Below are 57,671 nucleotides of genomic sequence, written 5' to 3' on the forward strand. Positions count from 1 at the left end.
ATAGAGCCTCTGCCGCCTCACTAGGCAGGTGAGCCACCAACTCCAACAGACTGTCTTCATCCGCCGCACGCACGTCCAACAGCCATTCCGGGGGTACACCGTACGCCAGCAGTTGCTTGTCGCTGTATTTGCCAAAAAGTTTTGCGGACGCAGGGTTGGTCTTTGCCGCATATTCGGGAACGGAGATTTCCCGCACCAGCTCCCGGATTTCCACCAGCTGCGCCGCACCGGTAGCTGGATGCGTCTCCAACTTACGGCGCTCAGCCCACTGATAGGCCCTGTCGTGGTGATCGACGTAGCACAGCAATAGGCTGCCAGCAGTCTTGTGAACGATCAGGCGAATGTCGCGGCTGACCCGCACCGACCAAAAATTCGAATCTCTCGCCTTGTCTAGCTTGTGGAAACTGTGGCCATTGCCCGTCGGATCGACCTGCAGGTCAAAAGCCGTGGTCTTAGCCAGTTTTTGCTCGTCCCCAGTCAGTCGCGCGAGGCTAGCGGTGAACGTGTCGGCGATTCGGAATTCCATCACTTTTTACCTGACAGGTATCACGCGGCGCGATACAGATTGCCGCGATCGACCGCGAGCTTCCTCAGGCGCTTCGCGAGCTTCCTGCATTCCTTTTCGGCGAGAGCGCCAAAATCGACAACAGCGTGTGCCGGATTTCCATCCACGGGGTCAGTCCGAAAGGAAAGCCCGACCGAACCGACTTCTTCGCCGTTGACTGCCCAAACGCCAGCGGATTGCAGACCAAGGTCCACCGTGTAATGACGATGCGAATCCTCTGCAGCGATCTGGTCACCGTCATAAACGGACAGCTTTCCGTCATCTTTCGGGAACGGAAAGAAGGCTTGGCTGGAAACCTCGCCATCTGGAAAGAAATTGGGATGCACCTGGCGCAACAGCAAGGTTTGGTCGTTCATGCTTGATATGTCTTGATGTTGTCACCCAGAAACGCGAGCAGCAACTGCCAACCACCAGCATCTAAGTTGAAATCGCGCTCCACATCTTCGCCATTCGCCGCGAACGCGTGGAAGCTTGCCTGCGCACCGGTCAAGTCGATGTCGAGCGAAGGATCTCCTTCCGCAGTCCATTCCAGCAACAGGTTTCCGTCCTGTTTGGGTGCAATCAGCGGCAGCGGCAATTTATCGGGGTACTCGGCGACCAGCTTTTCGGAAACAAGCGCCAATGCATTGGCATCTGGAGCCAAGCCGCCACCGTCAAACCAGCCGTTTTCAAGCTGAGAAATCTCGTCGAACCTCGTAGCAATGGCGTGGTTCTTGATGACCTCGAGAGAATCGGCAGCAATGACTTTCTGTAAGCGATCCCAAGCATCATAGGTACCAATGCCAAGCACGCTAATTAGATGGCGCTTGCGACCGGCGTACGTGCGGGCGTTGTTGTGAAACGAATCTGGCATAGGCACTGTAGCTTGCCCCTCATCGCTCAACCGCAGGCGAAAACTAGACTTTGCGAAATCGACTTCTTCGATGTAGCCAAGCAGGGCAATTTCACGCTGATAAACCTGATCGGCTGCGAGAACCAGTTGCTTTCGCTTGTCTTGGGTCAGGCGAGCAGGATCGTTCCCTCCCGGCCGTGGCAACTCCAGTGTTTCGTCTTCACGCAATGAACGACCGAACTGGTTGAAGTGACTCAGCAACTCCTTAGGGAAGCTTTCCGGAAGGGCAGCCACTGGAGCGGCGACACATTCCGCGACCAGATCACGAGCTTTTTCGAAGTAGTCCCGCTCTCCGCCTTGAAGGGCGAGCGCACCCGCGATGACCAACGCCAAAAGTGGCTTCGCACTGCCTTCGTCAATCCGCTCGATGTCCAACCGGAAGTTCGCTGCAAACCCCTTCGGTACACGCTGCCGGTCGGGGTGATCCTCCAGATACAGGTGCTTGGCCAACTCGACAATCAGGGCTTCGTATGCAGCGAGATCGCGTGCAACGTCGACGGGCAGCGTGTGCTCGTCGAATCGCGCGCCGGTGAATCTTGGTTGAGAGAATTCGGTCTTCATAAGTCCTCGCCGACCGAGTTTACCCCACTTTAAAAACCTTCATCACCTCATCCCCCAAGTGGTTGATAACCTTCACCGCAAAGCGGCCGGTGCTCGGCTTGGGGAAGGGGCGCGAGGTGTCGCTGTTGAGAGTAGCCCAGGCATCCGCATCGATTTCTGCCTTGAGGGTAGTCTTCAGAGCCTTGTACGGATCGTTCGCGCCGAGAAAGTACGCGTGTCGGACAAAGAAGGATTCCTCGTTGTAATCAGTGTCGAGGAACCAGCAGGCGATGCCATCCGGGTCGTCGCTGCGCACTTCTCCTGTGCTCGGATCGAATACATCAACACCTCGGATCTTCACCACCAGCTCCTCTCCGACAGGTACTTCGATGACGTCACGCTTGCCATCATACTTCCGGATACTGTTACCCTTCGTATCAAGGACGTCCACGTCCGGTTCACCGAAGATCACAAATAAATTGCCCTTGCCAGTGTTCTTCAGGTCTTCTGCCATGTGCAGGTCTGCGTTCATCCGCGCTTTCAGTACGTTGATGCGGCCGAGCTTGCTGAATTCGCTGGCCGGCGCGTCGTAGTTGAAGGCGCAGGCGATCAGTACATCGAACCCGGCGTCGCCAGCTTCACGCGCGGCGTCCACGAGGTCCGCACGGGACACGGTGCCGAATTCGGGGCCAACGAAGATGCCAGCGCGTTTAGATTTGTCGCCTTCCATATATGTGCCGACGGCCACCACATAGCCTTCGCCGGGCCACGGTTCCAGCGCGGAGAACTCAATCTTGTCGTCCTTGTTCTTCTGCTGAACTCCCGCCGTCTTGAGGTTGGACAAGATCATCGACGTAAAATCCTGCCCATAATCAGCACGATCTTCGGCCACGCCATCGATCAATTCATCGGCTTCATCCACACCGAGTACGCGGTGCGGACTGAGCGACTCCACCGTAAATGGGCCGGCCACGCGCACGCGCTTCTTGTCTTCATACGGCTTGTCGTAGAGGAATTCAAATTCGGCCTTGGCTGCGATGGCGGCGTCGATCTCCTTCTGCCTGCCAATGCGCTGCTGCCACCAGTCAGCGTGCAGCTTCTTAGCAACGGCGCTCCATTTGGCATCGGCTTCGCGCGGGATTTCCCATTCCGGCCAGTTTTTTCCTAGTGCATTGTTTAACTGCTCACGCAGCGGTTCAAGGGTTTGCTGGAACTTGTCCCAGATAACGTCGATCTCGGCGTTGTTGGCGATGGACTTTAACGTGATATGCGGCACGCGCTCATACACGAAGCCGTGCGCAATGTTGGAATACACTGGTTGCGACGATGGCGCGCTGCGGCTTATTTCGGCTTCCTTCAGTTGCCCTTCCCGGCTGTCGGCGAGCAGGTAGAAGGGGTAACGTGCTCCCATGATGCGCGCACGGGCCAGTGCCAGTGCCACTCGCGAGGTGTCGATGGTGATCCAGCGGCGGCCCCATTGTTCAGCGACGTAGGCTGTCGTGCCGGAGCCGCAGGTCGGGTCAAGCACTAAATCGCCGGGGTCAGTAGTCATCAGAACACAACGCTCTATGACCTTTGCGTTGGTCTGAACGACATAAACCTTCGACTCCGTGAAACTACCCGTTCCGGTATCAGTCCAGAAGTTGTTCATTGAAGCCGCGGGGTAATCATCGATAAGGCGAACATAACGAAGTACTCCACCGGACGTGCCGTAGAGGCGGCCTGCCTTACTCAAGCGTTCGAGCCCTAAGCGTTCCGTCTTGAACGTTCCCTTGCCCGGTCGAAAGATTGCCCCGCGCCAGAAGAACTCCTTCAGGTCGCCCTCTCCTAATGGCCGCTGACTCGTAATGTTGTCCGGGAAGAAGACTTGGAACCGACCCGATTGCAGCTCGTCTTTCGTACCGCGCCACATACGTCCATCGACATCACGTAGGTAACTGTAGTAGTCGAAGCCAGATTGCTCGGCCTTGAGGCGTAACAGTGGTCGAACCTTCGCTTTGTCAGCGTCCTTGTAGTACCAGATGACGTAGTCCCCTGCCGCAGAGAGGCCGAGCGTCCCAAGGCTCGTCGTGCTCTGGAACGAAATGAGCGAGGCAAAGTTCCTGTCGCCAAATACCTCGTCCAGCAACACACGAACGCGATGAACATTCTCGTCGCTGATTTGCACAAAGATCGAGCCACATTCCGTGAGCAGATCCCGCGCCACCATCAGCCGGTCACGCAGATACGTCAAATATGAATGAATGCCATCTCGCCACGTATCACGGAACGCCTTCACTTGCTCCGGCTCGCGCGTGATGTGGCCGGCATTGCCATCTTTCACGTCGCGGCTGGTCGTTGACCATTGGAAATTGCTGTTAAATTTGATACCGTACGGAGGATCGAAATAAATACACTGCACTTTGCCGCGCAGTCCTTCACGCTCGGCCAGCGACGCCATCACCTGTAAGCTGTCGCCTAGAATCATGCGGTTCTGCCAATGCCCCTCGTGCTGGTAGAACTCGGTCCTGTCCGCGCCTTCCGGCAGCCCGTTGAAGTCGCCGAACAAATCGCCCATCGCGGGAGGCGCGGCTGCTTCGCTGACCCGGCGCAGGTCGTCGATCAGCACCTTGGGTTTCACTTTTTCCTGGATGTAGAGCGGCGGCGCGTTGATCACCAAGTCGGACCAGTCCTGCTGATCCTTCCCACGCCAGACCAACTGGGGGTCGAGGTCGCGATTGCGCTGCCCCTTTTCATCGTCCAGTCCTTTGCCACCACGGGGGTACGCCACCTTCACTGGAGCCTGCTCGTGGTGCTGCATCACCGACTGATGCTCCACGGTTGGAATATTCTTACGCTTGGCCTCGTTATGGACGAGGTCTTCGATTACTTTCGAGGCTTGCGTGGCAAGTTTCTTGGCCATGTGTCTGTTGCTCAGTTGTCCAGCGCGTCGCGCTTCTCAGAGTTATTTGTCGGCGACTACAAGGCGGCGTTCGACCTTCCTGATATCTTCCGCTACCGACAAGTTTTCGGATTAAGGGCTACGACTCAACCGGGTCTCCGGTTGCAGCAAGCAGCATCTTCTCGAACTCCACTTTTACCCTGTCTGCGAAGTCGTCCTGCATCTCATACACGTCGCCAAATTCGGTAAAGGCCCAGCGGCCATGCGATCCCAGGTGATTTACGCCGGGAATCCAGTAGGTGTCCATCGTGGACTTCTTTTCTTTCGCATCTTCACGCCGATAACCCTTGATCTCCACGATCAGGTTGAGCGGGTCGACTGGGCCGCGCCCGTCATCGACCTTGACGATGAAATCTGGGATGTAGATTCGGTTTTGTGAGCCAAAGCGATAAGGCACTTCCAGGCCCAGATTGTGGTTCTTGGTGTAGGCAATCACTTTCGGGTGCGATTCGGCGACGCGGCAGAATTCCGCTTCCCAATCGCTGTCCAAGATCACCCAATTTACCTGGTTCTTCGGCGGTGGGCCGAGGGTTTCCCAGCGAGTGTCACGTGAGGTGTTGAAGCGTATATGCGCAGTGCTGCCGGTCGGGTTGAACGGGTCGAGGATAGCCTTGACCTGACGGCCCTTGGCCAGCTCTCGGGTAGTAATTCCCTTGGTAATTCGTTCGCAGGCCATGTCTGCGAGCTCGCGATACATCAACTGTGCCGGATAGGTGCCACCCTTGCACTCCAGACAGTTATCCAGCCATTGGCGGGTGATACGCTTGAGCTGGCCAAACAGATTGATCGGCGCATCCTGACCGGGTTCACGCCAGTGCTGGAACAGCAGGTGCTTGGTAAGTTCCATCAGTAGCGTGGACTGACGCACGTCGCCAAGGTGCTTGAGGTTCAAGTCCACCGATTCGCCAATAATACCGGCGTTCCTCGTCTCTGAAGGCCCGACCAGATCGGGAGTCAGAGTCAAGGTGTGGTCATCGTTAAACTCCGCTTCCAATTGGTCTTCCGGTAGCTCGACGCGATAACCCTGCACGCGCGGGAATTCGATTTCCAGCGCATCGCGTTCCGGGCGCAGCGCCTTCACCACGATCGTTTCGCGCGGTCTCGGCGGCGGCGGGATCACGGGCCGAGCAGTGAAATCGAACGGGATGCCGAACACGTCGGCGTATTCCACGTCGAATCGGCCACGTTCGTTCAACTCATAGGACTGGCGGCGCAGCGCGCGGCCGATCACCTGCTCGCACAATAACTGAGTACCGAAAGCACGCACACCGAGAATGTGGGTGACTGTATTGGTGTCCCAGCCTTCCGTGAGCATGGACACCGACACCACGCAGCGGATGGATTCGCCGAGGCGGCCCTCCTTGCCGACTGTGTTCATTACTTCGCGCAGCAAGTCCTGATCGGTAATGGCCTCAGCGCGTGTGCGGTCGCCGGTGCGCTCGATGATTTCTCGGCGGAAGCGTTCGATTTCATCGCTGGCGATGCCACGAAAGTTGTCATCCAATGCCTCCCCGGATTCGAGTTGTTCGCTGTCGATTAGCAAGGTGTTGGGGCGGGCTAGCGGAGTGCCGTGTTCATCGAAATTGCGAAACAGTTCCAGGCGCCCCATTTCGTAACTCACGCTACCGTTGGCATTTTTTCGCTCGAAGCCGGAGATGTAGTCGAACACCAGTTTCGAAGTGGCGGTGTTGTTGCACACCACGATGAAGCATGGGGGCACCTTGATGCCAGCCAGCTTCCATGCTTCGTACGTCTTGACGTAATGGCCGTACAGCGCTTCGAGCGCAGTTTGCAATTCCAACGGAATAGCGAGCGGGTCGAGCTGGACGTTCTTTCCGCGTCCCTTCTTCGGCATCTGCTTGCCGATGTGCTTCCACAACTCGCGGTAGATGGGCATGTCTGCGCCGGGTATATTGTCGGACACCGGCACGCGCGGCAACTTGACGATGCCACATTCGATGGCATCCATCAACGAGAAATCGCTCATCGTCCACGGAAACAACGTGCCTTCGGCGTAGCCTGAGCCGGCAAGAAAAAACGGCGTGGCCGACAGGTCGATCACCTGTTGCAGGCCGAGCTTGCGGTTTACCGCTTCCAAGCCTGAAATCCACAGCCGCGCCGCTTTGTTGTTTTCCTCGGCCTCGGCCTTGTCTTCAGTAGCAATGTCCTCGTCGCTTTCATCTGCTGGCTTTTCGCGGTAGCAGTGGTGTGCCTCATCGTTGATGGCGAGAATGTTTTTCATTCCCATAAGTTCAGGCATGACCCGCTGGAGCATCTGGCCTTCTGTTTCCTGAGTATCCAGCTCCATGCCGGTACGGCCCTGCAGCAAGCGACGGCCGCCCTTGGACAGTTCTACGCGCTCGCGCAGCTTGAAAGCATGGTAGTTAGTGATGACGATCTTGGCCTTATCCAGGTCCGGCAGCATATCGCGCGGCACGATCTCGCGGTTGGCGTAGTAGCTGTCCGGGTCATTGGGCAGCAGTACGCGCAGACGGTCGCGGATGGTCAGGCCCGGCGCAACAAGCAGAAAACCGCGGGTAAACTTCCTGCTCTGCGGATGACGCACGGCATTGACCGTTTGCCAAGCGATCAGCATAGCCATCACCGTGGTTTTGCCCGCGCCGGTGGCCAGCTTCAGTGCCAATCGCATCAAGCCGGGATTGGCGTTGAGATTGGCCTTCTTCAGATGATCGAGGAAGCGTTCGCCATTCTTGCCCGTTGGCGCGACTTCGGTCAGCCAGATCGCCGTTTCGGCCGCCTCAACCTGGCAGAAAAAGGGGCGCACACCGGCGAACTTGTGGTTACGCCAGTGTTCCAGCAGGCGGGCCGTTTCGGGCGTCACCTTCCATTGTGATGGCGGCAGCTTTCGCCACGCATCTACTTCCTGGCGGACGGCGTTAATAACGGCGGTGTGGTCGTACGCCTGCTCACTGCTGGTTAGGCCCTTCCCTTCGTCAAAGAGCAAGCTGGCTTGACTGCCCTTGGCCTTGCGTGGCTTGGGGATCGGAGTGATGAAGTCCGCACGGCGGCGGCTTTCGATGATCCTTTGGGTCGGCTGGCCGGTGGCATCCAGTTCCCAGTGCAGGGCCGGATACTCGTATGGGGAGTTCAGAATGGGTCCGTCAAAGAACTGGTCGCTCATTTTTTTGATTGCCTGATCCAGCAGCCCTTCTCGAGGGCCAAGGTTGCCAATTGTAAATGTATCGGTGATTCGGTCTTATTTTTTCACCGAAGCGATCTGCTGCGTGTTTCTGTTTGGCAAGGCGACTGCAAGCTGCGGCGACTACACCGAGAGACGCGAAAAGCCGGAATCCGCGCTCCGTCCGAGCGCATTGAAGAATCTTTCAATTACATATCACCACGCTGAGCCCGGCCAGCAACGGCCGCTCCGTCTGGGCAATCCCGCACGGATGAACCTGCCTCAGGAGGTCAGCGATGCTGCCAATATCTCCCCTCGAATTTCTCGCCGCCTTCGCGCTAGCGTTCCTCGGCGGCGCGTTACTTGCCGCTTGCCATTGCAAATACGTGGGCAAGGTCCAGCGCGATGCCTATAGCCGTATGCGCGAGGTCTCCATCCATGCGTGACCGTCCCTCGTTCTTTCCCTACAACGAGGAGGAAGAAGGCGACGCGTGGCCGCGCCATCTGCACGGTCTGCCACCGCCTGAACAAGCCGAGGACGACGAATCGCCGCGCTTTCGCCCTGGCAAGGGACTGGTCTGGCCGTGCCCGTCGTGCTCGTCGCTCCGGACCGAGCAACGCCATATCGCACGGCGCGTTTGCAGCGCCGTCGGCGCTGCGGCAGGCGCCACTAGCGGCGCAGTGGCGGTTCTATCAGGCGCCGAAACCGGCGCCGCGATCGGTGCGCTCGGCGGCCCCATCGGCGCCATGTGTGGCGGCGTCGCTGGCGCCGTTCTCGCGGGCCTCGTGGCCGGCGCGGCCGGGTGCGCAACGGGAGCTGCTTTTGGCGAAGCACTCGATCACACGGTCCTCAATAACTGGAGATGCGTTGCGTGCGGTCGGCTTTTCACCGTCCGGCCGGGCTGACCTGTTCCACCTACCGCCTCCTCAATTTTTCCATTTCGCCCTGCCCGGCGCTACGTCGGGCTTTATGCCGTCAACTATTCACAGGAGTTCAAAAAGTGCACCTCGTACAGACTATGGCGTTTGCCGGTGAGAAGCCTTGGCACGGCCTCGGCAACCACCTGCCCCCGAAGCAGTCGCTCGAAGTTTGGAAGCGCGCCGCGGGCATGGACTGGAGCATCGAAGAAGCTGAAGTTCGTTTCGTCGCACCCGGGAACAAGAGCCTTGGTTCGATCCACGCCTTCCCCGAGCAAAAAGTCTTGTATCGCTCGGACACCAAAGCTCCCCTGTCCGTCGTCTCGTCGCGCTATGCGGTCGTACAGCCGTCCGAGATCCTAGAGTTTTATCGGGACCTGAGCGAGCACTCGGGGTTCGAGCTTGAAAGTGCGGGCGTGCTAAAGCACGGCAAGAAACTCTGGGCGCTCGCGCGCACCGGGCAGTCCGTCGCGCTAAAAGGCAAGGATACGGTCAACGGCTATCTGCTGCTCGCGACCGCCTGCGACGGTACCCTCGCGACCACTGCACAGCACACATCGATTCGTGTCGTGTGCAACAACACGCTGCAGGTTGCGCTGGGGAACTCGGCCGGCGCTGTGAAGGTTGGTCACCGCTCGCAGTTCGATGCTCAGGCCGTAAAGCGACAACTCGGAATTGCGACCTCCTCGTGGGATGCATTTGTAGCTCGAATGAAGGCGCTATCCGAGTACAAGCTGTCGGACTCTGCGGTCGAAGCCTTCCTGCGACGCGTGCTCACCTATTCGGCTCCCAGCGCCGCCAATCGCGAAGCACTCGCGGTCAATGAGCGGGCCATCAAAGCGATTGGACAGCTCTACGTGGGACGCGGAAAAGGCGCGGACCTTGCATCAGCTAGAGGCACGCTCTGGGGCGTTCTCAACGCAACCACGGAGTACGTCGACCACATCCGTCTTGCTCGCAGCGACGACAACCGACGAGATTCGGCCTGGTTCGGCTCGGGTGCCACCCTCAAGGGCCGGGCGTGGGACGAAGCGCTCAAGCTTGTCGTGTAACCCTGCGCCGCCCGTTTCCCCTCAACCTCGGCCCGGTCAGCTTCGCCTGCCGGGCCGCATTGTTTTGCGAGGCACTATGACAGCAGTTCAATCTGAGAGGCCACGTACAGGCCGGCCGGCGCTCAAGCTCGTTAAGACGCGAGACCTGAGCCGCGACGATTGGCTCTCCGTGCGCCGCACCGGAATCGGCAGTTCCGACGCAGCCGCGGCCGTCGGCCTGAGCCCTTATGTGAGCCCCCTGGCGCTTTGGGTCGACAAGACCGGAAGGTCCGACGGCATGCCGAGTCCGGCCCCGGACGATACTACTTCGCCCACCTATTGGGGGACGTTGCTGGAACCGATTGTCGCTGCTGTCTACACGCGCGTCACCGGCAACCGCGTGCGTAAGATCAACGCGGTTCTGCGTCATCCGACCATCCCGTGGATGCTCGCCAACATCGACAGGGAAATCGTCGGGGCGAGCGATGTCCAGATCCTCGAATGCAAGACCGCCGGAGCGCACGGTGCGCAATTGTGGCGCGACGGCGTCCCCGAGTACGTCGAGTTGCAAGTACAGCATCAGTTGGCGGTGACGGGCAAGACGGCCGCCCATGTTGCCGTTCTGCTCTGCGGTCAGGCTCTCGAAGTATTCCGGGTCGAACGCGACGACGCCGTGATTGCCCGGCTCATCGAACTTGAGGAGCGCTTTTGGCGTTACGTCGAAACAGACACGCCACCACCAGCGGACGGCTCAGAGTCGGCAGACCGGGCCTTGCGGCATCTGTATCCCGGCAACGGCGGCACTGTGGACTTTACGGATGACCGGCGCCTGTCGTCGGTGTTCGCCGACCTCGTTGCAGTACGGGCCGAGATCGAAGCGCGTCAGGCCATCGAGGCACAGCTCAAGCAGACGATCCAGCAGGCAATGGGCGAGGCCGCGCACGCCGTGTTCGAGACAGGTTCGGTGTCGTTCAAACGCAGCCGGGATTCGTCCACCGTCGATCTGAAACGGCTGCTCGCCGATCACCCCGAGTTCGAAATGCAGTACGCCATCACGAAGGCCGGGGCCCGGCGCTTCCTTTTGTCCACCTGAACGGAGTCCGCTCATGCACAGGAGAAACACGAATCTCGACTGCCTCACCGCAATCATGACTTTCTCGCGGCACGGTGCGCTCGCACAGACGTTCGTAATGGACGCGTTGAGCAAGCACGCCAGCCACATCGCCGCAATGCCGCCCGAAGCATTGAAGCAGCAGTTCGGCGATCGCCCGATGGTCAGCGCAGAAGCGTGGCAGGCCGTTGCACGAGAAATCCACAAAAAGCTGGAAGCCCACTTCGCGAGCTAGCCGTCGCAGCGGTTATTTCATCGCCGGCGGCGCGTAAACATCACTTACCCATTTCAAGGACCAACATGCTCAAGGGACTTTCCCTCACTCCGCCCGTTGTGGGTCGCATCTCCATTGGCCGTGTGACAGAGAAGAACGGCAAGCGCGTGCCCGCCGCGGACGACCAGTTCACGCTGACGACCCAGGTGCAGCAGCGTGGCGAATGGCTTATGCACCCTCTGAACGAGCGGTTACGCAAGGCCACTTCAGGCAAGCTGCGCGCGATTCCCGTACGCATGCTGTTCAACAGCCCGGACCTGAACCTGCGTGCGGACTATTCGCTGTTCGACCGCGACACGGGGCGACCCGTGTGCGTTGGCAACGGCGAAACGTGCCGACGAGTCTGTGTGGATGGTAGCGGAATCGAGACCCTACCGTGCCCGTCGCCGGACGGCTGCGCCTTCGGCCAGCAATACGGCTGCAAACCTTACGCACGGCTGAACGTGCTCATTGATGACGAGGAAGGAGACCAGCTTTCGTCGTTCATATTGCGCACGACATCCTGGAACTCGATCCGTACGCTAGCGGCGCGCCTGCACTACTTCAACGCCGTATCAGGCAACCTTCTCGCTTGCCTACCGCTTCAGCTCGTGCTCAGGGGCAAGTCGACGGCGCAAAGTTACAGGGCGCCGATTTATTACGTCGATCTGGGCATTCGTTCGGGCAGCACGCTTGAGCAGGCGTTGGTGGAAGCGAAGGAACTCGACGCACGACGCCGGGCAGCCGGCTTCGACCAGGCTGCGCTCGATGCCGCCGCCGGCGCGGGGTTCGCGAACGGTGCGTTCGAAGATAGCCCGGACGAGCAGACTGCGGTGGCGGAAGAGTTCTTTCCACCCTTGGAGCTGCGAGACACGGATCGTGCCTCACCGGCGGTACCGGAAGCACCGAGCCCGGCTGCGCCGACGTTGCGCGAGAAGCTGGAGCGCAAGGCGGTGCTGCTCGAGGGGAAGGCAGCATGAACGTACGGCACCGGGCGCTCCCACTGGCGGTCCTGGCGACGTCGACTGCGCTCAGTCTGTCGATTCTTGCGGGCTGGCAGCGAGGCGGGACGTTACCGGAACGACTGATCTGGATCGCGATCGGCACCGTGCTCGTCACAAGCGCGCATCTGTTACCCGTTCTGATCCGTGATACACCAATACCCATTCGGGGCGTGGGTAGCCTGTTATGGGCGGCGTGTCTTGCGACGGCGTGCTACGGGCACGCGGGGTTCTTTGCTTTCGCACAGCAGCATGCAGGCGAGCAACGGGCGTCGACGGTGCAAGCAGATCCAGCGCCGTCCTCTGCCCGCAGTCTCACGGCGGTCATGGTAGAGCGCGCCGCCGTGACCGCGCAGCTCGCGTCAGCCAACGCGCGGTACTGCGCGGGTAACTGCGTCACGCTGGCAGGGCGGCGCGTAACCCTCGCCGCCAAGGTCGATGCGTTGAACGCCGAAGCCGATGAGATCCGACGTCAGCAGGCCGCGACGGATCGAATCACGACACAGCGCGACAGGCAACTCGTCGATCCAGTCACGGCGCGACTTGCCGCGTTCCTCGGCACGACGGTTGGTCACGTCGATCTGCTGACCGGTCTCGGGTTTGCTGCCGTCCTTGAAGGCGTCGCATGCCTCTTGTGGACGGTCGCACTTCGGTCGCCGTTACCGGCAGTGAACCTCGCTGCAATGAGAGTCACGCCGGCAGTACGCTCTACAGTCACCGCGACGGCTGACGTGACTCCCCCGGTAGTCACCTCGGTCGCGGACGTGGCTCGACCCGTGGCAACACCAGTCGCCGCAAGTCACGGCGGCGAGACCCTGCGTAGCAATCCCTCGGCGCTCGATCACGGCAGTTTGGCCAGCAGTGACGCGCCGTGCGACCGGGTTACGGCGTTACCGGCCGCCGTTCCCATCGACGACCACCTAGCGCAACTCGCCCGGGATGTCGCGGCCGGCTTGGTACGTCCTACGGTCGCTGATATCCGCCGCCATTTACGTTGCGCGCAGCGGCGTGCGGCGGAGTTACGCCGCCAACTCGCCGCAATCTCCTCGACGGCATAAGGCCGGGCTTGGTGCCCGGCCTTAGCTGCCTCGTTTTCCATCCCTTTCTCATCGTCATGAAACATGGACTCGAACGATCTCGTCCCCAGTATCAGCATCGCGAATCTCGGCAATCAGCGTGCCGCAGTCGTGCAGCGCGTGCGCGCCGCGCTGGATCTGCTGGGCGAAGCCCAACAGCTCGCGAAGTCCGCCAATCTAGGGTTCCCGCGGCTTGTGCTCGACGAAAGCTATGGCTGTCGCGGCAGACCAACCATTACCGGAGAGTACGCAAAACGCAACGAGGCCGAAGCCGCCATGGTGCGGATCATCGACATTCGCGGTTGGGACTACCTGCTATCGCAGTCGGGCTTGCGAACATTCATGGACTCGAAAGCCCGCGAGCAATGGAGTAGCCAGATTGCCGAAGGCGACGTCCCTGAGCTCACCGCGGCCAACATCGAGGCCACGTTCACGCAGCTTTACGGTGCGCGCGGCGACATGTTTGAACGCGGCGTACTCGAATGCTTCAGGCAGCTATCGTGGAACTACAAGACCAACGAGCCTTTCCGGTTCGGCAGAAGGATCATCCTGAAGTACCTGTTCAGCGGTGGCTTTCTCAACTATCGGGCAACCGACAAGCTAGACGATCTGATTCGCGTCTTCTTCGTGCTGGATGGCAAGCCCGAGCCCGATCATCGACACGGCGCGCATGTGCTCGTCGCGGGCGACCGCCAGAACCGACGTACGGAAGCCGAAAATGACTACTTCCACCTACGCTGGTTTAAAAACGGCAACGCTCACCTGACGTTCAAGCGGCCGGACTTGGTCGAACAGATGAACCGCATCCTCGCCAAACACTACCCGAACGCGCTCGCCGCCGAAGCCCGGTAGTCCACGACTTCCTGCGCAGTCCTCGGACGCGCATCGCGTCTCAGCCATTTCCCCTTCTCTTTCAACCTGCAAGCATCCGGGACGACCGGAGGCAAGTGTTCGACCACACATTCTGGAGAAACTTATCTTGGACTCTTCTTCGGTTCATCGCGCCGGCCCGCGCTTCAAGCTCGGCCGGATTCTCGCCACGCCCGGCGCGCTTGAGGTTATCGCCGACGCGCGCATTTCGATCGTCGATCTGCTGATCCGGCACATGAGCGGTGACTGGGGCGATCTGCCCGACTCCGATCGAGAACAAAACGATGCCGCAATCACGACCGGCCGGAGGATTCTGTCGAGCTACACGCTCCCCGGCGGCCGTACGGTCTGGCTTATCACGGAAGCCGATCGCTGCACGACGACCTTTTTGCTGCCGGGCGACTACTGACAGGGCACATCAACGAGGCAGCGAGGACATTGGTCGCTCGAGGAGTCGGTCGATAAAGTCGTGTGGGTCTGCCTCTAGGGCACCCAGGAAAGCAAGGAGTTCAATTACGTCCAAGCGACGACTGCCGCTTTCGACCTTCGATACGAAACCTTGCGGGCGGCCGATACGGTCGGCCACGTCCTGCTGAAGCAGTCCGCGTGCTTTGCGCAGCTCCGTCAGGAGCGTTGCGATGCGCTGATAACGAGGATCGTGAAGGGGATGGGCCATCCAAAAATACTAAATCCGCATCTAGGATATTCCACATCCGTATACGTTATATTTCAGGAGAAACCATGTTCATGAGTCTGTGGTTCGCAGCGTCTGCCGCGACGGCCCTGGGCATCGCTTCAGATATGCAATGCCTCGGGGTCAATTGCGTCGGAACGTCACTCAAGGGTTGGCTGTTGGCCTGTGCCTGCGCGGGGCCGATTGCGGCAGGCGTCTACATCTATCGGCGGCGCGCCGTTTGGCGGTCACTCATCACTGCGGTGTGGCAAGCCGTCGGCGACGAGTCGCACCCGATGCATGAGAGGCGACAGCGTCTGTTGGCGTTACGTCAAACGGGCGTCATCAGCCGGCGAGTCTTTCTCGCTTGTTGGGAACAGCTCAAGGACGAAGAACGGTTTCCGGGGGTGCGCAACCGATAGCTGCCTAGCGCGATCGCGCATGAGCCGCGCATGTCGTTTGGGCAATCAAAGCATCGCTCCCGCTTCAGCGGAGCGTCGTTCAAAGGAAATGAAAAGGTGAAAATGAGCCATACCAAGGGGTTTGCCAAGCTGGCATCGGTCGTCGCAGTCGGAGCGGCGCTCACGGCATGCGGGGGCGGTGGAGGATCTGGTACCAGTACGACGACAGTCACCACAAATACCCAGCTCACGGGCAAGGCGATCGACGGCTACCTGGCAGGCGCTACTGTCTGCTTCGATAACGGTCACGGTGCGTGCGATCCCAGCCTGCCCTCCACCACGACCGACGCCAGCGGCAATTACACCCTCAACGTTTCCAGCAACGTAACCGGCAAGCAGGTCGACGTGCTCGTCACCTCGGACACGACCGACGGCGGCAACAAGTTCACCAGCACGTTCGCGATGTCGGCGATCGTGTCCGGCAACTCGCAAAACGTCACGCCGCTCACGACGATGGTGGTCGCGCAGCTCAAGGCCGGGAAGTCGCAAGCGGACGCGATCACAGCTGTGCAGAACCTCATCGGCAGCAGCGTTGATCCGAATGCGGACTACGTCGGCAACGGCGACACAGGCACGGCAGCTACTGCCGCTAGCATGGTCAGTCACATGACGGCGCTCGCCGGCCAGGGGCCGATCTCGTGGTCGCAAGTGCAGGCAACCATGAACGCGTACGCTGCAAAAGGGTCGGTGATCGGCGTGCAGCAATCCGATGTCGATGCACAGCTCACTAATCCAGCCTATAGCACGCTGGTCGATGCGACGACGGCACTCGCTAGTCCGCTTTATACCGTTGATGGAGACCTTTCGCAGTTCATCGTCGGAAGCAGCATTTCGGCGGCGCTCTCGCCTGTTCGCGAAAACGTCACGCTCTCGGGTTCGACGCTTTCGGTTACGCAAGAGGTTCAGAGCAACGGAGCCTGGTCGGCGGCCTCGCCGGTCGGCAGCTACGACGCGGGTTTCAGTGGTTCGTGGTTGTCCAATGACGCTGGGGTCGGTGCTTACCTAATGAAAGCGGACGGTACATGGACGAACTGGCTGACGGCTGCGCAGTTGCATCCGTCGTACAGCCTATCCACAGTCGGCTCCAAGCTCGTCGGCACCGACCCGAACACGGGGGACGTTGTCACGGTCACCTATCGGACAATCGATGTCAGCGGCCAACCGCTCTCGAGCGCGCTGCAGATCGACTACCGCAATCCCGTCCGCGGAGCCATGACGGGCACCTTCCCGTCCGGGACGACCGCCTACCTTGCTACAACCGCCTACTCGAACGATCGCCTGATGCTCGTCAACCAAGGGCTCGGTATGCCTTGGATCAACGGCGCAGACGTGAACTCGTCGACGGTCGTCAACGGCTCTGTTCTGTACAGCCTCGGCGACCCGGCGACGACCTACACGACGGTGCAACAGGCCGTTGGGACGCAGACGGACATCGCCGGCGGGTGCCTGCTGCTAAGCATTCAGGAAGGCGGTGTCGCTCAAGTGGTCAAAAGCGGCAAGTCGGGATGTAACTACAGCAATGTACCGCTCTCGTTCCCGGTTACGGGCAGTTGGTCCGTCTATTCGCGCAATGCGAACGTCATCACGATCGGCCTGCCGAAATCCGTTGGCGCACCAACCGTGCCGATCGATGACGGCATCAAGAACGTGATCAACGCTGGTGGTTCGCTCGTCGTCGGTCTAATGAACGGCAAGCTCATGGGCGGCTTCATGCTGCCGGCCAATCAGCCGATGACCGCCGCTCAGTTCCCGTCAGCGACGACCGACACTATCGCAACGTCCATGCGCGCCGCGGCCGCGAGCCTGAGCATCCAACAAAACCCATAAGGACGCGCGTCCTTTTTCGCTCCCGACGGCCTTCCCTCGGGAGCGATTCCATCACTACCAGACATCATGAAACAATCCAGCCGACTTGCCACGACAACCCTCGCGATCGTCACCGCCGCGGCGCTTTCAGCCTGCTCGAACGGCCCTTCCGACAGCGACGCCAAGGCTGCCATCCAAGCGTCCCTGGGAGGCTGCGAATACCTTTCGATCGACCACTTCGAGAAAGTCAACGGTACGCCGCAGGGCGATGGTCATTATCTCGTAGACGTGAAATACACGGTGTCGATGAAGCCAACGCCCGACATCAAGGCTTATGCCAGCGAAAAGTACGCAGAGGAGGTCGACAACCTGAAAAAGCAACTCGCACATGCGCATGATGTCGAGAACGCCTGGAAAGCTGATCAACAGGCTTGGATGCAGGCGAACCCCGGGCAGGACGCCGCCGCGTATGAAGTCGCCCACCAGGACGGCTGGGCCGACTATCAGAAGGTCATGCCGCTCCTTCTCGGGGGCGACCAGCTCGTGAATAACGCACCGCGAACAGCCAAGGCGGCTATGGAGCGCGCCATGCGACAAAGCTGCCCCAACGTCAACTCGTCGCTGCTCGACAACTTCTTTAACGGGAACGAGCCTGTCGAGCAGTATGCGGACGGGATTGAAGAAACCTTCAACGGCAAAATCGCCATGACGAAGACGGACAACGGTTGGCAAGAGGACCGGTAAAGCGCCGTGCAGCACGGCCCTCCGACACCGACGTCGCAATAACTTGCGGATATAGCGAGGCGAGCCGCAAGGCGCGCCTCGTCGCCTCAGTACACGATTTTTTTTGCCCGATCGGACTGGCAAGGGTCGGTTCTATAGTGCAACAGCGGTTCCGGCATGCCCCTCGGATTCGTCGGAACCGATTTTGCCGGCCGGACCACCGGTCGGCACTTTTTTCGGCGCCTATCAAATCCGAGCTGCACCTAAGAAACCGTCACATCATCGGCTCCATTCATCCGCGCTCGGCGTTCCGCTTCCTGCATGGCTGAATCGGTTTCCTTGGGCGTCAATCGTCGCTCTTTCAAACGTGCCCACCGGGCCACGTTCCGTTGATCTTGCGCCTCCAATTCGGCCAGCCGCTCCTTCCACGCCGCTCGTCCCCACAGTAAGGGCTTTTGTTGCTGGTGCGGTGCCAGGGCATCATTCCGAAACGCGGATACGAGCGTAGCTGCAGCGCTTATCTGCTCAAGCACAATTGCATCGTATTCCTTCTGCACAGCGGCCAACCACGCTCGCCGCCGCGCATCCGATTTTGCCTCGCTCGGTCGCTTCGCCGCAGCAAGCTCGCTTGCAGAGAGCTTTGTCGCACCGTTTGCTGCCTCATCGGCAAGCACCGCCGCCTGCCGCAACACTGTCGCAGCTTCCGATTTCGTTGTAAGCGGCTGCAAGCCCTGTACTCCCTTATTCGGCTCACGGCCCGGAAGCAGTGCGACCCCAGCCCCCGGCGACCGCACATTAGCGATCGATTCAGTCACGCGCATGGGCAGATCGGACTCGCGCGCGTCATGCGTTATCTCGAACGCCCTCTCGGTGCCAACATTCGAACCGCTCTCGGCTATCGGCCCATCTCTGTCTGGCTTATTAAGAGCAGATTGCGAGAAATCTTCCTGCACTGGCTGAGCCTTCTTGGACGACTGGCGCCGGACGAACAAATCGGTCAGGTTTTCCTCGTCGAAACGCAGCTCGTACCAGTCCTTGACGGATTCCGGCTGACCATATCCGTACCACTTCACCGAAAATCCTTTTTCCACTGCGCGCTCCAGTTGCGCGATCAGCTCGCGACGCGCACCCCGCTGGCTTGCCGGCTCTTGATCGGCCCGAATCCGCACGTGAAACGGCCGGCCGTGCTTGTCTTGATCATCCGCTCTCCCACGCCGAGTGGCGTCGATCCGATACCCTTCGTCCGTGACGCTCACGCTACCCTCGCCGTAATAGACTCGCGGCGTAGATCGAACAGGGAAAAATAGATCATGGAATGCTTGGTCATAGCGCATCGATGCGCCGCGTAGGTCGATTTCGGTGCTAAACACCGCTTTAATCCAATCACGCCGCTGCTTTTCCGACCACTTTTTGTTGTCTCGCAATTGATACGACTGCCGTATCGTACCGAGGTGAGCTTCGGCAAGCGACTGCACCAAAGACACACTGAAACGGGCGCGTTGGTGCATATCGCCAGCATCAACGCGACGCCGCTTCACTTCATCCGGGGACGGCTCCGCCGTCCGCTCGATGCGGCGCGGGCGGCTTGCCTGTTCGGGGGGGGCTATATACTCAATCAGTCGCGTTGGCAAAGTGAAGAGCTGTTTCTCGATCTTCCTTACCGGCCCCTCGGCGACCGGTAGCTTGCCACCTTTCGCAGGGTTCCCGTCACAACCGTGCCGATGTGGTTCTTTCTCTCGGAAGTGCGGGCTGCGAGCCAACTCCTCTTCTGCCGGCTTGTAGATCAGGATCGCGAATACCTGAATCCCACAAAACGGACACCAAAATTTGTCGTGTTTCGTCTCGTCACGAAGGAACAAATCTCGGTAATACCAGGCTGAATGAAACGCGCCGAACGGAACAAGAGAAGCGACTTCTGACATGCGATTACCTGTAACGAAGGTTGTAGGTCAGGCAGGTCCGATTGTCCCAGAAAACCGATGATGCCGTGGACGCCGATCTCGGTCTGCACCCTATTCGGGGAATGCTCCTTCGCGATAACATTGGATACCAACACCAACCTTACGGGGCCCGTGCTCATCCGCACGGCGAGGAACCAACGAATCTGCCGGGGAAGTTAGCATGTATTTGAAGCGCATTCGCGCACGCAACTTTCGTGTGTTTGGCGACGGCACTACCGCACCCGAATTGAACTGGGAACTGAATCCCGGCCTGAACATATTGGTTGGGGAAAACGACGCAGGGAAATCGGGGATCGTGGACGCCATCCGTCAAGTTTTGCTCACGACGAGCTACGAGAGCGTTCGACTCTTTGAGCACGATTTCCATATCCATGGCTCTCTCAGGGCCCAAAGCTTGTTCATTGAGGCTACACTGAGTGACCTGTCAAAGGAGCAGCAGGGCGCCGTCCTCGAGTGGCTCACTCTCGAGAACGATGGCACGTGCTCACTCATCGTCCACCTCCATGCCAAGTTCTTTCCCGCACAAGCCACCAAGCGCGCCCGCGTCGACATCATCGTACGGGCGGGAAAAGATGGCACCGGCCCCGAAATTGGCTATGCCGTCCGAGAACTTATCCGCGCAACCTACTTGCGCCCACTTCGGGATGCAGAGGCCGAGTTGCGGCCGGGCCGCCAGTCCCGCCTCTCGCAAATCCTAGCCGCGCATAACGACATCGCCGGACAAGAGGTCAACGATTTCTCGAAGAGCGCTCCCGGAACGGTGCCCGAGAATTTGGTCGGGCTGATGGCATTCGCCCAGCACCACCTCGGCGAGCACAAGGTCATAAAGGGCGTGCAGGAAGATATCAACCAAAATTACCTCGGCGAATTCTCCTTCACGGGTGACCGACTGGAATCGAGGATTCGAATCGCGCCCGACCTCTCTCTGACGCCCATCCTTGAGAAGTTTGAACTGTCGCTTTTGCCAAGCGGATCGGTTCATCCGGACGAACGCTGCGTTCGAGGCCTCGGCTATAACAATGCGCTCTTCATGGCAACCGAGTTGGTCCTACTTCGTGACGGCGATGAGCTCGCGCTGCTGCTCGTCGAAGAGCCAGAAGCGCATTTGCATCCGCAGCTTCAAGACCGGGTCATGGACCTGCTCAAGCAGCATTCCAAGGAACCGATGGACGGGAAGCGACGCGTTCAGGTAGTGATGACCACACATAGCCCATCGTTGGTGTCGAGCGCCGACATCGAGACAATGACCCTGGTACACAAAGGGCAGACGTATCCCTTGTCCTCTGGACACACGATGCTGCAGAAGACTGATTACTCCTTCTTGCAGCGCTTCATTGATGCCACCAAAGCAAACCTGTTCTTCGCTCGCGGCGTTTTGATGGTCGAGGGGCCAGCTGAAGCGATTCTGCTTCCGACACTCGCGGACGCCTGCGGTCGGTCGTTCTCGAAACATGGCGTCTCCCTCGTCAATGTAGGGCATACCGGCCTTTATCACTACGCGCGCGTCCTACAACGTCAGAACCCAAACCCTGAGTACCCGGTCCCCGTTGTCTGCCTCACTGACCGCGACATCGTTCCGGACGTTGCCAGCACCTACGTGGAAAAGCCAAAGAAGGGAAAGCGATTCGAGGCCGATTACGATGCGCAAGACATAGCCGACCTCGTTCAGCGCAAGAAGAACCGAGCTCAGGGAGGCAAGACCATCGTGTGCGTTTCGGACCGCTGGACGCTGGAATACGATCTCGCGCTCAGCGGCTGCGCCGAGGTGATGTACATTGCCATCTCCCTCGCAGAAATGGCAGAGACCAAGGGAGAGAAACTCAGCGATGGGGATGAGAAACTTGCCAAGGCTGCGGCCGAGGCATCATGGAGTACCCTTCAGTCAGCAAAGCACACTGCTGAGAAACTCGCGTCCATCATCTATCAGCCGCTATTCGAGAAAAAGGCATCGAAGGCCATCGCCGCCCAGTATGCCGCCCAGTTGCTCGCGTCGGGAAAATACGGCGAGGGTGACACACTCTTTAAAAAGCTGCCTCAGTATCTGCAAGACGCGCTCGCTCATCTGACCACGGCGCCAGCCGCGCCCGGCGCTGCGACCGGTTTGTCGGCCCCGAGCGTTCCAGTCGCATCGACGGCCCCCGTGGTCCCTACAGGAACCGGTGCAGACGCAGGAGCTACTGCATGACATCAGTGCTCCTGGAATCAAACGACCTGGGGCATCTGGCACAGTTCGTCCCGGACCTATGTTTCGACGATGCTGAGCGACAAGCCGCGCTGCTTGAAAACGGCTCTAAGGACTTCAATGCGGTCCCGGGCAGCGGAAAGACCTCCCTGCTCGCGGCCAAGCTGCTGCTGCTCGCCAAAAAGTGGCCTCATGCTCACAAAGGCATCTGCATTCTGAGCCATACCAACGTTGCGCGCGAGGAAATAACGCGGCGGCTCGCCAAGTCGGTGGAGGGCTCAAGGCTTTTGACCTACCCGCACTTCATTGGGACCATCCACGGGTTCGTCAACCAGTTTTTGGCAATGGCTGCGCTGCGGCGCCAAGATATCAGAATCGACGTGATTAACGACAGTATCTTCGCCAAGCGCGCGTGGTCCTTGGCAATGAGCAATAGATACAGCGTGCTACGCGCTTGGTTAAGGAACCAGCCAAACGCAGAGGAACTGATAACTACGCTGTTCTTCAAGAACGCGACGCTGGACGTCATGTCCGAAGGCGGGACACTGCCCAGCGCTAGCACCCGCACTTACGGTCAGATGGTCGCATTGAAGAAAGAGCTTGCGAATGATGGTGTTTTTCGACATCGAGACATGTTCGCCTATGCGGAGCACGCCCTCGCGGGGCACCCGCATCTGTTGGACGTCGTTCACCGGCGTTTCCCGATGGTTTTCATCGATGAGATGCAAGACACATCGTGGGAGCAAGAAGACATCCTGAATCGCCTCTTCGATGGCCGGTCAGTGATGCAGCGCTTCGGTGACATCGATCAGAAAATCATCTCCGGGGACCCCGACGCCTCGAAGACCACGTTCCCTCGAACAGACCATGGCACTATCAGTACCAGCAAACGCTTTGGCAAGCGCATCGCCGCGGCGGTAGCTAGCATTCGCGTGAGCCAGCTCCCCGTGATCGGAGAGGCCGATGACGTGTTCAACCCTGTTCTGCTGCTCTACAAGACGACGAACATCAACCGAGTCGTTCTCCGGTTTGGCGAACTCGTTGTCGAGCGCTTCGACCCGACAGCGCTGACGAACTGCGTCGTCCGAGCGATGTGCGCCCGTCGAAGCGGCGAAGGGAAGGTCGATCCCGGCCGCCATATGGGCGATTACTGGCCGGCCTTCGAACGAACGCAGCAGAGGTCGTCCAAGGACGACCTGCACGTGCTCCTCCAAGGCCGGCCAGCCTCACATCACCAGCCCACGTTGGCTGAGCGCGCGAGCGATGTTCGTCGAGGAATATTGCTGGTCCTGCGAGCAGCGAAAGCACCGGTTGCCGACGGACTGCGCGACGGCCGTGCTTTGCTCCGCACGGTGAGAGAACAGCGGGGTAACGCGGTGCACCTGCAGGAACTCATTCGCGAACTGGCGCTAACCCCTCCCTCCTTCCGCTCACCCGAGGAGAACGCAGCGCTTGCGTCAAAGATGTATGAGCATCTGACTACCTTTCTTCCGGCGGAAATGACGCCTGAGACCTTCGCTGAGCTCGACGTCTTCAGTACACCTACAGTGGAACAAGAGCAAGCAGACGGCGAGCCGCCCACGGTTTGCACCGTATCGCACTCTGGCCACAAGCTGGCGTACGGCCTAGGCACCGTCGCCAGCATGAAGGGGGAAACACACACAGCGTCCCTAGTACTGGAGTCGTATGGAGGCACAAGCCGACGCTTCGACCTGCAGATGGCGCTGCCGTTCATTGCAGGAATCGGCAAGAAATTCGACAAGCTCACGGCCACCCAGCAAGTGCAGATGCGGAACTTGTACGTCGCGATGTCCAGGCCAACTCAATTGCTGTGCCTAGCGGCCAACGAGTCTAGGGTGGATGCCCCAACGCTCGCAGCGTTGGCGGACAAGGGCTGGGACATCACCCACGTGCCTTAAAGACAGTGGGCGACCTGGGTATTCCGGCCCAACGTGACTGGCGATTCCGGACGAACCTGACCGAGCATTCCACATCGGACATCTTCCTCATTGGTCACGACGGGAAGTTGAAAATAGTCATGCCGCAGTATCAATGTCGTTGCCTCCTCCAACGTCCCGTCCGGGCCGATGGCGACCGACTGCAATCAAGGATCAAGCAGTCGGCTCACTCGGCAGGTCGGCCCCACGCCAGCGCCGCCTACAAACCGCGCAATGATCAGCTTCTTCTGACCTACCGCAAGGTCCTTGTGGGGCCGCAAGGCCTGTACCGGAGCGGTGTCTGCGCAACGTGGTGGTGCAGATGGGGCGCGAGGCTACCCTTTGCTAAGCGCTGCCCACCTGCAGCGACAGATCGACCCTGAACCAGCGCGCCAACTCTTCCGGCAAACAGGGAGGCGGCGTCTCCAGAGTAAGGTCACGATCGGTGACGGTCTCAAGCACGCCACCCTGCTCCTTCTCGTTCAGTTCTTCCTCGTCCAGGGCATCCACGGCGAAGTCCGGCTTGCCGAGCAGCACCTCGAAACGCTGGGCGCGTGCCAGTAGCACGCTGTACTGGAAGCGCTCATAGCTCAGTTGCTGGAACGGTATGCCGACCTGCACGAGCCCGGTGCCAGGTTGATCGGTCCGGCTTGCTTCCGCTAGACTGCCCACGCGATCGACACGGCCGATGCGTTGCTCCAGCCGTGCCGGATTCCACGGCAGGTCGTGATGGATGATCTCGGCGCATTCGCGATGCAAGTCGATGCCCTCGGAGCCGATCGACGTGCAAATCAAAATGTCGGGTGCCAAAGGCGAATTGAAGGCCGCACATAGCACGATGCGACTGTCGTGTTTTACCGAGCCGTCGAGCGAGCGCACCGCGTAGTCGTCGTCCGCGTTCGCATCGTTGCTGACTTCGTCGTCGTGCCTCGCGCCGGCGCGGCTTCGCTGCAGGTTGACCCCGCGCCACAAGCTGCGGCGGCGGGTGTTGGTGTGGTCGTCGGTATTCATGGAGCCGTTCGCTTCGCGCAGGTTCAACAGGAAGCGCACCATGCGCCGCCACATCGATTCACCCGTGCCGCGCGGCGCACGCATGCCGCTATGGACAGCGCGAACGATCTCCGCCATGCGCGGATCATCCGATGAATTTGCCAGCAATGGCCCCATATACGTGCGGAACAGGTCCGGACGCAGCAGCACCTTGCGCAAGCCCTTCTGAATATCCAGCACCGTGTCGAAAAAGCCCGGCGCGACCAGGCGCGCGTTGGCCTCGGTGTCGGCGTCGTCCACGAGCAGGCTCGCTTCCGACTCGATCAGCCCCCACAGATTCGTTGCGAACGAAGCGGTGTCATCGCCGTCCCAGAGATTCAGCGGACGCTCGAAAAAAGTCCCGGCGTGACGGTTGACCAGTTCCTCGACGGTTTCCGCCGATTCCGCACTCGCCCCCTCCGCCGCGAGAAAGGATGTGCGGAGCCAGCGTTGGTCTTGACCATCCTGCATTGCCATTTCACGCAGCCGTTTGAATAATCGCATGGCCGGCTTCCGCACACGTAGGGTGTAGCCAAATTCAACCAGCAGCCACAGATCGAGCAAACGGAACACGCGTCGCTCGGTCACGCTCACACGGCAGCGCGCCAGGCAGTCGAGTGCGAATGCGACCGCCTTGGGCCGCCATTCGGTTAGCCGACTCTCCATCTCGTTCACCTCGAGCTGCGAGGCTTGCGCGAAGATGCGTGCCAGCGGCAAGTCCACGAACGCGGCCTCCTCGAGCAGGTTCTTGCGCTTCGCGCGCAAGTCGAGTTCCGTGGTTTCGGTGGGATTGATCCGCGACTGCAGCATCGCACCGATCTCATTGAGCGTTTCCACGCGTTCACAGAAGATCAGCGTCTTGCGGCCGTTCTGATAGTTGCTCAAAGCCCGGTCGACGGTCGCGCTGACTTTCGGATGTTCGCTCATGCCGAGCGCACGCCGGAACATCGCCATGTACTTCGCCGTTTCAGCGCCAACGACACGCTTTTGCTGGGCCGCTACGGCCGCGCTGCTTTCGAACGCCCTCACGCTCGACGTCAGCCCGCTCATCAGGCGCGCATTGGCCACATCGCGCTTGCCGTCCGCCGCGCGCGTCTGCTGATCAAGCCGCATCGCCAGAAAATGGATGAAAGCATCGCTATCGCGCGACATGCCTTCCACGTCGTAGAGCATCGTGCGTTGTACCGCCGGACCGGTGCCGAAATCTTGCCCGGCGTGAAACGAGCGATGTCCGCGCGGCTTCAGATGGCGAATCACAATCTGGCGCTGCAAGGCCGCGAGTCGATCCACGGCCTTGCGATAGGCCACGGCGGCCTCACTGAACGCGCGCAAAGCCGGACGCGTGCCCGGATCGGCGATCAGTTCGACAAGCATCGGTTCGATAGCCGCGGGGTTCGTGCCCTCGCACAATGCATTCAGGCGGGCCACACTTTCGTCGTCACCGGCGAGCGCGTCCCACGCCTTCTGAAAGGTCTTGTTTGCGCCCAGGCAGTTGGCAACCTCGCCATTCGGGCGATAAATGGCATCCAGTACGCCATACGTTGCACCGTTCCTGTCCGTCGCGAAGTCGAACACAGTGCGCATTTCGCGCTCTTCAAGTTGGAACGGTGTGGCTGACAGCAGCAGCTTGTTGGGGATCGAGGGCGAGAACGTCTTGCTGAACGCCTTCGCGCCGTGCTTGCCGCCCTTCCAGTTGTGGACTTCGTCCACCACGGCCAATTCGATCCCGGACTCCCGCAGCTTCTGCCGAACCACCGCGTTCATCAGATCCTTGAAGAAGCTCCTGATCGAATTGTCGTCCGCCCCGTCACGCAACGACCACCAGCGCTCCTTGAGGTCCGGATCGTCGTCGCGCGCCCTGATGACGCAATCTCGGGTGCGATACAGATCACTTGACGCCAGCTCCTTGAGCGACTCTGTGGTGACTTTGGGTAGCAAGATGTTGGCCTTGCGCAACGAACTCAGCAGCGCCTCACGAGTATGCTCATGCAGACCCGTCACCAGCACGCCAAGCACGAAAGTGCTGAAGCGCCGCGTTTCGGTTTGATCCGTTCGCGGCCGGTCGAGCGACGACATGCCCAGAATCAGCACGTTGGGCAAATACCTTTCCTGCTTGGCCGCGAATGCCTTGAATGCGTCCTTGAACCAGTTGCAGGCACCTTGGCTGTCGTCCGTGCACAGCGCGACGAGATGCGCGCGCATGGCCTGATCCTGCGTAGCCTTCAGTTCGTCGAGGTAGCTGAACCAGCCGGTCTGCGAATACTCAGAGGCGAATTCCAGTGCCTTCTTCGAGCTTTCATCGAAGCCCTCCAAGCGCACGAATGCGCTACGCCGGGATAGGTACCTGTTCTGGCGCGCCCATTCGTAAATCGATTGCAAGATGCAGCACGTCGTTTCCGGCCAGATGCGGCTGATGGTGGTGTTCTTGTAAGCGTGAAGACACGCGATCAGTTCCCAGTAGCTATGCACGACGAGCGGACGCAAGGTACGCTTGCGCGCCCGATCCTGCCCGTTCACATAGAACGCCGAAAAGCTCCGCAACTCCTGCTCCCACTTCGCGCGCAGCACGGCGCTCGACGGCGTGATCAGCAACGCGCGCGCATTGGCGCGGCTCGCGCCCAGCAAGCGCGCGGCAATCACGCTCATTGCGACGTATGTCTTGCCCATGCCCACCTCGTCGGCGAGCAACTGCGTGTCAAAGCCTTGCTCGAAGCGGATGAGAAACTCGCGCGCTGTATCGCGCTGGCGCTCCCAATCCTTCTGGAAGCTCGTGCGTTCAGCTTCCGCGCGAATAATCGTATCGTATCGTTGTGAACTCAAGATCAGAGATTCTCGTGGCAGAAGCTGAGATATTCCATGACTGCCGCGACAGGGTGATGCGCGGGCAATTTGGCCTTGAGGCGCGTCCACAACGCGTGGCCCGCGCTCGATCCGGCGGCGAGTTCGCGAGCGAACAGCACGAGTTCACCCAGCCTGAACAATGAATCCGTGCTGAACTGCGGCCGGCCTTTTGCATCGCGCGAGAGAATGTCGGCGAAAGCGGCGAGCGGTTCTTCCACCTCGTCCCGCCACCTGCTGGGCTGCTCTGCCAACGGTGCTTCCAGGCATTGCGCCGCGCGGCTGCGAAAGGACTCCTGCACGCGCACAAACAGATTCAGATGCTGCTGCATCCCAATCACAATGTTGCGTTCACGCATGGCGTGAATTGCGGCGGCGGGGTCGTCGTCGACAATGCCCGGGTCGCCCGGCACGAATTCGTCCGCGTCACGGTCGAGCGGCAGTCTCTCCTTGAGGTAATGCAGCATCCAGTCTTCCGCGGTGGACAGCACATAGCGCTCGCGCTGCTCGAACAGCGCGGCCGCATGCCGGAACGGCAGGTAGTAGATGCGTTCGGGCGCGCCGCGGCGGGCGAACTTCAGGTTGCGCGAGCCAATGATTCGGCCAATCAGTTGCGACTGATCGAGCGGATTCGAGCGTCCATGCGTGAAATGAAGCGGCAAGCCGCCCCAGCTAACTTCGTAGTCCGCCAGTTGCGCTAGTTCGAGCGGCTCGGCGCGTACATCGAATGCCATCAACTCCGAATTCGGCATTTCGACGAGCTCAATGCTCTGCACAAACTCGGGGTAATCGGGCTGGTCCTGATAATCATCCTCGGACTCGGGCATCTCGTCCTGCGTGTTGGACGGCAGATCACGATAACGGTCGATCTGCTCCGCGCTCAGGCCATTGCAAATCGTGCCGAACAACTTGTCGACCGAACCGCGATGGACACGCGCTACGCCCATTTCGTGATTGGCACCGCACCATGCCTTGCGGGTGAAGTTGGCGCTGCCCAGATAGACGAGCGCTTCGTTGCCGCGCGATAGCACCAACACCTTGGCGTGGAGCTTACGCGAGATCGCGAGCGCGGCGAGGTCGGCTGGTTGATTGGCCTGCGTGATGCGCTCACGCTCGCGCTCGGTGAGAGTTTCGGGGATCAGAAACAATCGCGTGCGCGGCAGCGCGCGAAAGTGATCCCGGCAAAGATGCTGGGCGACCGGCGCATCTGTCACGACGTCGAGCGCGTTGAGAGAAGGGAAAGTCCGCTTCAGATCCTGTGCGAACACCGCGCCCTGCGCGCTGCGGTCGAAGAACGGCGACACGGCAATCGCGCGCTCCGGCGACGCGTCGCCGAATGCATTACGCCACGCGCGAGCGAGCGCTTCCAGGCCGGTGGCCGCCTCGTAGCCTTGATGGATCAGCACGGCACTTTCCTGGTCTTCCGAAGTGCCCCAGCGCTCCAGCCGTTGTCGGATCGACTCTATCGCCGTAGCCAGTGGCCTCGAATCGAACGACGCGTAGCCGCGCGCCAGCACCTCGACGAACTCGCGCAGTATGGCGAGGTCCGCCTTTTCACCTTTCCCGCTGTCGCTCCACGTGAAGGTGTCGAATACCTCGCGATTGGCGAAGAGCCCTGTGCGCGTCAGATTCATCGAGCCCAGCACCAGATGCACCTGACGCTGCGTGACCACCAAATAGGCTTTCGCGTGATGGCAGGTCCACGGCTGCGCGCGCACCGGCAGCAATTCCATGAAATGCGGCAACTGGTTGTGCTCGCGCGTCTTGCGCGCGTCGTAGATCATCACCGGCACAATGCGCAGCAGATCGGCGATGTCCGACGTGCGCGCCTCGGGCGCCGCGCTCAGCGAGCGCCGCAGAGCGAGGTTCAGCACCTGCTGGTCGTCGAACTCGTAGCTGAGTACCACCACGTGTTGCAACGCGTTATCGCGTTCGTTGCATGACTCGAATACGCTCGTGAAATAGTCGCGTAGCGATTCAACGTGCTCCGTCATTGCATGGCCTCCGTCTGCGGGAACGCCCAGTCGTGCCAACTGCGGCACTTTTCAAAGTGCCATTGGCGGCGATAAAGATATTGAAGGCCGTCAAGTCGGGCAGCCGCGCCGTCTGATGCGTTGTCGAAGATCACCAGGGCTGCTTTGAGCATGTCGAGATTCACGCGACCGGTCACCAGCAGTTCGTCGTGGTTCACGATCGGCGAGGTGCCCTTCGCCGTCTGATGATCGATGTGGTGATCGACCACGCAGCGGGTCAACGCTACGAAGTTACCGGCTGCTTGTGCGATGCTGGCGAACAGGCGGCGCGAGTCGTGGAAGGCGGGCGCGGCGAAGTAGGCGGCGGCCAGTGCCGTCACGGCCGCCGCAAAGGTATCCGCGCCCTGCGGCAGAACATTCCGGAACGTGTCGCCATATTCGAGCGACGCGATGTGCAGATCGAGTACGAATTGCGTGGCCGCCGCGAGCCGCTCGAAGCGGGCCATCGCCGTCAGTTCGGCGGCAAGGCCGTCGTACTGCTGGCGTGCGTCCGTCCAGAACGTCTGATAAGCCGAGGAGTTGGCAAAGCCTGCCTGCAACGTTTGCCATTCTGGCGGCGCACGCCACAATGGTTCAACGCGCGGATTTTTCTTGCACCAGTTGCCGATGAGCTGGCGCCAGATCTCGCTTTCCCCACGCGAAGCCGGCGCGTCGAGGCCGTAGCACTCGCCCGCGCGCTCGAAATCCCGTTGCGAGACAACGTGATTGTCCTGCCAGTTTGCTAGCGCGTCACGAAACCGCCCCGCCCGGTTGCGCGACGAGAACGCATCTGCGAGATCACGGCCCAGCGGACTGAGTGTGCGTCCATCGGCCTCGACGAGCCCCCAGCGCAGTGCGGCACTGCTATAGTGACCGAGCGTGCCGTAAGAAAGACGTTGGTAAATCGGATGACGCGTGGGGATGCCGTCCAGGCGGACCTGCTCGCAAAGCAGACGTTGGTATTTAGTCACATTGATGACCGACGAATTGACCGACGCGTTAGCGATGCCCCAATAGATTTCGAGCGCGCGGAATCTTTGCGAAAGTTGCTGCACCTTAAAAGTCTCGTCGGCAAGCTTGTCGAGAATGCCACACAGCGAACTCAAGTAGGCGGGGCGAACCGTCAAAACCGTGAACTGCGGAAACAACATGTCCTGCAAGGCGCCAGCTGGCCGACGAAATCCCAATGGGTCGATTGCCTTGTCAGCACTTTCAAGTACCACGTACTCAGTGAATCGCATTCCTTACGCACCCCTAGACTTTGTTCTTTTCGCATTCCCTTGCAGCATGGCCGGCCTGCCTGATCTCCTCGAACGCGACGCCCGGAAACACGGCAAGATCAACACCCGCCTCGCCACCGATGGCAGATCACGGCGATTCGTTATCAACCACACGAAACAACGGCAGGCACGCCGTTACTGACAATCAACTCGGCAATTTTCCATTCATAGCATGTTGTCCCTAGTCCAGCAGGGCAGCGCAACTGAGTCACGCCCTTATCGGTGACGATGCTGCAGTGCAGTGCCAGAGGCGTCATCTGCCCAGATTTCGAGTAGTTAGTCGCGATCAACTCATACCGACTGAAATGCCAAGCGCTGATGTCGATGCGCTCAATTCCAGGGCCATGCAAAGCGTCCGTGTCAAAGCGGGCAAAGGGTGGTGCGTCGAGCGCGCCTTTATTGCGGAAGTCGATGGACTGGATGGCCTGCCCATCAGCGCCGATCACGCGCAGCGCGAGATCCATGTCGTCCAGGCTGTCGTCCCACTCGAGGTAGACGGAGCCCACGCTGCCTGGGCCAATTGGGGGCACGATTGTGCCGGCGACCGGCTGGGGTGCCAAAGAGCTTAGCGCGCGCGGGAGGCGCAGGCCGGGGAAGAGGGCATCCCGGATGGCATTACTTAGGGCCTGGTTTGCGACTTCTCGCAACGGCGTTGCGTTGCCGATGAACCGGGCGCGGGATTGCAACTCGGCAGGTAGCGCGGCACTCAGCGCCGGCTCGTCTGCCGGCCCGTGATTGACGACGTGAACTACCGCGTTGGGGCAGCTACGAGCGTAGTCAGCGGCCGCTTGGGCAAAGTTCGAGGCGTTGGCGTTGAGGTAATGCTTGCACTCGAGCACGTAGGTCGTCTGTGCATTGGCCGATTGCGAGAGATTCGCCTGCAGTACGCGGAAGTCGGGCTGTATGCCCTTCTTGCGCTTGGAGCTTCCCCCCACCAAAGCGGAACGCAATTCTGCCCAGATATCGAACTGCTTGTTGTCCCAGTTGAACGTAGCCAGACGGCTACCGCCGAATTCGAAGGAGAGCACACCGTCGATGGGATGAAAATGCATCTCGGGCGCCACGCGTTCGACCACCTTTAGCATCCGCGTGCCAACCCAAACGGAATACAGCTCGTGCCGGCGGCGCCAAGCCGGTAGGTTCAGCACGTCGAGTAGTTCATGGATGGTGTGTTCCACCCAGACTTCGGCCCATTCGATGGGACTGAGCGCTTCGGTCAACTTCTCGAATACGTCCTCGGGATGGAGTTGCCCCGAAACCGTCCGCCTTGAGATCTCTTGCGCCCCTAACAGCACGCCGACATCCCAATAATCGGTCGCAGCGAGCAATTGTCCACGCAACACCTGTACATCTGGGTCGGTATAGGGCAAAGCAATGGCAGCATCGCCCACTTGTTTCCGAGTCGTACCGTGGCGCCGCCAGAGCGCTCTGAAATCGGACACCAGCCGAGCTAGGCATGTCAACTGTTCGTCGATCCCTGTGTGACCGGTGGAAGTTATCGCGGAGACGGGAGGAAAGTCTGGAGGCGGGCTCTCCGGGAAGGCCATAACGAAGCTGCGTAGAACTTTTGAAAGCGGCCACATCAGATTGTCGTTTGGCAGCTCTGGCCGCCTTTCCAACACGCGCTGCGTGCGATGTACTGCTTCCCTGAACTGCTCAAGCGTGCTCTTGATTGGGTCGGTGACGTCGTCGAACTTGAATTCGACGCTCAGTTGGTGCGATGCGTGACGTGCCTCGGCTGTGATCAAGACATCCAGGATGTCTTGCATCATCAGGGCGAATCCGCCTTGGCTCTTCAGCACTTCGATCAGTAACTGCTCGGTGCTTATCGTGGCGTCGGACAAGGCGGCGTCCGAAATCAGCCAAGCGTCCAATGACAGAGCTGTATCCGGCACCGCCAACGCCGACCTTAATGCGTCTTCGACGTCGGCATCCCTGCCTGGGCGCCCACCCTTTAGTCGAAGTTCCAGCCCAGCACTGGAGCACAGATGGCGCCACAGTTCCACCGGCGAAGTAATGATCGTCATCCACACCCTCCCCTGGTGCCGCATGGTTTGAAGTGTAATTCGATTAGCAAAGCATACAGGTCTAATCTGTCGTCCTTGGCAGACGTCCGACCTGATGCAGTTTTCGCGCTAGGGGGCGCGGGCGTCGAGCGGATAAATTCGCGAACTTCGCCCCCCACTCATTGCCGACCTAAACCCACACGTACAGTAACGATTTGTGATGTCGGTTCAAGCCTCGGCGAGAATGTGCGCAGCGAGTTCCACGCGTTCCGATTGGATCAGTTGAAAGAAGCCCCGCTCAACATCCACGACGCGGAGACTAGGGAGGTAGGTATCCCGGATGCAAGCCAGCCGAGTGCACCACGCTTCATAGGCTTCCGAATTCCCTTTTGTCACGGGGATTGTGGTAGTCGACTGGCGGACGGCAGCCAGAACCGTTGTTGAACGAACACCATGGATTTGCATGATCTGCCGATCGAGCGTCGCCGACATGTCAGGGTCGAGAAACATCCGTACCTTGCTGACGAAGGAGACGCCCGAGAATTGCGGCAATTCGAGACGCGCAATGTCCACAAGCGCAGGCTGCAGGGTGGACGAGAACAACCTAGAAGCGGCCACCAGCTGCTCCTCGGTTACGGAAGAGCGGAAACGTGAGACTCGTACCTCAGCCAATCCCCCCATCTGGGCAAATCCCCAGTAGAGAATATTCGACAAGCCGTCCTTCACCCCATTTTCGCTGAGCAGATCTTTTCGAATTCGCGCCTCAACTTGGTCCATTGTCAATCCCGTGACCGGCGCATTCGACGCGAAATCGAAGTGCGCCGGCGGGAACGCGTAATGGGAAACAGCAGCGCGTAAGCAATCGACTTGAGACGGAGTGAGCGGCATGACTTTGCGATCGAAAGGTTCGACAACAGTCCAACTGGCGATTTTGCCGCAGAATTCGTAGCGCAGCTACCCATCCCACACTCACGAGGTACATAAAGCTGCTGCAAGTCATCCAGATCATCATCCTCGATGCTCCACTTGCCGCCGCCACAAACCGGTACCTCAGGCGCTCTGCGGGCGCAATGCGACCAGCGATATCCACCGCGTGAGGTTGTAGGCCGCCATCATCAGGGTCAGCAGTTGGTCCACTTTCTCGCGACCACGAACTATGATCTGTCGCCGCGGGCCTATCATCTTGCCCCAGCCGAAGCACTGCTCAATGCATTTCCGCTTGCGCTGGCTCAGCGCGTGGCCCGGGTGCCGAGAGTGCGTTTATCGATCGCGCTGCCGCCGCTGCGTTTCGCGTTCCGCGCCACATACGGCGTCACGTTCGCGTCCCGGCTTGCCTTGATGAACCCGCGCGTGTCGTAACCCTTGTCGGCACCGACTGTGATGCGTCGACCTGGTAGCGCAACGTCCTGCAACATCTCGGCGGCAACGTCGCGTTCAGTTCGGACGTTCGCCTCGCTGGTCCGTACATTGACCACCAGACCGTGCCGACTGTCGGTCAGCACATGCCCGAGATAGCTCGTCGGCGCTGGCGCCACGTTGCGCTTTCGGTACGGGGGGCTGTCACCGTCGCTCTTCGATTCATGCGTTTCGTTGCTGCGCGGCTGATCGGCGCAGCAGTCGGTTTCACTGTCCATCGTGAAGCGTGGTGTAGCCGATACCATAGCGATGCGGATGGCGGTTAGCCTGCCGGACGCTCACACGCGGCTGATACCGTTGGACCATCTCCACGATCTGGTCGGCCTCAGTGCATTGACATCCGACGGTGATGCGCACTAGCGCAGTTTCCGCGATCCGCACCAACCCGTTAACCGCAGTCGGTACGCCTTCCGACGGGGCTCGCTGATCTTTCGCGACGATGCGAAACTCGTGCTCGTAGTTCCACACGTCGGACTTGGTGAGAAGCGCCTTGACCATCGCCTCGTTTCCGTCCTCAGGTAGAGTGCTCCTCGGCAGGACCCGGCGGTATGAGACCTTGAATGCACTCACGAAGGGCTCCGCGCGTGCATCGAACTGGAGGCACACGCCCGTATGGTTCTCTGCGTAGTGCGACCACATCAGCAAGTTGTCATCGCTTGGTGTCAGGCAATAGACGCGATACTCGGCGTCAATCTGCTCGGCCAGACCATGCGAGCATTGCGTCACCATCTCTTTCAGCAGCCCCGGTCTCGTTCGCATTTCTTCTGCATCGCCCGGTTGCGGCGAGTTTGCTCGTGCTAAGAACCACGCGATGTGTTCGTCCCGGACGGAGGGCCGGTCGAGTGTGTCAAGATCGAACCACGGCCGGCAGTCCCATGGGTCGTTAAATCGCGACGGAGATGGCATGTAAATTACCCGGTCGCGCAGGGTCTGCTCCAGATACCCCGGCCAGTCGCCCGAAAAGCGCTGGTAGTGGTGCAAATATCGGACACCGTTCTGTGCTGCAGTCGTGACTGGCATTTTCAGGCTCGACGAGTGACCACCTGCTAGTTTAACCAGGTGATGGGGGGCTTGTGGATGGTCGGCGGCGCCAACGGTATATCTGCTCGTGAAGGTACGTAAATTCCATTGGCGTCCGGCTCCGCCGTTACGTTATCGAGCTAGCACGGGGAAATCCCCGCCAGCCCACCACCACTCGTTGATGCTCGTGCGCCGACACAACAGCAAAGCCCGCCCACACCTTGAATCGGGCTGACGCGCTTCCGTTTACACAATCAAGGGGTAACGTCCCGTCATGGCAACGTTATCCGCCGGTGACGAAGCGGTACTGCAAGGAAACCTACACGTTATGGGACGCATTGGTCGGAATGGCTTCAGTCGACCCACCCGTATCGTTCGAATCGGAATTTTGACGCTCCTCCAACACCTGTGCTTCCTTGCGCAACTTCGACAACATGCTCTTGAGCGGATTGGCCTTGAACTCGAGACCAGTCTTTTTCGACAGGAAATCGGCGATGTCCGCGTACGTCACGCCCTCATCGAGCATCTCGTCGATGACAGCCAGGAGGTCACGCAGTACGCCGATCTTGGTCGGCTTACGAGTCGGTTGCAATTGACGCAAACCGGTTTTCAACGATTCAATGTCGATTGCACCGCCGAACCGCGTCTTGCTACGGGCGAACCCGTTTCCCATATCCATGTTTTAACCTCGTAGAATTTTAATTTGCACTTTGCATGCAGCAACGCCGGACGCAGCCCGATGATCGCCAGACCGCCAATAAATCTGGCGTACGTCACGAGAGCCTAAGTTGTGCAAGGTGCTCGGAAAGCCTTGCTGCATCGGGAGAGGAACCAATTCCGATATCGTGCTCAACAGCCCGCGCGCGCCAGATCAGGGCGATCTTTTCGCCCCGACCAGCTTCGATGGCATGCGTCGGCGTCACTCCTTCTTACGCTTGCGACCGGTACCCTTCGGTTGCGGCAAGCGACCCGTGCCGAACAGCTTGCACTTTTCCGTCGGCTTCGCGTACACGAGTTGCTCTTCCTTCGCGAGGTAGGCGAGGCGTTTGAGCAGCCGCTCGCGCTTGTCGACGTCGTAGTAGTCGGTCGGGCCGAGCACGTAGTCGGGATACCGGTTACGGTTGCAGTTGTGCGCGTATCCGCGGCCCTTCGTGATCACATCGCGCCAGTAGTCGCATATCTGCTGCGCGAGCCACTCGTGCTGCTTCACCTTCGAGCCATCGAAGAACAATGCGCAGTGCAAGTGGTAGCCACCGACACGCGAGTATTCGATGCGCCACACGTGCCCAACCATATGCTCGAACAACGACGGTTTGCCACGCATGTTCGCAAACAGCCGGTCACGGTCACGCATCACCTCTTTGATATCGACACGTGCCAAGGCGTCACCAACCGTTTCCTCGTTGTTACCAGACCGGTACGCAGCGGCATCCTTCGCCGAAGCATCTTCTGCCTGTTTGAAGATCTTGTTCACCTCGGCCGGATCGATGATTGCAGCGTGGTGGTAAAAGTCCACCCGCACCGTCACGATCCGCGCGCAGTTGTCGAACAAAGCGTTCACGTACTGTTTCAAGCGCGCGAGGTTGGTTTCCGATCGGCGATCCCAGTCGTCCAGTTTCTTTCTCGTGCCCTGCCGGTCCGCTTCTTCTCGGTACGCGAGTCGAAACCCTTCCATCACTTCGCCCTCGAGACGGTCCGCGTCGAAATGCTGCCACGGGTTGACGCATGCGCAGTAGCTGACCGGATGTACACGGTAAAGCTGCAGAAGCGTCTCGATGTGGGGCGGGTACGTCAACGTACTCGAATAGATAGACGCAACGTTGCGCAGTGCCACGATGTAGTCGGCCAACTTCGATGCCTTCTTCATCCGCTTCCTGCCACCTTCGTAACGGACCGTGAACGCCGGCCTGTCATCCTTCAGCATCATTCGCGCGAGGGTGTCAAGCATCGGCAACGCGTCGTGCGAACTGGGCAACAACACGGTCGTGCCGTCCTTGATACGCATCGTGTTCAGGCGTCGATCCAGTCGCGTTGCGTCGCTGATGTCGGACTCGCAACCGTCACCGGCCACGTTGTCGCCGATATGTTTTTTACCGTCGCCGTTGGTCGGTATGCGCTCAACGCGAGCACCATCATCGTCATTAAGACGATCATCATCTTCGTTTTCGATAGAGTTATACATTCGCTATCCTTGGTTAATTATTAATACCTCTATATCTCATTAATAACCAGAACACCGCGATCGCAGAATGGGCCGCTACGATGGAACAAAAGTTGTATGCGCATCCGTCATTACGGAAGATCCCGCACTGAAGCGCGCATACAGAAACGTTCCGCTGCAACCGGGTCTCAAGCATGCGGCATAACGTCCGCAGGCAAGGCTGCGGACACGATAGTCAGCTCCGGAAACGGATTAGCGGGTACTGCTCCGGCGACAGCTCTACCCACGTCTTGTTGCCCAACTTGGCGTAGCGGGCGTAGCCTTTGTTGCAAAGGAAGTCGAACGCTCGTTTAGCCTGGCTCGCGCTCAAGCCGATATTCGGCGCGGTATCCACCAGCCCGCGCAGTTCGAACTCGCGCTGACGCGTATTCTTAACGAGTGCGGTCAGCCGGAGATGCAGCGTTTGTGCGTGCAGCTCGGCAGCGGGCACCTTCGGCTTGGGTATGAAACGGTGCTTGTAGTGCTCCGTGCCCCACCGCACCATCTGCGCCGCGCGCTCCATGGTTTCGCCGCTCACATCACCCGGCAGAGCCTCGAGCACGTGCATTCCGACCGCAAGCTTTGTCGCGCGCTCCATCTGGCGCAGACCATGCTCCGGCAGTTCCGCGAGGTCACCGCCCGAGATGCTGCGGCGCTGGTACTCATTATGCAAAGCTGCCGCGCAGCGTTTCGCCTGCGGCGTGCTGCGGATCACATGTCGCGTCATCATGCCGTACCGGGCCCGGATGATCGCCTCACCCAAGAAACCCGTGACCTGTTCACGCCACACATCGAGCTTCGGCGGGACCGGCAGATTGTCCACGTCCATGAAGCGCGGTGCGCTTGCGGGAACCTGAACCATCAAACCACGGGGAGCGAGGCCACTCTGGCGGAAGAGCCGGCCGTGACGCGCATCGAAGGCAGCCGTCACTTCGGGTTGTACCGAAACCAGGATGCTCCCGCGCGAGCCGATAATCGTCTGCGAGCCGGTCGTTCTGCGCGAGCGCACCTGCGCGTGGCCGTCGATCATGTGGATGTATGCCGGCACGCTGCGACGGAACCACGATGCCGTCAACACCTGGCCTTCATCGTCGGACACGCCGAGCGAGCGACACTGCATGAACTGATCCGCGATGCTTTCAGGCGTCAGATCCGTCAGCAGTTTCGTCGCGTAGATCGGCCCGCTGCTGTTGGGTTTCTTGCCAGTCACGTTGATCGGTAAGCCCCACGACGGCGCGGCAGCCTCGTATTGACGCGCTGCCGTTGCATCGTTCATCTCGCACGCCAGTTGGCAATCGATGAACGGCTGCTCCAATGCTTCGCGCAACACGGTCTTGCCCGAGCCGGAAACAGCGTTGATATAGACGAAACTGTTGATCGGCACGATGCCGCCGTGAGGCATCTCGCCGTCGAACAGCGGTTGCGCGCACAGCAAAGTGTAGTGCCAGATCAACGCGCCGCTGATCGCGGGATGCCCACCGCTGTGAATCAGGCCGTCCGCCGTGTTGCGCATCTTCGGCGGAAGGACGTCAAGCGGGAAGTCGGACAGTTGTTCGTTGTTATTGGAGAGGTCCCAATCCATGTTAGACGCCCTCGATCAGCGCGCGAACCGCATCAGCTTTCCAGTACAACCGGCGATTCACGGCCTTCTTCGGGACCACCGAGAAGTAGCAGCCGTCGCTCGAGTAAGCTTTGCGCAGCGTCTGCGGACGCAGACCGAGGAGCTCGGCCGCCTCCTCCGTGGTGAGGTACTCGCGACCCGTGTAGGCGCTCGGACGCGGGGAGAAATCCCCCGGGCGGTGGCTTTGCAAGCCGACCGTATTGATGGCACTCGTCATTACTTTCTCCATATTGCGGATAAGGATCGCGCCGTATAGAGATGAGTCCCACCCAAGACCGGTAGACCTCGACTCCGTAACAAGCGCGGAGTGAAGTCTTCCGGCAACGCAAACTCCCCGCCTCAACGCGGGAAGAGGTTCCATCTAAAAACAATAAGTTATGCCGTCGTCAACGGGAAGTGAGCGGTAAGTTCTAGAACACGGATGGGACGTATTTGCTGCTTCGACGGTACCGACTGTTAGCCCGCGAACCCCGGCGTATTTCTGATACGTTGAGCTTCTGCGGCCCAGCGCCCCTTCCACTCGGACGCAGCCTCCCGCTCAAAAATGTCATCCAAGATGCGTAGCGAAAAATTTCCCTTGCGGTTGCCATATAACCACAGAGCAACTTGCACAGGGTTCCAGAGCGCCTCCTTACCTTGGCCTTGGGATTTCTGAGCAGTTTCCTTCAAGTTCTTGGGGGGATTTGAAAAGGTTTCTTTCCAGCGCGCGAATTCGGCCTTGGTCATGTGTTTCTTCGGGGCAAACCAAGCAACTGCCAAGCTAGTCGAAATGCATGACGGCTCAGTGCCGTATTCGTCCTGTGTTGAGGAATCTGCTGACAGAAAGTCGATCATCGCCTTGGTGTCAAAACCGAGACAATCGAGCCACTCGCGATCTTTCTCGTTAAAGAGTGGGGGCGTGGCCACTACTGTTGCTTGTCCTAGCGGTCGCGTTCCATTGAGGTAGCTCTCGAACCGTCGAGCCGAATCGTGAACGATGCATTCAAGCATGGCGGTCGCTCTCGTCGTACCGTCAGAATCGAGCCGAACGGCCTGGCCCGTGCTCAACCAGTTTCGCCACGCGGGGCCATCGTTTTCGCACTCCATCAACTCCCAGTGCAAGATACTCGTTGCGGCCCAACGACGGTATAGGTTCACCAGTGTACTTGTCGGGGGAAGGTGATGTGCGAACGGATGCCGCCCTGGATCGTTGAGCCAAGTGCGAACAAAATCTTCGATCTGTTTCGCGACATCCTCGGGGATCTCCACGTAGTGTTGAGCAAGGAAATCGATGACCTCGTTCAGCGTCATGTACGCTTTTTGGGGCAATTGTTCTCGCAGCAACGGTTTGGCGGCACGCTGGACTTCGGGGATACGCGATGTCATCGTCGACTTCATTTCGATTGTATGGATCACTTCGGATGCGGATCTGCCTGGAAGCCGTATCGTCAGACAACGAGAGAACGCGCCAAAGTTGCTTCCGCCACTTGGCCGGGTTGGAATTCAATACAGGCCTGCTCCAGCATCCACGCTTCGATTTTATCGTGCCATTTGCGAAGCAGATCCAGGGGACGACGGCGATAGTGCTTTTCTGCGATCGCCGACGGCTTGTGCCCCTGAATCTGCGCTACCACGCCCACGGGAACCTCTACCCATTCCGACAACGTCCCGAATGAGCGGCGAAGTCCGTGCAAGGTGACGTGCGGAAGGTCGGCGGCAGCGAGCGCCTTGTTGTGCGCGATGCGCGGCTCTGCGATCTTGCCGTCTTCCGACGTTTTACTCGAAAAGACCCACTCTGACGGCGCCCACTCTTCCCCCCGCTCCTTTAGGCGTGCCAGTTGCCGGCGGTCCGGTGGAATCTCGTTCAGTCGCTTGAGATTCATCAGCAGAGTCGCCAAGTATGGAGTCAGCGGAATGGACCTTCCTCCCGTTCCCTCCACCTTGTCGTCCAGCACAATGCTCCGCCAGCGGAAATCGAGGTCCACCCAGCGTAGCCCCGCCCACTCCTCACGGCGAGCACCGGTGATCAGCAAGCCTTGCAGGTAAGCGCTATGAACAGGGTTAGCAATCTGGCGAACCTCGCGAAACCAGACCTTTAACTGCTCGCGCTGCAATGAGTCGCCATCTTTCGCCTTGACGCGCGGGACCACATCGCGAACGTCGCGGGCCTTGTACGCATCGGTCGGAACAATGCCCTTGTAAGTCGGCGTGTCATCGACCCACCGGATGAACCCGCGCAACAGCCGAAATGACAGCGCCGACATGGTCGGCCGCTCTCGCGCCTCGGCGGTGAGCCACTCGGCGATCCGTTCACTGCTCAACTCAGATAGCTTCAGGGGGCGGAGCGCCGCCAACGGGCCGGGCTGCGTTACACCCTTGCCGCGCTTCTTTGGCTGCCCTCCTTCATCTGCATGCTGCATGTGATCGCGGTAGTGACGCTCACCCCAGAACGCCTTCCGGCTCTCTACATACTCGTCCCACACAACGCCAAATGTCGCGTCCTGCCGTCGCGCCTCGGCGCGACGCGCTTCGTGCGCGGCCTGTTGCTCTGCCCGCACCTCGCGCGGATCTTTACCATCGTCGATCAGCGTTTTCAGGCGGGCAGCTTCAGTACGCGCCCGCCCGAGATCCCATGCCCGTGCATCGCCGATCGTCATCCGGATTGTCCTGCCGAACAGGCGGGACTCGAAGATATATGCTCGCGCGCCTGCGGCGGTCACGCGCAACCCGAAGCCCGGCGTCTTCGCGTCCCAGTAGATTGTTTGCTGCTTGCCGGGCTCGCACTCGAAGCTATCGACCCGCGCCGCCGTGAAGTTCTGCTTGCTCACCATTTCCCCGTGTAGGCACCATGTAGGCAAATACTAGGGAAATTAGACCATATCGGTCAACATGAAAAATCCGTGGATTCGGCCTAAAATCCTTTCCTGACAAGGGCCATGCCTGCCTACACGGATGTCGATCCACATTAAAGGATGTCGTAACACTCGGACTCTTAATCCGTAGGTCGAGTGTTCGAGTCACTCACGCCCCACCAGGAATTTCAAAGGCCGGTCAGCGCAAGCTGACCGGCCTTTTCCTTTTCCGGCGTCGCATGCGGCAACCCATGATCGCCGCCGATATCGCCCGCGCCGATTTCCTTGTGACCTTTCGTTGGTTCGTCCGCCGGCGTCCGTTCATTACATTTGACGGTCCATCCCCATTCGCCCCCTCGCCGGGAGACCTTCGATGAAGCCGTCCTGGAATCGCGCGCTGCGCGGCGTCGCGCTGTTCGCCGCCGTGCTTGCGACCGCCCACGCAGCCACGCCGCCCGAGATCCGCGTCGACTACGCGTACTACTCGCCGGAAAGCCTCGTGATCAAGCGCTTCGGCTGGCTCGAAGACGAATTCCGCGCCGATCGCACGCCGATCAAGTGGGTATTGAGCCTCGGCAGCAACCGCGCGCTCGAATACCTGAACAGCGGCGCGGTCGATTTCGGTTCGACGGCGGGCCTCGCGGCCGTGCTCGCGCGCGCGAACGGCAACCCGATCCGCGCCGTCTACGTGTTCTCGCGCCCCGAATGGACCGCGCTCGTCGTGCGCAAGGATTCGCCGATCAAGACGCTCGCCGATCTGAAGGGCAAGAAGATCGCGGCAACGCGCGGCACCGATCCGTTCCTCTTCACGCTGCGCGCGCTGCATACGGCCGGCCTCACGCGCGACGACGTCGAACTCGTGAACCTTCAGCACCCGGACGGCCGCACCGCGCTGGCGAACGGCCAGGTCGACGCGTGGGCCGGCCTCGACCCGCACATGGCCGCCGCGCAGATCGAGGACGGCGCGCGGCTCGTCTATCGCAACGTCGCGTTCAACACCTACGGCTTCCTGAATGCGCGCGAAGCGTTCATCGCGCAGTATCCGCAAGCGGTCGCACGCGTGCTGAAGGTCTACGAGAAGGCGCGCGTGTGGATCGTCGCGCATCCGGACGACACCGCGAAGATCGTCGCCGAGGAATCGAAGGTGTCGCTGCCGGTCGCGAAGCTGCAACTTCAGCGCACCGATTTCACCCAGCCCGTGCCGGGCGCGCAGCAAAGCGCCGCGCTGAAGGCCGCCGCGCCGATCCTCGTCAGCGAGCAGCTCGTGAAGCCGAACACCGACCTGCCGAAGATCGTGGATACGCTGATCGATCCGCAATTCGCACAACCCGCCGCGACGGCCGCGAACAAGCCGTGACCCGCATCGTGGCGACCGACGACACGCTGACGCTCGACGCACGCGCGCCACGCGCCGCGCCGCATGCGCGCGCCGCCGCACCGAAGCCGCTGCGGCGCTGGCACATCGCGGGCGTGCTGCTGCCGGTCGCGCTGCTCGTGCTCGTCGAGGCGCTGGTGCGCGCGCAGATCGTGCCACGCCATCTGCTGCCCGCGCCGACCGACATACTCGACACGCTCGTGCAGATGGGCGCGGCCCGGCTCGCGCGCCACATCGGCGCGAGCACGCTGCGCGTGTTCGCGGGCTTCGGCATCGGCGCGGCGCTCGCGCTGCTGGTGGGCGCGGCGATGGGCCTGAGCCGGCGCATCGACGCGTTGCTCGAACCGTCGTTCCAGGCGCTGCGCGCGATCCCGTCGCTTGCATGGGTGCCGCTGCTGCTGCTGTGGATGGGCATCGACGAAGCGCCGAAAATCACGCTGGTCGCGATCGGCGCATTCTTTCCCGTGCATCTCGCGGTCGTCGCGGGCATCCGCGGCGTGGACCGCAAGCTCGTCGAACTCGGCGCCGTCTATCGGCTGCGCGCGCCCGCGCTGTTCGCGCGGATCCTGCTGCCCGCCGCGCTGCCGCAGATATTCACCGGGCTGCGCACGGGCCTCAATCTCGCGTGGATGTTCATGGTCGCAGCCGAGCTGATCGCCGCGACGCGCGGCCTCGGCTTCATGCTGACCGACGGCCGCGAAACCGGCCGCCCCGATCTCGTGTTCGGCGCGATCCTGCTGCTCGCGGTGTTCGGCAAGCTGACCGACGGCGCGATGCGATGGCTCGAACACCGGCTGCTCGCCTGGCGCGACACGCTCGGTACGACACATTCGGCAACGCACGCGGGAGACGGCGCATGAACCACGCGCCTCATCCAGCACCGCTGCTCGACGTGCGCGTCGAGCACAAGCAATACGCGGCGCGCACGGTGCTCGCCCGCGTTGCGCTGCAGATCGGACGCGGCGAGATCGTGAGCCTCGTCGGGCCGAGCGGTTGCGGCAAGAGCACGTTGCTGCGCATCGTCGCGGGGCTCGACCGCACGTATCGCGGAGAAGTCCGGCTCGACGGCGTCGCGCAGCACGAACCGTCGCCGCACATCGGCGTGATCTTCCAGGAGCCTCGGCTGCTGCCGTGGCTCAGCGTGGCCGACAACGTCGGCTTCGCGGCCGGCCGCCACGGCGGGCGCGATCCGCGTGTTGCGCCGCTGCTCGACGAGGTCGGCCTTGCGGCATTCGCGCATGCGCTGCCGTCGGCCTTGTCGGGCGGCATGGCGCAACGCGCGGCGCTCGCGCGCGGCCTGTTCTCGCAGCCGGCGCTGCTGTTGCTCGACGAGCCGTTCAGCGCGGTCGACGCGATGACGCGCATGCGGCTGCAGGCGCTGCTGCTGGCGCTCGTCGCGACGCACGGCACGAGCGCGCTCGTCGTCACGCACGATCTGGACGAAGCGCTTTATCTCAGCGATCGCGTGCTGCTGCTCGCCGCCGATCCGGGACGCATCGACCGCGAAATCCGCGTCGACCGGCCGCGCCCGCGCGAGCGGCACGATCCGCTGCTTGCGCAACTTCGTGCGGAATTGCTGGCCAACCTCGACCGGCAGGCGTTGGCGGCCGACTGAGCTGAGCTGAACTGAGCTGAGCCGAGCTGAGTCGAGCTGAGTCGAGCTGAGTCGAGCTGAGTCGAGTCGAGCCGAGCTGAGCTGAGCTGAGCTGAGCTGAGCTGAGCTGAGCTGAGCTGAGCTGAGCTGAGCTGAGCTGAGCTGAGCTGAGCTGAGCTGAGCTGAGCCGAGCTGAGCCAAGCCAAGCCGAGCCAAGCCAAGCCGAGCCAAGCCAAGCCGAGCCGCATCGCTCAGAACACAGGCACACCCTGCGCCAACGTCGACACGAAGCGCGCGGTACGCGGATCGCGCGGCCGCGCAAACAGCTCGCGCGACGCCCCCGCCTCCACCACCCGTCCGTCGGCGAGAAACACCGCATCGTTGGCGATCGACGCGGCGAGCCTGAGATCGTGTGTCGCCATCAGCATCGTCGTGCCTTCGAGCGCGAGCTGCCGCAGCACCTCGACCACCTCGACCGACAGCTCGGGATCGAGCGCCGACGTCGGCTCGTCGCACAACAGCACCTGCGGCGACGGCGCGAGCGCGCGCGCGATCGCGACGCGCTGCTGCTGGCCGCCCGACAGCGTCGACGGCCACGCATCGGCCTTGTCCGCGATGCCGACCTTCGCGAGCAGCGCGAGCGCCCGCTCACGCGCGCGTTCGCGCGGCCACTTCTGCACGGTCACGAGCCCTTCCATCACGTTCTGCACGACGCTCAGGTGCGGAAACAGCTGGAAGTTCTGGAACACCATCCCCGTCTGCCGGCGCACCGCGAACACGTCGTCGCGCGACGGCTTGCGGCCCGCCGAGAATACGACGCGCGCGTCGCCGACCGCGAGCGCGCCCGATTCGGGCACCTCGAGCAGGTTCACGCAGCGCAGCAGCGTGCTCTTGCCGCTGCCGGACGGGCCGATCAGCGCGGTGACGCTGCCGGGCTGCAGCGCGAGATCGACGTCGGCGAGCACGCGATGCGCGCCGAACGACTTGCCGATGCGTTCGAGCCGGATCATCGCAGCTCCGCCTGGAACAGCGCATGCCGGCCGAAATGCGCTTCGAGCCGGCGCTGCGCGGTGGACAGCACCGAGCTGAACAGCAGATAGATCAATGCGGCCTCGGTATAGAGAATCAGCGGCTCGTACGTGACCGCCGCGATGCGCTGCGCGGCCTGGAAGATCTCGGGCACGGTCAGCACGGCCGCGAGCGACGTGTCCTTCACGAGCGAGATGAACGAGTTCGACAGCGCGGGCAGCGCGACGCGCGCCGCCTGCGGCAGGATCGCGCGGCGCAGCGCCTGCGCGCGCGTCATCGCCATCGAGTACGCGGCCTCCCACTGCCCTTTCGGAATCGATTCGATCACGCCGCGGATCACCTCGGCGTTATACGCGCCGACGTTCAGCGAGAAGCCGATCACGGCCGCCGTCAGCGGCTCGAGCACGATCCCGACGTTCGGCAGCCCGTAGAAGATCACGAACAGCTGCACGAGCAGCGGCGAGCCGCGAAACAGCCAGATGTAGAAACGCACGGCCGCCTGCGCCCAGCGCGGCCCGAACAGGCGCGCGAGCGCGGCGGCGAACGCGAGCAGCAGCCCGATCGCGAACGACGCCAGCGTCAGCGGCACCGTGAACACGAGCCCCGCGTACAGCAGCGGCCACAGCGACTGCGTCATCAGGTGAAGCCATGCCGGCATCGTTCAGCCTCGCGTCACTGCTGCGACACGTCGCGGCCGAAGTACTTCTGCGAGATCTTCGCGTAGGTGCCGTCCGCACGGATGTCGGCGAGCGCCTTGTCGATCGCCGCGCGCAGCTCGGGGCTGCCCTTGCGGATCAGCACGCCCGACTGGTCGCCCGCGCCGGACGTGTCGGTCGCCGCGATCTTCAGCTTCGCGTCGGGCTTGTGCTTGCGGAAGTCGAGGTACGACAGCGAATCGTTGATCGTCGCGTCGACGCGGCCCGACGTCAGCAGGTCGATCGATTCGTTGAAGCCCTGCACGGGCACGACGTCCGCGCCATGCGCGGCCGCAAGCTTGCCGAAGTTGCTGGTCAGCGTGTTCGCCGATTTGCGCCCCTTCAGGTCGTCGAACGAGCGGATCGTCGCGTTGTCGGCGCGCACGATCAGCACGGCGCGCGACGTGATGTACGGCGTCGAAAAATCGTATTTCTGCTTGCGCGCGTCGGTGATCGACACTTCGTTGACGACCGCGTCGTAGCGGTTCACGTCGAGGCCCGCGATCAGCCCGTCCCACTTGCCTTCGACGAACTGCGGCTTCACGCCGAGGCGCTGCGCGATCGCGGCCGCGATGTCGACGTCGAAGCCCGTCAGCTTGCCCGTCTCGTCGTGATACGTGAACGGCGCGTAGGTGCCTTCGGTGCCGACCCGGAACACGCCGGACGACTTGATCTGCGCGAGATCGTCGGCGGCGAATGCGCTCGTGGCCGCGACGGCCTGCAGCAGCGCGACGAGCAGAATGGAGCGGATGATTTTCATGGTGCGGACCCCGAACGATGGAAGGGATTAAACCCGCCGGCCCGAGCGGCCGCGCGAGAGGTCCGCGAATTCTACCGACGCGCCGATGCCCGGCAAAAACGCAAATCCGCTAACGATATGAGCGCGTCGAATAACGCGCCGGCCGGCCTCTCGCGCATTCCGCAGATGAAACCCGTCGCAATGCGGCGCGGCTATCGTCCGACGATTCGTTACCGGCGGTTACAGAAGCGACACTGCGGTATCACCCGTGCGGCGCGCGCTACGTACCATGAATACATCGTGAACCGATTGCTCGCGGGCCCCGCTGCCCGCGAACGGAGTGGACGGCAAATGAAACACATCCTGGTGTCCTGCACGCTCGGCATCGCGGCCGCCTGCCTGCCGGCAAGCACGTTCGCGCGTACCGACATCGGCGTGTATTTCGGCGCGCCGGGGCCCGTGATCGAGGCGCCGCCGCCTGTGTACTACGCGCCGCCTCCGCCCGTCATTTATGAGCCGGCACCCGTGTATTACGGCCCGTACTACGGCGATTACCGTTACCGCTACTACCGCCACGACAACGGCTGGCATCGCGGCTGGCGTCATCACCACCATCACGACGACGATTGAGCGCCGCCTGACGACCGCCGCGGACGCGTCCCGCCGGGGAATCCGTTCAATGCGCGCGCCGGCTCCCGAGCCGGCGCGTGCGCATCACGCGCCGCTCACCACGGCAACGAATACGTCTTCGTATTGGTGAAGCTCTTCATCGCTTCCTGCACGCCTTCCTTGTAGCCGAGCCCCGAATCCTTCACGCCGCCGAACGGCGTCAGCTCGAGCCGGTAGCCGGGCACCTCGCGCACGTTCACGCTGCCCACTTCCAGCTCGGTGATGAAGCGCGTGATGTAGTCGAAGCGGTTCGTGCAGATCGACGACGACAGCGCGTAATCGGTGCTGTTCGACATCCGGATCGCCTCGTCGATGTCGCGAAAGCGCATGATCGGCGACACGGGCCCGAACGTCTCGTGCTTCACGAGCGGCATGTCGGGCGTCACCCGATCGACGACGGTCGGCGCATACAGCGCGCCGTCGCGCACGTTGCCGGCCAGCAGGCGCGCGCCGCGCGCGATCGCGTCGTTCACCTGCTGTTCGCAGAACCGTGCGGCCGCCTCGTCGATCACCGTGCCCATGTCGACCGACGGGTCGGCCGGATCGCCGTACGACCACGCGCGCGTTTTCTCCACCACGAGCTCGGTGAAGCGATCGGCCACCGCTTCGTGCACGAGCATCCGCTTGATCGCGGTGCAGCGCTGCCCCGAATTCTTGTACGAGCCCGACACCGCGAGCGTGCTCGCCTCGTCGAGGTCCGCATCCTCCATCACGATGATCGGATCGTTGCCGCCCAGTTCGAGCACCGCGCGCCGGTAGCCCATCCGCGCGGCGATCGACTTGCCGATCGACACGCCGCCGGTGAACGTGATCAGGTCGATCGCGGGGTGCGTGATCAGCTCGTCGGCGATGTGCCTCGGGTCGCCGGTGATCACCTGCAGCATCTGCGGCAGCAGGCCCGCCTCGTACAGGATGTCCGCGAACAGGTAGCACGAGAGCGGCACCTTCTCCGACGGCTTCACGACGATCCGGTTGTTGGTCGCGACCGACGGCACGACCTTGTGCGCGACCTGGTTCATCGGGTGGTTGAACGGCGTGATCGCCGAGATCACGCCGAGCAGCGGCTCGCGCTGCGTGTACACGCGGCGCTTCGTGCCGTGCGGCGTCAGGTCGCACGAGAAGATCTGCCCGTCGTCCTTCAGCACTTCGCCCGCGCCGAACGTCAGCACGTCGGCGACGCGGCCCGCTTCGTACGTCGAATCCTTGATGCAGAGGCCGGCTTCGGCCGTGATCAGCGCCGCGATCTGCGCGGTGCGCGCACGCACGAGGTCGGCCGCGCGCCGCAGGATCGCCGCGCGGTCGTGGCGCGTCAGCGACGGCCGGTACGCGCGCGCCACCGCGAACGCGCGCCGCACGTCGTCGAGGGTCGCCTTCGGCACGGTGCCGACCCGCGCGCCGTCGTACGGATTGCGCACGTCGATCACTTCATCGCGACGGACCTGCTCGCCGTCGATCCGCAACGCCTCGTGGCGGATCTCGCGTGCGGCCGTCGGTGCTGCAATGGCGTTCATGGCTGAGTCCCTTTGCGGTTTCGGATGCGTCACTGAAGATGGTTGAGCGCGATGTCGATGATGTCGAAGTTGCGCAGCCGCACGCGGCCCGCGACGTCGGCATCGACCGGCTTGCTGAAGATCAGCGGCACGATCTGCTCGGAGATCCCGCCGTGCGAGCGCAGCGGCACGTCGAGGCCCGACAGGTCGTGCTTGATGCGCCGCGTGCCGAGCACGACGTGCTGTTTCGAGATCACGATCAGGTCGCCCATGCGCGCCGGCGGCAGCTCGAAGCGCGCGCAGCCTTCGGCGCCCGTCAGCACGACTTCGATCCCGTCGACAGCGGCCAGCCTGGCACGCAGCGCATCGAGACCGGCCGAGCCGGGCACGTAGACGGTCGCGAACGAGCCGAGCGCGCCGTGGTGCACGACGTACGGATCGGTAATCGGCAGGATCACGCGCGCGGCGTCGTGGCCGAGCCAGTCGTCGAACAGCTCCTGCAGGTAGATCACGTTCGGCTCGCCGGTCACGTCGTCGTGCTTCGCGTTCATCCCGTGATCGGCCGTGATCGCGACGATCGCGCCGAGCGCGTCGAGCCGCTGCAGGTACGTGTCCATCATCTGGCAGAACGCGTTCGCGCCGGGCGTGCCGGGCGCGCACTTGTGCTGCACGTAGTCGGTGGTCGACAGGTACATCAGGTCGATCGGGCGCGTCTCGAGCAGGCGCACGCCCGCGGCGAACACGAACTCCGACAGCTCCGCGCTGTACACGCTCGGCACCGGCTTGCCGACCAGCGCCGGCACGTTGTCGATGCCGTTCTCGTCGATGCTCGCCTCGTCGGCCTTCTCCGACGAGAAGCAGATGCCCTTCAGCCCCTTGCCGAGCAGGCGGCGCAGCTTGTCCTTCGCGGTGACCACCGCGACGCGCGCGCCCTGTTCGGCGAACGCCGCGAGCACGGTGGGCGCGACGAGGTACTTCGGGTCGTTCATCAGCACTTCCGCGCCGCTTTCCCGATCGTAGAAATAGTTGCCGCTGATGCCGTGTACCGAAGGCGGCACGCCCGTCACGATCGACAGGTTGTTCGGGTTCGTGAAGCTCGGCACCACGCACTCGCCCTTGAGCGCGGTGCCGGGCTTCAGCAGCGTGCGCAGGAACGGCGCGACGCCGGCCTCGGCGGCCATCTCCAGGTATTCGTAGGCGCAGCCGTCGACGCACACCACCACGAGCGGCCGGCTCATCCAGTTGTAGCGGCGGCCGTTCACTTCCACGGAATCAGGCGTTTCGGTCATGACAGTCCTTTCAGTTCGGAGGGGTTGAGCCGCTGGCGCCCGCGCCCTGGGGCGATTTCCATGCTTGACATTAAAATTGATGATTTGTAGATTGTCAACAACATGCAAAGAACAGAAAGCAAAGTGTCGTCGCAGAGAGAGGGCTGGTCGTCGTGCGCGTGAAGACGTCGCCGCCCGTCTACACCGCGCTCGAACACGAGGCGATGAAGCCCGACAAGGACGCGTTCGAGATCAGGACGTTTTATCCGGAGGTCAAAAAGCGCGGCTATTTTCCGTATCCAGGCGGCCGCACGCAGGCCGCCTTTCCAGCCATTTCCTTCAAGCGAAACACCTGATGCGTCCCTTCTGGATCGAACAAGCGCTGATCGGCGACGGCGAACTCGCGCCGGCCCTGCAAGGCGCGGCGCAGGCCGACGTCTGCATCGTCGGCGGCGGCTTCACCGGGCTCTGGACCGCGATCCAGGCCAAGCAGCAGAACCCCGCGCTCGACATCGCGATACTCGAAAGCGACCTGTGCGGCGCCGGCGCGAGCGGCCGCAACGGCGGATGCCTGCTCACGTGGTCCGCGAAATTCCTGACGCTGCGGCGCCTGTTCGGCGAGGCCGAGGCGATCCGGCTCGTGAAGGCGTCCGAGGCGGCCGTGCAGCACATCGCCGAGTTTTGCCGCACGCACGGGATCGACGCGGAGCTGCGGCTCGACGGCACGCTGTACACCGCGACGTCGCCCGCGCAGGTCGGCACGCTCGCGCCGGTGCTCGACGCGCTCGCCGCGTGCGGGATCCACAGCTACGAGGCGCTGCCGCCGGCCGAAGTCGCGCGCCGCTCGGGCTCCGCGCGCAATCTCGACGGCGTGTACTCGCCGGTCGCCGCGACCGTGCATCCCGGCAAGCTCGTGCGCGGGCTGCGCCGCGCCGCGCGCGCGATGGGCATCCGCATCCACGAGCGCACGCCGCTGCTCGATTTCACGCCGGGGCCGCGGGTCGTCGTGCGCACGCCGGCCGGCAGCGTCACCGCCGGCAAGCTCGTGTTCGCGATCAACGCGTGGATGGCGAGCCGCTTTCCGCAATTCGCGCGCACCATCGCCGTCGTGTCGAGCGACATGATCATCACCGAGCCATGCCCGGCGCTGCTCGCGCGGGCGGGGCTCGTCGACGGCGTGTCGGTGCTCGATTCGCGGATCTTCGTGTACTACTACCGCAGCACGCCCGACGGGCGGCTGATGCTCGGCAAGGGCGGCAACACGTTCGCGTGGCGCGGGCGCATCGCGCCGGTATTCGACCAGCGCTCGCCGTACGAGGCGCAGCTCACGCGCAGCCTGCACGCGTTCTTCCCGTCGCTCGCCGGCGTGCCGATCACCACGAGCTGGAACGGCCCGTCGGACCGCTCGGTGACGGGCTTCCCGTTCTTCGGCCGCCTCGACGGCGCGCCGAACGTGTTCTACGGCTTCGGCTATTCGGGCAACGGCGTGGGGCCGACCTACATGGGCGGGCAGATCCTGTCGTCGCTGGTGCTCGATCTCGACAACGCGTGGACGCGCAGCCCGCTCACGCGCGGCCCGCTCGGGCACTTCCCGCCGGAGCCGTTCCGCTACGTCGGCTCGCACGTGGTGCGCAACGCGATCCGCCGCAAGGAACGGGCCGAGGATGCGCACCGGCAGCCGTGGATCGTCGATACGTGGCTGTCGAAGCTCGCGAGCGCGGCGGGGAAGGCGGACAAGGCGTAAGGCCGCAGATTGTGCGCGACGTCGCGTCGCGCACCATGAGAAAAGGGCGCCGCAGCGCCCTTGCTTCAGTTCCTCGGTTCCCGCCCGGCGCGCCGCCGCTACGGCTGCGTGCGCGACGCGCTCACACCCGCTCCGTCTTCGCGCGCGCCGCCGCGCTGCCCGCCGCCGGCACGCTCTGCCCGTGCGTGCGGCGCATCCGCGCGAGGCCGTGCGCGACGTGCTCGCGCACGAGCGCGACCGCCTTCTCCTCGTCGCCGCCGCCGAGCGCCTGCACGATCTTCTCGTGCTCGGACACCGACACCGACAGCGCATCCTCCTCGGCCTCGATCGCCGCCTGCCGCAGCAGGCCGAGCTGCCGCACGAGGCGGCGATACGTATCGGTCAGGTGCGTGTTGCCGACGCCGACCACCATCGCGTCGTGGAACTGCACGTTGAGCTCGGTATAGCGCGTGACGTCGCGCGCCTTCGCCGCCGCCTTCATCGACTGGATGATGCCCTTCAGCACCTTCAGCGTATCGGGCGAGATGCGCTTCGCAAGCGCGCGCGCGACCGACTCGTCGAGCATCGCGCGCACTTCGTAGATTTCCTCGGCCTCGCGCAGCGGCACGACGCGCACCGTCACGCCGCGGTTCTTCTCGTTGCGCAGCAGGCCGGCCTGCTCGAGCGCGCGGAACGCCTCGCGCACGGGGCCGCGCGACACGTTCAGCCTGGTGGCGATGTCGACTTCGTTGAGCTTCTCGCCGGGCACGTATTCGCCGGACACGATCGCGCGCTCGAGCATGTCCTGGACGAGCATCGCGAGCGACTGGCTCTGCAGGAGTTCGATGGCGTTGAGCGCGTTCGGGGCAGTCATGGTCGGGCAGGCAGCAGGGCTGCGGTGGAAGACGAAGGCGCCAGATCGGCGAATGACCGTTGTATACGCCCGAGCCCGCACATTGTCAACAGTTTTCAGTCTCCAAACTGCCGCTCCACCGGCCGCCGCGATGCCGGCAGGCTGCCCCGCCCGGCATCGCGGCATGCGCCCGTCAGCCCTTCACCGGCCCCGGGTCACTCTGGCTCGGCCGGCCCGTCTCGACGTGCCCGGCGAAGCGGCGCACGACCTTGTCGCTCGCGCCGCCCGTCGTGGTCGCGACGATGTTCAGGTCATACCAGCCGTGGCTCGAGCCGAGCTCCCAGTGATCCTCGACGTGCTGGCCCGGCGCCAGCGTGTAGCTGCGCGCGTGCGCATGGCTGTACGCGTTGTCGACCACCACGCGGCACGTCGCGCGGCCGCTGTTGCGCAGCCGCAGGTACACGTGGCGGTTGCGCACGTCGTAGCCGAGCTTCGCTTCGGGGTTCGCGTGACGGCCATCCATCGCGCGCTTCGCGTTGCCCTGGAATTCGCAGAAGTAGCCGTTCGGGCCGTACACCGCGAGGTGATAGTCGCCCTGCGCGGCCGACGTGTTCCAGCAGTCGGCGAGCTTGTCGCCGGCCGACACCGCATAGCGGCGCGGCAGGCTCGACGGATTGCCGCGATCGTACACGTAGAACGCCGCGCCCGCGTCGCCGGTGTTCGCGAAGTCGAGCCACACGTTGCCGTCGTGGCTGTTCACGCGGCTGTGCACGAACAGCTCGTACGGCAGCGCGCGCGCCGGCCGCGTGCCGGGCTCCTGCACCGGCATCGCCTGCTGCGCGGGAACCTGGTACGCCTGGCCGGCCGTCGCGAGGTGCTGCGGCACCGGGAAGCTCACCGTCGCCGTATCCGGCTTGCCGGAGAAGTCGAACGCGGACGTCAGGTCGCCGCACACCGAACGGCGCCATGCGCTGATGTTCGGCTCCTTCACGCCGAAGCGCGCCTCGAGGAAGCGCAGCACCGACGTGTGATCGAACGTCTCCGAGCACACCCAGCCGCCCTTCGTCCACGGCGAGATGATGATCAGCGGCACGCGCGGCCCGAGGCCGATCGGCTGGATCCCGCCCGGGTCCGCGCCCGGCACGAGCGGGCTCATCTCGCCCGGGTACTTGTTCAAATCGAGGAATTCGTCGCCGAGGTTCGACAGCAGGTTCGCGGACACCACGCCCTGGCCGTTCACGCCGCTCGTGACGGGCGGCACCGGCGGCACGACGTGGTCGAACAGGCCGTCGTTCTCGTCGTAGTTGAGGATGAACACCGTCTTCGCCCACACGTCCGGATTCGACGTGAGCGCTTCGAGCACCGTGTTGATGTAGAACGCGCCGTCGGTGGGCGACGCCTGCGGATGCTCGCTGTACTTGTACGGCGCGACGATCCACGACACCTGCGGCAGGCGGTTCGCCTGCACGTCGGCCTTCAGTTCCGCGAGCGTATGGTTCGACGCGCCCTTGTCGACGAGCGGGCCGCTCGCGCCTTCCTGCACCTGGAAGCGCTTGAAGAACATCAGCGAGTTGTCGGTGTAGTTGTCGGTCGGGTCGCCCGGGATGCCGGTGCCGCCCTGGTACACCTTCCAGCTCACGTTCGCGTTCTCCAGACGCTCCGCGTAGGTCGTCCACGTGTAGCCGTTCACGTTGTTGCGCTCGCCGATGCCGGGGCCGTTCGGCTGCGTGCCGTACACGTTGCGCGAATCGACCGTGCCGGTCCACAGGTAGATGCGGTTCGGCGCGGTGTCCGCGTGCGCGGAGCAGAAGTACGCGTCGCAGATGGTGAACGCGTCGGCGAGCGCGTAGTGATAGGTCAGGTCCTGGCGCTTCAGGTAGCCCATCGTCAGCACGTCCTGCTTCTGGTTCACCCACTGGTCCCACTGGCCGTTGTTCCAGGCGAGGTGGCCGCTGCTCCAGCCGTGGTTGGTGCCCGGCTGGAATTCGGTGGTCTGCTTCGGGTCGAGGTAGAACGGCAGCACGTACGGCGCCGCCGGGCCGAGGCCGCGCGCATGGTAGTTCTTCGTGTGCACGGCGGCCGGCGGCTGGCGCCAGACCGGCGCGCCGTTCGGCAGCAGGTGCGGACGCGGGTCGTCGAAGCCGCGCACGCCGCGCAGCCCGCCGAAGTAGTGGTCAAACGAGCGGTTTTCCTGCATGAAGATCACGACGTGCTCGACGTCCTGGATCGTGCGCGTGCGCGACGCGGCAGGCATCGCGAGCGCCTTGCGGATCGCGGGCGGGAAGCCCGCATAGGCGGCCATCGCCCCCGCCGACTGGGCGGCGAGGCGCAGGAAATCGCGTCGATTGTTCGAGGACATGAAGAAGATCCTGTGGGTCGGTGGGGAATGTGGACACCGGCGCCGGCGTGGCCGGCGGCTCGGTGCGCATGACCGTCATTACCCCGCACCGGCGTGTCCCCGACATGACCGGTTCCCGCAGGTTTCTTGCGGTCACCCCCAGCTTTTTTTCGAAGCGGCGCACGCGGTTCCTTTCACGCAGCCGACACAAGCGTACGCTACGCTCGCGCGCATGACGAAGGAAAAGGCGATGTCGTGTTCGATCAGCTGAAGGCGTTCCACGCGACCGTCCGGCAGGGCAGCATCACGCGCGCGGCGCGCCATCTCGGCGTGAGCCAGCCGACCATCGCCGCGCAGATCCGGCAGGTCGAGCAGGTGTACGGCGTCGAGCTGTTCCATCGCAGCGGCCGCCGGCTCGAAGTCACCGAGACCGGCGTCGGGCTGCTGCCGCTGGTCGAGCAGATGATCGCGCTCGAGGCGCAGGCCGACATCATGCTGCGCAACGTCGGCGGGCTGTTCGAAGGCCACCTGCGGCTCGGCGCGACCGGGCCGTACTACATCATGGAGGCGGTCGGGCGCTTCTCGAACGCGCATCCGTCGATCGCGCTCACGTGCCGGATCGGCAATTCCGAGGAAATGCTGCAGGCGCTGCACGAGTTCCGCATCGATCTCGCGGTGTCGTCGCAGCTCAACGACACGGACGGCCTCGAGCGGCAGGTGATCTCCACCGACCCGCTGGTGCTCGTCGTGCATCGCGCGCATCCGCTCGCGCGCTTCGAGGCGATCGACGCGGCGCGGCTCGCCGACGTGCGGCTGCTGTTGCGCGAGGAAGGCTCGGTCACGCGCCGCTGCACCGAGGCGATCCTCGCGGCGGCCGGCGTCGCGCCGGTGTCGGTCGCGGAAATCGGCAGCCGCGAAGCGATTCGGGAGGCGATCCTGCATGGCGTCGGCGGCAGCCTGTTCCCGCGCGGCGAGGCCGAATCGCATCCGGACCTGCGGATCGTCGCGCTGCGCGGCGTCGACACGACGATCGACGAATACGTGTACTACCTGAAGGCACGCCGCCACAGCCCCGCGATCGCCGCGTTCCTCGCGTGCATCCTGCCGGCCCGCGACGAAGCCGCCGCGCCGCGCATGCGCCGCGCGACGGCGCGCTGAACGCGGGCGGCAATTGCATTCATTTCGGCAGCGCCGGAATCATCCACGTCAGCACGTGCTGCTGCAGGAACACGAGCACGCCGAGCAGCAGCGTGAGGATCACGCTGTGCCAGAAGGTGCGCGCGAACACGACGCCCTCCTGCCCCTTCAGGTCCGTCGTCGACACGCCCGTCGCGATGTTCTGCGGCGAGATCATCTTGCCCATCACGCCGCCGGACGAGTTGGTCGCGGCCATCAGCACCGGATCGAGGCCGAGCTGGCGCGCGGCCACCACCTGCAGGTTGCCGAACAGCGCATTGCCCGACGTGTCGCTGCCGGACAGGAACACCGCGATCCAGCCGAGCGACGCCGACACGAGCGGGAACAGCGCGCCCGTCGATGCGACGCCGGTGCCGAGCGTGTAGCTG

The 57,671-nt window shown here is 62.0% G+C and carries 47 protein-coding genes and 4 pseudogenes (2 of these 51 only partly in view); 21 read left to right on the forward strand and 30 right to left on the reverse strand.

All coding sequences use genetic code 11. The annotated features are described in order from the left end of the window. From HWY45_RS13950 to HWY45_RS13970, 5 genes are all read right to left on the reverse strand, one after another. Positions 1-526: the 5' portion of a UvrD-helicase domain-containing protein gene (locus HWY45_RS13950; RefSeq protein WP_059881966.1), read on the reverse strand. It extends 1,544 nt beyond the left edge of the window; only the first 526 of its 2,070 coding nucleotides appear in the window; its start codon is at positions 524-526; its stop codon lies off the left edge, out of view. Between the two features lie 20 nt (positions 527-546). Beyond that, entirely contained in the window at positions 547-921 is a 375-nt protein-coding gene (locus HWY45_RS13955; RefSeq protein ID WP_059881967.1) for a hypothetical protein, read from the reverse strand. Further along, positions 918-2,018 carry a hypothetical protein gene (locus HWY45_RS13960; RefSeq protein ID WP_059881969.1) on the reverse strand — a complete coding sequence of 367 codons (1,101 nt, stop codon included), beginning with the start codon at positions 2,016-2,018 and terminating at the stop codon, positions 918-920. The genes HWY45_RS13955 and HWY45_RS13960 overlap by 4 nt, the downstream gene beginning before the upstream one ends. 19 nt (positions 2,019-2,037) lie before the next feature. Beyond that, positions 2,038-4,899 (reverse strand): site-specific DNA-methyltransferase, encoded by a 2,862-nt coding sequence (locus HWY45_RS13965; RefSeq protein ID WP_059881971.1) that lies wholly within the window; start codon positions 4,897-4,899, stop codon positions 2,038-2,040. A gap of 118 nt (positions 4,900-5,017) precedes the next feature. Continuing rightward, a complete protein-coding gene (locus tag HWY45_RS13970; RefSeq protein WP_150998972.1) occupies positions 5,018-8,080 on the reverse strand; it encodes a BPTD_3080 family restriction endonuclease in 3,063 nt (1,020 codons plus the stop codon). Positions 8,081-8,373: 293 nt separating this feature from the next. Between HWY45_RS13970 and HWY45_RS13975 the strand changes: the two genes are divergently transcribed. From HWY45_RS13975 to HWY45_RS14015, 9 genes are all read left to right on the forward strand, one after another. Beyond that, a complete protein-coding gene (locus tag HWY45_RS13975) occupies positions 8,374-8,523 on the forward strand; it encodes a hypothetical protein (protein WP_155631878.1) in 150 nt (49 codons plus the stop codon). Then, positions 8,516-8,983, forward strand: a complete 468-nt coding sequence (locus tag HWY45_RS13980) for a hypothetical protein (protein ID WP_081069766.1) — start codon at positions 8,516-8,518, stop codon at positions 8,981-8,983. Before HWY45_RS13975 ends, HWY45_RS13980 begins: the two co-directional genes overlap by 8 nt. A 95-nt stretch (positions 8,984-9,078) precedes the next feature. Beyond that, the gene (locus HWY45_RS13985) at positions 9,079-10,047 is read left to right on the forward strand and encodes a DUF932 domain-containing protein (protein WP_059881973.1); all 969 of its coding nucleotides are present in this window, start codon (positions 9,079-9,081) and stop codon (positions 10,045-10,047) included. Positions 10,048-10,123: 76 nt separating this feature from the next. Then, positions 10,124-11,119 (forward strand): YqaJ viral recombinase family nuclease, encoded by a 996-nt coding sequence (locus HWY45_RS13990; protein WP_059881976.1) that lies wholly within the window; start codon positions 10,124-10,126, stop codon positions 11,117-11,119. A 13-nt stretch (positions 11,120-11,132) separates the two neighbouring features. After that, positions 11,133-11,372, forward strand: coding sequence for a hypothetical protein (locus HWY45_RS13995; RefSeq protein WP_059881978.1), 240 nt, complete (start codon positions 11,133-11,135; stop codon positions 11,370-11,372). 65 nt (positions 11,373-11,437) lie between these two features. After that, positions 11,438-12,370 (forward strand): recombination directionality factor, encoded by a 933-nt coding sequence (locus HWY45_RS14000; protein ID WP_059881980.1) that lies wholly within the window; start codon positions 11,438-11,440, stop codon positions 12,368-12,370. After that, a complete protein-coding gene (locus tag HWY45_RS14005) occupies positions 12,367-13,449 on the forward strand; it encodes a hypothetical protein (RefSeq protein WP_059881982.1) in 1,083 nt (360 codons plus the stop codon). Before HWY45_RS14000 ends, HWY45_RS14005 begins: the two co-directional genes overlap by 4 nt. Positions 13,450-13,512: 63 nt before the next feature. Next, positions 13,513-14,319, forward strand: coding sequence for a DUF4942 domain-containing protein (locus tag HWY45_RS14010; protein WP_059881984.1), 807 nt, complete (start codon positions 13,513-13,515; stop codon positions 14,317-14,319). Positions 14,320-14,446: 127 nt separating this feature from the next. Continuing rightward, positions 14,447-14,746: a hypothetical protein gene (locus tag HWY45_RS14015; RefSeq protein WP_059881986.1), complete on the forward strand. Its 300-nt coding sequence runs from the start codon at positions 14,447-14,449 to the stop codon at positions 14,744-14,746. 9 nt (positions 14,747-14,755) lie between these two features. Here the strand turns inward: HWY45_RS14015 and HWY45_RS14020 are convergent, their stop codons facing one another. Then, positions 14,756-15,013 carry a helix-turn-helix domain-containing protein gene (locus tag HWY45_RS14020; RefSeq protein WP_081069767.1) on the reverse strand — a complete coding sequence of 86 codons (258 nt, stop codon included), beginning with the start codon at positions 15,011-15,013 and terminating at the stop codon, positions 14,756-14,758. Positions 15,014-15,078: 65 nt separating this feature from the next. On the opposite strand from HWY45_RS14020, the gene HWY45_RS14025 reads away from it, so the two are divergent. The 3 genes from HWY45_RS14025 (at position 15,079) to HWY45_RS14035 (ending at position 18,021) form a co-directional block, all read left to right on the forward strand. After that, the gene (locus HWY45_RS14025) at positions 15,079-15,432 is read left to right on the forward strand and encodes a hypothetical protein (RefSeq protein WP_059881988.1); all 354 of its coding nucleotides are present in this window, start codon (positions 15,079-15,081) and stop codon (positions 15,430-15,432) included. A gap of 102 nt (positions 15,433-15,534) precedes the next feature. Then, positions 15,535-17,298, forward strand: coding sequence for a hypothetical protein (locus tag HWY45_RS14030; protein ID WP_059881990.1), 1,764 nt, complete (start codon positions 15,535-15,537; stop codon positions 17,296-17,298). Between the two features lie 66 nt (positions 17,299-17,364). After that, positions 17,365-18,021, forward strand: a complete 657-nt coding sequence (locus tag HWY45_RS14035) for a hypothetical protein (protein ID WP_059881991.1) — start codon at positions 17,365-17,367, stop codon at positions 18,019-18,021. A 242-nt stretch (positions 18,022-18,263) separates the two neighbouring features. Here HWY45_RS14035 and HWY45_RS14040 read toward each other — a convergent pair whose 3' ends face one another. Beyond that, on the reverse strand, positions 18,264-19,922 hold the full coding sequence (locus tag HWY45_RS14040) for a hypothetical protein (protein WP_150998975.1): 1,659 nt from the start codon (positions 19,920-19,922) through the stop codon (positions 18,264-18,266). Between the two features lie 199 nt (positions 19,923-20,121). Here HWY45_RS14040 and HWY45_RS14045 point away from each other — a divergent pair, with 199 nt between their 5' ends. Together HWY45_RS14045 and HWY45_RS14050 are read left to right on the forward strand one after the other, a co-directional pair. Then, on the forward strand, positions 20,122-22,146 hold the full coding sequence (locus HWY45_RS14045) for an ATP-dependent nuclease (RefSeq protein ID WP_059881995.1): 2,025 nt from the start codon (positions 20,122-20,124) through the stop codon (positions 22,144-22,146). Further along, positions 22,143-24,062, forward strand: coding sequence for a UvrD-helicase domain-containing protein (locus HWY45_RS14050; protein ID WP_059881997.1), 1,920 nt, complete (start codon positions 22,143-22,145; stop codon positions 24,060-24,062). The genes HWY45_RS14045 and HWY45_RS14050 overlap by 4 nt, the downstream gene beginning before the upstream one ends. 363 nt (positions 24,063-24,425) lie before the next feature. Here HWY45_RS14050 and HWY45_RS36605 read toward each other — a convergent pair whose 3' ends face one another. The 13 genes and pseudogenes from HWY45_RS36605 to HWY45_RS14115 all read right to left on the reverse strand — a co-directional run bounded on the left by HWY45_RS36605 (position 24,426) and on the right by HWY45_RS14115 (position 42,309). Next, complete coding sequence (locus tag HWY45_RS36605) at positions 24,426-27,929, reverse strand: DEAD/DEAH box helicase (RefSeq protein ID WP_196483067.1); 3,504 nt, start codon at positions 27,927-27,929, stop codon at positions 24,426-24,428. A 2-nt stretch (positions 27,930-27,931) separates the two neighbouring features. Beyond that, a complete protein-coding gene (locus tag HWY45_RS14060; RefSeq protein WP_059882000.1) occupies positions 27,932-29,941 on the reverse strand; it encodes a phospholipase D-like domain-containing protein in 2,010 nt (669 codons plus the stop codon). Beyond that, on the reverse strand, positions 29,938-31,200 hold the full coding sequence (locus HWY45_RS14065; protein WP_150998978.1) for a hypothetical protein: 1,263 nt from the start codon (positions 31,198-31,200) through the stop codon (positions 29,938-29,940). The genes HWY45_RS14060 and HWY45_RS14065 overlap by 4 nt, the downstream gene beginning before the upstream one ends. 143 nt (positions 31,201-31,343) lie before the next feature. Continuing rightward, the gene (locus tag HWY45_RS14070; RefSeq protein WP_150998981.1) at positions 31,344-33,266 is read right to left on the reverse strand and encodes a hypothetical protein; all 1,923 of its coding nucleotides are present in this window, start codon (positions 33,264-33,266) and stop codon (positions 31,344-31,346) included. 207 nt (positions 33,267-33,473) lie between these two features. After that, positions 33,474-34,133: a hypothetical protein gene (locus HWY45_RS14075; protein ID WP_059882007.1), complete on the reverse strand. Its 660-nt coding sequence runs from the start codon at positions 34,131-34,133 to the stop codon at positions 33,474-33,476. Between the two features lie 162 nt (positions 34,134-34,295). After that, a pseudogene (locus HWY45_RS14080) lies at positions 34,296-34,843 on the reverse strand (transposase); the annotation flags it as partial. Between the two features lie 25 nt (positions 34,844-34,868). Next, complete coding sequence (locus HWY45_RS14085; protein ID WP_150998984.1) at positions 34,869-35,681, reverse strand: DUF2971 domain-containing protein; 813 nt, start codon at positions 35,679-35,681, stop codon at positions 34,869-34,871. Between the two features lie 319 nt (positions 35,682-36,000). Then, positions 36,001-36,360 (reverse strand): hypothetical protein, encoded by a 360-nt coding sequence (locus HWY45_RS14090; RefSeq protein ID WP_059882011.1) that lies wholly within the window; start codon positions 36,358-36,360, stop codon positions 36,001-36,003. 240 nt (positions 36,361-36,600) lie between these two features. Then, positions 36,601-37,863 carry a YagK/YfjJ domain-containing protein gene (locus HWY45_RS14095; protein ID WP_081069769.1) on the reverse strand — a complete coding sequence of 421 codons (1,263 nt, stop codon included), beginning with the start codon at positions 37,861-37,863 and terminating at the stop codon, positions 36,601-36,603. 214 nt (positions 37,864-38,077) lie between these two features. Then, entirely contained in the window at positions 38,078-39,463 is a 1,386-nt protein-coding gene (locus HWY45_RS14100) for a DUF3987 domain-containing protein (RefSeq protein ID WP_059882015.1), read from the reverse strand. Between the two features lies 1 nt (position 39,464). Next, the gene (locus HWY45_RS14105) at positions 39,465-39,719 is read right to left on the reverse strand and encodes a helix-turn-helix domain-containing protein (protein ID WP_230950991.1); all 255 of its coding nucleotides are present in this window, start codon (positions 39,717-39,719) and stop codon (positions 39,465-39,467) included. Between the two features lie 239 nt (positions 39,720-39,958). Further along, the gene (locus HWY45_RS14110) at positions 39,959-40,867 is read right to left on the reverse strand and encodes a hypothetical protein (protein ID WP_150998988.1); all 909 of its coding nucleotides are present in this window, start codon (positions 40,865-40,867) and stop codon (positions 39,959-39,961) included. Between the two features lie 62 nt (positions 40,868-40,929). Further along, the gene (locus tag HWY45_RS14115) at positions 40,930-42,309 is read right to left on the reverse strand and encodes a tyrosine-type recombinase/integrase (RefSeq protein WP_059882071.1); all 1,380 of its coding nucleotides are present in this window, start codon (positions 42,307-42,309) and stop codon (positions 40,930-40,932) included. 397 nt (positions 42,310-42,706) lie between these two features. Between HWY45_RS14115 and HWY45_RS14120 the strand changes: the two genes are divergently transcribed. The 3 genes and pseudogenes from HWY45_RS14120 to HWY45_RS37415 all read left to right on the forward strand — a co-directional run. Next, positions 42,707-43,690, forward strand: a complete 984-nt coding sequence (locus HWY45_RS14120; RefSeq protein ID WP_059882019.1) for an aliphatic sulfonate ABC transporter substrate-binding protein — start codon at positions 42,707-42,709, stop codon at positions 43,688-43,690. Between the two features lie 5 nt (positions 43,691-43,695). Then, positions 43,696-44,568 (forward strand): ABC transporter permease, encoded by an 873-nt coding sequence (locus HWY45_RS14125; RefSeq protein ID WP_059882073.1) that lies wholly within the window; start codon positions 43,696-43,698, stop codon positions 44,566-44,568. Continuing rightward, positions 44,565-45,035 (forward strand): annotated as a pseudogene (locus tag HWY45_RS37415) (ABC transporter ATP-binding protein); the annotation flags it as partial. The gene HWY45_RS14125 and the pseudogene HWY45_RS37415, both read left to right, overlap by 4 nt. A gap of 122 nt (positions 45,036-45,157) precedes the next feature. Here HWY45_RS37415 and HWY45_RS37420 read toward each other — a convergent pair. The 5 genes and pseudogenes from HWY45_RS37420 to HWY45_RS14145 form a co-directional block, all read right to left on the reverse strand. Further along, positions 45,158-45,418: pseudogene (locus HWY45_RS37420) on the reverse strand (hypothetical protein); the annotation flags it as partial. Beyond that, positions 45,333-45,533 (reverse strand): annotated as a pseudogene (locus tag HWY45_RS37425) (pentapeptide repeat-containing protein); the annotation flags it as partial. The pseudogenes HWY45_RS37420 and HWY45_RS37425, both read right to left, overlap by 86 nt. 20 nt (positions 45,534-45,553) lie before the next feature. Next, on the reverse strand, positions 45,554-46,312 hold the full coding sequence (locus tag HWY45_RS14135; RefSeq protein WP_059810482.1) for an amino acid ABC transporter ATP-binding protein: 759 nt from the start codon (positions 46,310-46,312) through the stop codon (positions 45,554-45,556). Further along, a complete protein-coding gene (locus HWY45_RS14140; RefSeq protein ID WP_026045276.1) occupies positions 46,309-46,989 on the reverse strand; it encodes an amino acid ABC transporter permease in 681 nt (226 codons plus the stop codon). The genes HWY45_RS14135 and HWY45_RS14140 overlap by 4 nt, the downstream gene beginning before the upstream one ends. Before the next feature lie 14 nt (positions 46,990-47,003). Then, complete coding sequence (locus HWY45_RS14145; RefSeq protein WP_059563637.1) at positions 47,004-47,786, reverse strand: amino acid ABC transporter substrate-binding protein; 783 nt, start codon at positions 47,784-47,786, stop codon at positions 47,004-47,006. Between the two features lie 330 nt (positions 47,787-48,116). On the opposite strand from HWY45_RS14145, the gene HWY45_RS14150 reads away from it, so the two are divergent. After that, positions 48,117-48,395, forward strand: a complete 279-nt coding sequence (locus HWY45_RS14150) for a hypothetical protein (protein WP_059810484.1) — start codon at positions 48,117-48,119, stop codon at positions 48,393-48,395. Positions 48,396-48,490: 95 nt separating this feature from the next. Here the strand turns inward: HWY45_RS14150 and phnY are convergent, their stop codons facing one another. Together phnY and phnA are read right to left on the reverse strand one after the other, a co-directional pair. Further along, positions 48,491-49,945, reverse strand: coding sequence for a phosphonoacetaldehyde dehydrogenase (gene phnY / locus HWY45_RS14155; protein WP_059882024.1), 1,455 nt, complete (start codon positions 49,943-49,945; stop codon positions 48,491-48,493). A gap of 29 nt (positions 49,946-49,974) precedes the next feature. Continuing rightward, complete coding sequence (gene phnA / locus HWY45_RS14160) at positions 49,975-51,213, reverse strand: phosphonoacetate hydrolase (protein WP_059882026.1); 1,239 nt, start codon at positions 51,211-51,213, stop codon at positions 49,975-49,977. A 158-nt stretch (positions 51,214-51,371) separates the two neighbouring features. On the opposite strand from phnA, the gene HWY45_RS14165 reads away from it, so the two are divergent. Both HWY45_RS14165 and HWY45_RS14170 read left to right on the forward strand, forming a co-directional pair. Next, positions 51,372-51,548 carry a hypothetical protein gene (locus tag HWY45_RS14165; RefSeq protein WP_155631879.1) on the forward strand — a complete coding sequence of 59 codons (177 nt, stop codon included), beginning with the start codon at positions 51,372-51,374 and terminating at the stop codon, positions 51,546-51,548. Beyond that, the gene (locus HWY45_RS14170) at positions 51,548-52,936 is read left to right on the forward strand and encodes an FAD-dependent oxidoreductase (protein WP_059882030.1); all 1,389 of its coding nucleotides are present in this window, start codon (positions 51,548-51,550) and stop codon (positions 52,934-52,936) included. Before HWY45_RS14165 ends, HWY45_RS14170 begins: the two co-directional genes overlap by 1 nt. 121 nt (positions 52,937-53,057) lie before the next feature. Here HWY45_RS14170 and HWY45_RS14175 read toward each other — a convergent pair whose 3' ends face one another. Next, on the reverse strand, positions 53,058-53,789 hold the full coding sequence (locus HWY45_RS14175; protein ID WP_059882032.1) for a phosphonate utilization associated transcriptional regulator: 732 nt from the start codon (positions 53,787-53,789) through the stop codon (positions 53,058-53,060). A 172-nt stretch (positions 53,790-53,961) separates the two neighbouring features. Then, a complete protein-coding gene (locus HWY45_RS14180) occupies positions 53,962-56,127 on the reverse strand; it encodes a phosphocholine-specific phospholipase C (RefSeq protein ID WP_059882033.1) in 2,166 nt (721 codons plus the stop codon). A 234-nt stretch (positions 56,128-56,361) separates the two neighbouring features. Between HWY45_RS14180 and HWY45_RS14185 the strand changes: the two genes are divergently transcribed. Next, positions 56,362-57,264 carry a LysR family transcriptional regulator gene (locus HWY45_RS14185; RefSeq protein WP_059882035.1) on the forward strand — a complete coding sequence of 301 codons (903 nt, stop codon included), beginning with the start codon at positions 56,362-56,364 and terminating at the stop codon, positions 57,262-57,264. Between the two features lie 19 nt (positions 57,265-57,283). Here HWY45_RS14185 and HWY45_RS14190 read toward each other — a convergent pair whose 3' ends face one another. Next, positions 57,284-57,671 carry the 3' end of an L-lactate permease gene (locus HWY45_RS14190; RefSeq protein WP_059882037.1) on the reverse strand. Its footprint extends 1,250 nt past the window's final position, so only the last 388 of its 1,638 coding nucleotides appear in the window; its start codon lies beyond the right edge, outside the window; it ends in the stop codon at positions 57,284-57,286.

Source organism: Burkholderia stagnalis, from assembly GCF_902830275.1.
GTDB classification, from domain to species: domain Bacteria; phylum Pseudomonadota; class Gammaproteobacteria; order Burkholderiales; family Burkholderiaceae; genus Burkholderia; species Burkholderia stagnalis.

Coding starts and splice junctions, on each gene's coding strand:
- HWY45_RS13955 (WP_059881967.1), bottom strand. CDS start 921: ATGAACGACCAAACCTTGCTGTTGCGCCAGGTGCATCCCAATTTCTTT.
- HWY45_RS13960 (WP_059881969.1), bottom strand. CDS start 2,018: ATGAAGACCGAATTCTCTCAACCAAGATTCACCGGCGCGCGATTCGAC.
- HWY45_RS13965 (WP_059881971.1), bottom strand. CDS start 4,899: ATGGCCAAGAAACTTGCCACGCAAGCCTCGAAAGTAATCGAAGACCTC.
- HWY45_RS13970 (WP_150998972.1), bottom strand. CDS start 8,080: ATGAGCGACCAGTTCTTTGACGGACCCATTCTGAACTCCCCATACGAG.
- HWY45_RS13975 (WP_155631878.1), top strand. CDS start 8,374: ATGCTGCCAATATCTCCCCTCGAATTTCTCGCCGCCTTCGCGCTAGCG.
- HWY45_RS13980 (WP_081069766.1), top strand. CDS start 8,516: ATGCGTGACCGTCCCTCGTTCTTTCCCTACAACGAGGAGGAAGAAGGC.
- HWY45_RS13990 (WP_059881976.1), top strand. CDS start 10,124: ATGACAGCAGTTCAATCTGAGAGGCCACGTACAGGCCGGCCGGCGCTC.
- HWY45_RS13995 (WP_059881978.1), top strand. CDS start 11,133: ATGCACAGGAGAAACACGAATCTCGACTGCCTCACCGCAATCATGACT.
- HWY45_RS14000 (WP_059881980.1), top strand. CDS start 11,438: ATGCTCAAGGGACTTTCCCTCACTCCGCCCGTTGTGGGTCGCATCTCC.
- HWY45_RS14005 (WP_059881982.1), top strand. CDS start 12,367: ATGAACGTACGGCACCGGGCGCTCCCACTGGCGGTCCTGGCGACGTCG.
- HWY45_RS14010 (WP_059881984.1), top strand. CDS start 13,513: ATGGACTCGAACGATCTCGTCCCCAGTATCAGCATCGCGAATCTCGGC.
- HWY45_RS14020 (WP_081069767.1), bottom strand. CDS start 15,013: ATGGCCCATCCCCTTCACGATCCTCGTTATCAGCGCATCGCAACGCTC.
- HWY45_RS14025 (WP_059881988.1), top strand. CDS start 15,079: ATGTTCATGAGTCTGTGGTTCGCAGCGTCTGCCGCGACGGCCCTGGGC.
- HWY45_RS14030 (WP_059881990.1), top strand. CDS start 15,535: ATGAGCCATACCAAGGGGTTTGCCAAGCTGGCATCGGTCGTCGCAGTC.
- HWY45_RS14035 (WP_059881991.1), top strand. CDS start 17,365: ATGAAACAATCCAGCCGACTTGCCACGACAACCCTCGCGATCGTCACC.
- HWY45_RS14040 (WP_150998975.1), bottom strand. CDS start 19,922: ATGTCAGAAGTCGCTTCTCTTGTTCCGTTCGGCGCGTTTCATTCAGCC.
- HWY45_RS14045 (WP_059881995.1), top strand. CDS start 20,122: ATGTATTTGAAGCGCATTCGCGCACGCAACTTTCGTGTGTTTGGCGAC.
- HWY45_RS14050 (WP_059881997.1), top strand. CDS start 22,143: ATGACATCAGTGCTCCTGGAATCAAACGACCTGGGGCATCTGGCACAG.
- HWY45_RS14060 (WP_059882000.1), bottom strand. CDS start 29,941: ATGACGGAGCACGTTGAATCGCTACGCGACTATTTCACGAGCGTATTC.
- HWY45_RS14065 (WP_150998978.1), bottom strand. CDS start 31,200: ATGCGATTCACTGAGTACGTGGTACTTGAAAGTGCTGACAAGGCAATC.
- HWY45_RS14070 (WP_150998981.1), bottom strand. CDS start 33,266: ATGACGATCATTACTTCGCCGGTGGAACTGTGGCGCCATCTGTGCTCC.
- HWY45_RS14075 (WP_059882007.1), bottom strand. CDS start 34,133: ATGCCGCTCACTCCGTCTCAAGTCGATTGCTTACGCGCTGCTGTTTCC.
- HWY45_RS14085 (WP_150998984.1), bottom strand. CDS start 35,681: ATGCCAGTCACGACTGCAGCACAGAACGGTGTCCGATATTTGCACCAC.
- HWY45_RS14090 (WP_059882011.1), bottom strand. CDS start 36,360: ATGGATATGGGAAACGGGTTCGCCCGTAGCAAGACGCGGTTCGGCGGT.
- HWY45_RS14095 (WP_081069769.1), bottom strand. CDS start 37,863: ATGTATAACTCTATCGAAAACGAAGATGATGATCGTCTTAATGACGAT.
- HWY45_RS14100 (WP_059882015.1), bottom strand. CDS start 39,463: ATGGATTGGGACCTCTCCAATAACAACGAACAACTGTCCGACTTCCCG.
- HWY45_RS14105 (WP_230950991.1), bottom strand. CDS start 39,719: ATGACGAGTGCCATCAATACGGTCGGCTTGCAAAGCCACCGCCCGGGG.
- HWY45_RS14110 (WP_150998988.1), bottom strand. CDS start 40,867: ATGACATCGCGTATCCCCGAAGTCCAGCGTGCCGCCAAACCGTTGCTG.
- HWY45_RS14120 (WP_059882019.1), top strand. CDS start 42,707: ATGAAGCCGTCCTGGAATCGCGCGCTGCGCGGCGTCGCGCTGTTCGCC.
- HWY45_RS14135 (WP_059810482.1), bottom strand. CDS start 46,312: ATGATCCGGCTCGAACGCATCGGCAAGTCGTTCGGCGCGCATCGCGTG.
- HWY45_RS14140 (WP_026045276.1), bottom strand. CDS start 46,989: ATGCCGGCATGGCTTCACCTGATGACGCAGTCGCTGTGGCCGCTGCTG.
- HWY45_RS14145 (WP_059563637.1), bottom strand. CDS start 47,786: ATGAAAATCATCCGCTCCATTCTGCTCGTCGCGCTGCTGCAGGCCGTC.
- HWY45_RS14150 (WP_059810484.1), top strand. CDS start 48,117: ATGAAACACATCCTGGTGTCCTGCACGCTCGGCATCGCGGCCGCCTGC.
- phnY (WP_059882024.1), bottom strand. CDS start 49,945: ATGAACGCCATTGCAGCACCGACGGCCGCACGCGAGATCCGCCACGAG.
- phnA (WP_059882026.1), bottom strand. CDS start 51,213: ATGACCGAAACGCCTGATTCCGTGGAAGTGAACGGCCGCCGCTACAAC.
- HWY45_RS14170 (WP_059882030.1), top strand. CDS start 51,548: ATGCGTCCCTTCTGGATCGAACAAGCGCTGATCGGCGACGGCGAACTC.
- HWY45_RS14175 (WP_059882032.1), bottom strand. CDS start 53,789: ATGACTGCCCCGAACGCGCTCAACGCCATCGAACTCCTGCAGAGCCAG.
- HWY45_RS14180 (WP_059882033.1), bottom strand. CDS start 56,127: ATGTCCTCGAACAATCGACGCGATTTCCTGCGCCTCGCCGCCCAGTCG.